The sequence below is a fragment of the Pseudomonas sp. BLCC-B112 genome (genome assembly GCF_028550695.1).
Lineage (GTDB): Bacteria > Pseudomonadota > Gammaproteobacteria > Pseudomonadales > Pseudomonadaceae > Aquipseudomonas > Aquipseudomonas danubii.
On record NZ_JAQQGK010000017.1, the window covers coordinates 1 to 53,347 of the forward strand.

The following is a 53,347-nucleotide window of genomic DNA, read 5'->3' on the forward strand; positions in this document are numbered from 1 at the left end:
GGCGAGGCACCGAGTGGAGGGGCAAAGCCCTTTGGTTACTTTGGGGCCCCAAAGTGACTCGCCGTAAGGGCGAAACCACCAGCCGCCCCCGCAGAAATGGATATGCCCCCCAAACCGCCACCGTGAGAACGAAACCCTAAGCGGCCATTACCGCAGCAGCGGATATGCCCACCACCGGCCCTAATTAACGAACTTCGCTGACCAGCTCCAGCGAGTATCTAGCGGGCGTTGCGGGCCAGGCGCCAGACCCGGGCGATGTCGGCGGCGCGTTCGCGCAGCAGGCGCGGGGCCTCGCGGCAGGCCTGTTCCAGGCTCATGGGACCGCTGGTCAGGGCGAAGGCTGCGTCCACACCGTGGGCGTACATCTGCTGGTAACCCTCGCCCAGGGTGCCGGCAATCACGATCACCGGAACGCCCTGCTCCCGGGCAATACGTGCGACGCCAAAGGGGGTCTTGCCGCGCAGGGTCTGGGCGTCGAAACGTCCTTCGCCGGTAATCACCAGATCGGCGCCCTGTATGGCCTGCTCCAGGCCCACCAGCTCCGCCACCACTTCGACCCCCGGGCGAAATTGCGCGCCGAGGAACGCCTTGGCGGCAAACCCCAGGCCGCCCGCCGCGCCGCTGCCGGGTTCGTCACGCAGGTCCTTGGGCAACACCTGGGCACACAGGTCGGCGAAGTGCCCCAGGGCCCGGTCCAGCGCTTGCACCTGTTGCGGCGAGGCACCTTTCTGCGGGCCGAAGATCGCCGAGGCACCGTGCTCGCCACACAGCGGGTTGTTGACGTCGGCGGCGATTTCAAAACGTACCTGGGCCAGACGCGGGTCCATGCCATCGAGCTCAATACCGGCCAGATCAGCCAAGGCCAGACCACCCCGGGGCAGTACCTGGCCCTGGCGATCCAGCAATTTGAGACCCAGGGCTTGCAGGGCACCGGCGCCGCCATCGTTGGTGGCGCTGCCGCCGATGGCCAGGATGATGCGCTGGGCCCCGGCCTCCAGCGCGGCCAGGATCAGTTCCCCCGTCCCGAAGGTGCTGCTGTTGCAGGCATCGCGCTGGTCCAGCGCCAGTAATTGCAGGCCGCTGGCCTCGGCCATTTCGATGATTGCCGTGTGACTCTGGGGCAGCCAGCCCCAGCGGGCTTCGACCGTCGCCCCCAGCGGCCCCTGGACCCGATGGCTGCGCAGCTGCCCGTCACAAGCGGCGAGAATCGACTCCACCGTGCCCTCGCCGCCGTCGGCCATCGGGCATTGACGTAGCTCGGCGTCGGGCCAGACCTCGGTCAGCCCCAGGGCAATGGCCTGGGCCACGCCTTCGGCACTCAGGCTGTCCTTGAACGAGTCGGGGGCGATGATGATCTTCATGGGGTGTTCTCCGGTTCTTGTGCCGCCATGCTGCCACTTGGCGCAGGCGCTGGCCCCGGTCCGCTGCACAAGTCCGGGGGCGCTTTATTGTTCATTGCTACAACGGCGCAACCTCGCCTAGCGTTGAAACCGCTGCCGCAGGCTGCGAACGGGTGCGGAGAGCTCGCGAGGGTTTTGAAGGCGATGCAGGTTTGACGGGAGATTGCCAAGCAAGGCCCTGCGGGCCTTTGCGCAGCCTCGCCATGGCTCGGCAGCGGCTACAGGGGATTGTGTTGAGCCGTGTTGGGGGGCAGCAATTGCACCCCCAGGTACAGGGCCAGCATGCCGTCCAGGCGCAAGGGGTCGACGCCGCTGAGTTCGGCAATCCGCTCCATGCGGTAGCGCAGGCTGTTGCGGTGAATGCCCAGGGCGTCGGCGCAGGCCTGGCTCTGGCCATCGTGGTCGCACCAGCTGCGCAAGGTCGCCAGCAACTGGCCGTTGCTGTCCTTGGCCAGCACCTTGCGCAACGGTATCAGCAACTCGTCCAGGGCGTCGTCGTTGCGGTGGCGCCAGAGCATCACCGGCAGGCGGTAGCGGTTGAGGGTCAGCAGGCGCGAGTCCGGCAGCAGGTCGCGGCCGTAGGCCAACAGGTCGCCGACCCGACGATAGCAACGGCGCAAACCGGCCAGCCCCTCAGCCTGCCCGCCCACGGCAACCCGCAGGATGTTCCAGCCCTGGCCGTCGAGTTTTTCCAGCAGGCGCGGGTTGTCCAGGCTGAAGTTCGCCGGGCGACACCAGAGCAGGGAGGTCTTTGACGAACTGACGCACCAGCTGTCCGGGTAGCGGCTCATCAGCCAGGTGCTGAGGGTCTCGACGCCGTGCCCCACGGGCTGCTCCGGCGCCAGTTCGAACAGGTAAGGGGTGCGCGCCAATTGCGGCTTGAGGCCCATCTGCCGGGCTTCGTCCACCAGCCGTGGCGAGTCGCCGCTGTCGCTCAACAGCAGGGCCAGCAGATCGTCACAACGCTGGCGCCGCCATTGCTGTTCGGCCTGTTGGTGGCGCTGGCTCACCAGCATCTCGGCGGTCATGCGCACCAGTTCGGCGTAGGTGCGCAGCAAGGCCGGATCGCCGGTGATGCCCAGCACACCGATCAGCCGCTGGTCGTGCAGCAACGGCAGGTTGATCCCCGGCTGCACCCCCTTGAGCTGGCGCGCGGTGGGCTCGTCGATCTCCACCACACGGCCGTTGGCCAGCACCAGTTGCGCGCCTTCGTGGCGGGTGTTGATGCGCTCCGGCTCGCCGCTGCCCAGGATCAAGCCCTGGCTGTCCATGACGTTGACGTTGTAGGGCAGGATGGCCATCGTGCGGTCGACGATGTCCTGCGCCAGGTCATGATCGAGTTCGAACATAGAGGGAAGGTCCTTGGACGTTGTTCAGTGGCACAGGGTCGGCGGCCAATCGCTGTGCGCCGGCACAAAGACAGCGACCTCGGTGTGACTGAGACTCTCGGGGCGGTCAACGTTACCCTTGCACCGCAAAAAATCATAATAAAGAGAGACACTCCATGTCACAGAGCGCCGCTGCCCCACTGGCCCAGGCTGACGACAAGCACGCCGTCTACAAGCGCATCACCCTGCGCCTGATCCCCTTCATCTTCGTTTGCTATCTGTTCAACTACCTCGACCGGGTCAACGTTGGCTTCGCCAAGTTGCAGATGCTCGATGCCCTGAAATTCAGTGAAACGGTATACGGCCTGGGCGCCGGGATCTTCTTTATCGGTTACGTGCTGTGCGGCGTACCGAGCAACCTGGCGCTGAACCGGTTCGGCCCACGGCGCTGGATCGCGCTGATGATGATCACCTGGGGCACCCTGTCCACCTGCCTGCTGTTCGTCACCACGCCGACCCAGTTCTATACCTTGCGCCTGTTCACCGGAGCCGCCGAAGCCGGCTTCTTCCCCGGGGTGGTGCTGTACCTTTCGCAGTGGTTCCCGACCTTCCGCCGGGGCCGGATCATGGCCCTGTTCATGTCGGCGATCCCGGTCTCAGGGTTGTTGGGCAGCCCGTTTTCCGGCTGGATTCTCAATCACTTCGCGGCCGGACAAGGCGGCCTCGCCGGCTGGCAGTGGATGTTCCTGCTGCAGGGCGTTCCCACGGTGGTACTCGGCGCCCTGGCGTTCTTCCTGCTCAGCGACAGCTTCGCCCACGCCAAGTGGCTGACGCCGGCTGAACGCGCGGTGCTGGAGGCCGACCAGGCCGCAGACGCCGCCAACCAGCCGAAAACCGCCAGCGATTCCCTGGCGGCCGTGTTCAAGAATCCGGCGATCTGGGCCTTCGGCCTGATCTATTTCTGCATCCAGAGCGGGGTCTACGCGATCAACTTCTGGCTGCCGTCGATCATCAAGAACCTGGGCTTTGCCGACAATCTGGTGATCGGCTGGCTGAGTGCGATTCCCTACCTGCTGGCGGCGGTGTTCATGCTGCTGGTAGGCCGTTCTGCGGACCTGCGCAAGGAGCGCCGCTGGCACCTTGTGGTGCCGATGCTGATGGGCGCCGTGGGCCTGCTGATCGCGGTGAACTTCGCCAGCACCCCGGCCCTGGCCATCCTCGGCCTGACCCTCGCCACCATGGGTGCCCTCACCGGCCTGCCGATGTTCTGGCCGGTGCCCACCGCCCTGCTCAGTGCCGGAGCCGCGGCCGGTGGCCTGGCGCTGATCAACTCCATGGGCCAGATGGCCGGCTTCCTCAGCCCCTACCTGGTCGGTTGGGTCAAGGACAGCACCGGCTCCACCGATGCCGCGCTGTACCTGCTGGCCGGGGTGATTGTCGGCGGTAGCCTGCTGGCCCTGCGCATGACCCGCACCCTGAACCGCTGAACCCCGGCAACACACCGCCCAACAACGAAAAAAGCCCGTTCGAGCCTCTGCTCCAACGGGCTTTTTCATGGCCGGCCTCAGCTCGGGGCGCCACCGTGCCGGGCGTAGTCGTGGCTGATGCTCAACTCCCCCGACGCCGGAGCATCCAGCTCCAGCACCAGGCCGCCGGGCAGACGGACAAAGATCTGCCAGATGCCGTCTTCCGGGACCTGCGCCACCTGATGCTCCAGGCCACTGGCTTGCACCCGCTGCAACACGGCTTCGGCCGCCTCCTGGGTGCTGAAGGCGATGTGACTCAGTTGCGGCTCTGGGCTATCGGCCTGTTCGATGACGTGGACCAGCGCCTGCCGGTCCTGATACAGCCAGCGTCCGGGAAAGGGAAACGGTGGACGCCGTCCCGCTTGCAGGCCCAACAGATCGGCGAATGCCTGCTGCAACGCCTGGCCCTCGGCACAGTTGAACGCCAGGTGATCGAAGCGCCAGCTCATAGCAGGCCACCGCCATCGACGTCGATCAGGCTGCCGCTGATAAAGCCGTTCTCCATGGCCAGGATAAAGGCTGCGGCGATGTCATCCGGCTGGCCGACACGGCCCACCGGCAGGCTGGCGGCGGTGCGCGCAAACATCGCCTGACGCGCCTCCTCGGGCATCCCGGCATAGGCTTCGGTGGCAGTGACCCCAGGGCTGATGACATTCACCCGGCGTGGCGCCAGCTCCTTGGCCAGGTGCTTGCCCAGGGCTTCGAGGGCGGCATTGAGGGTGGTCTTGAGCACTTGTCCGGGGACCATTTTGCGTGACAGCAAACCTGAGGTCAGGCCGATGCTGCCTTGAGCCGCCAGATGGGGCAGCGCCGCCTGGACCGCGCGCCACACGCCCCAGAACTTCACCTCGAACGCCCGCTGGGCATCCAGCAGATCGGTGTCGGCCAGGGGCTTGGCGGTGATCGCCGGACCGGCACTGATCACCAGATGGTCAAAGGCGCCCACGGCGCTGAACAGATCACCGAGGCTGGCGGCGTCGGTGATGTCCACGGCGAGGCTGCGGGCTGAGGGCGGCAACTGCGCCTGCTGCCGTTGCAAGGCTTCGAGGCTGCGCCCGGCGAGTACCACCTTGGCTCCGCGTGCGGCCGCCTGACGGGCCACGGCAGCACCGATGCCGCTGCCGGCGCCAATCACCACCACGGTCTTGTGCTGCAAGCTTGGATTGGAAAGAGTCATTGCGATCACCTGGGTCATGTAAAGGTGATTGCATCTTCACAGCTTGCCAATCGAGGAAAAATCCCGCTAAAACGCAAAGATCTTTAAAGGATTTTTACTAATGAGCTCAATCCTCGACCTGGAAATTTTCGTGCGCACGGCCGATTCCGGGAGCATTTCCGCCGCCGCCCGCTCCCTGGGCATGACGGCCGCTGCGGCCAGCATCGCCCTCAAGCGCCTGGAAACCCGCCTGGGCAGCCGCCTGCTGGCGCGCTCCACCCGCAGCATGCGCCTGACCGAAGAGGGGCGCCGCTACCTGGAAAGCGTGCGTCTGGCCCTGGCCAACCTGGAGGATGGTGAGCAGGCGCTCAAGCAGCAGAGCCAGGGCCTGGCCGGTGTGCTGCAACTGTCGGCGCCCTCGGATTTCGGACGTAACGCGCTGCTGCCGTGGCTTGACGAGTTCAAGGCCGAACACCCGCAACTGCGCCTGCAACTGCGGCTCAATGACCGCCACGCCGACCTGTTCCGCGACACCGTGGATGTGGCCCTGCGCTTTGGCGTGCCGGCGGACTCGAGCCTGGTGGCCCTGCCGATCCTCCCCGAACATCGTCGCCTGGTGTGCGCTAGCCCGGCTTACCTGGCCCGTTGCGGCACCCCGCAGTCCCCCGAAGACCTGTCGCACCACAGTGCCCTGCTCTACCTGCGTAACGGCCAGCCCTATGACAGCTGGCGTTTCAGCCGTGGCGACGAGACTCGCGAGGTGCCCGTGCGCGGCGACTACCTGTGCGACGACGGCGAAGTGGCCCGGCGCTGGGCCCTGGCCGGCCACGGCATTGTCTACAAGGCCCGGCTGGACGTGGCCGAGGACATTCGCGCCGGGCGCCTGGTGCCGCTGCTCGGCGACTGGCAAGGGGAACTGGCGCCGTTCAATCTGCTGTGTCCTCATCGCCTGCAGGTTTCCGAGCGGGTGCGCCTGCTGCACAGCTTTGTGTTGCAGCGCTGTCGGGCGCTGTGCCCCTGACCAGCACCGGCCCGGGGCAGCTGGCCGCTGCGCGGTTCGCCGGCAAGCCGGCTCCTGCGCAAAGTCCTTGCAGGCGATCTCACGGACCTCTTTGCCGAAAAGCCGGCCCCGGCGAGGAAGCGCCATTCAGGCATTGCAGAACCCGGGCGTTGTGGTATTTGATGATCGCCCCCCCATGGCCGGAGATGCCCCGGCCACCCTTCTAGCACAAGGATTTCGCCCATGAGCTATCGCACCCTCGGCCACTCCGGTCTCAAGGTTTCCAGCCTGACCCTGGGCACCATGATGTTCGGCGAGCAGACCAGCACCGAAGACTCGCTGCGCATCATCGACAAGGCCTGGGACCAGGGGATCAACTTCATCGACACCGCGGACGTCTACACCCAGGGCCGCTCCGAGGAAATCGTCGGTGAAGCCATCGCCCGCCACCGCCATGAGTGGGTGCTGGCGTCCAAGGTGGGGTTCGGCCCGGTGGACGGCCTGCCCAACCGCAGCGGCCTGAGCCGCAAGCACATCTTCAACGGCATCGAGGCCAGCCTGACCCGCCTGGGCACCGATTACCTGGACATCTACTACCTGCACCGCGAGGACCACAACACCCCGCTGGAGGTGAGCCTCTCGGCCATCGGCGACCTGCTGCGCCAGGGCAAGATCCGCTACTGGGGCCTGTCCAACTACCGGGGCTGGCGGATTGCCGAGGCCATTCGCGTGGCCGACCAGTTGGGTGTGGACCGCCCGGTCATCAGCCAGCCGCTGTACAACATCGTCAACCGCCAGGCCGAGGCCGAGCAGATCACCGCGGCCAAGGCCTATGGCCTGGGCGTGGTGCCTTACAGCCCCCTGGCCCGTGGCGTGCTCAGCGGCAAGTACGCGCCGGACGTGGCCCCGGACAGCGGCAGCCGCGCCGGACGCCAGGACAAGCGCATCCTGGAAACCGAGTGGCGGGTGGAATCCCTGCGCATCGCCCAGCAGATCCAGGCATACACCCAGGGCCGCGGGGTCGGCATCGTCGAGTTCGCCATCGCCTGGGTGCTGAACAACCAGGCAGTGAGTTCGGCGATTGTCGGCCCGCGCACCGAAGCCCAGTGGGACGCTTACACCCGGGCCCTTCAGGTGAAGATCAGCCCTGAGGACGAAGCCTTCATCGACGCCCTGGTGACCCCGGGGCACGCCTCGACCCCAGGCTTCAACGATGTGAGTCATTTCGTCTCCGGTCGTTTTCCGCACCTGGGCTGAACGCTGCCGGTGGCGGCGCAAAGGCGCGCGCCACCGGCCTTGGGCTCAGCAGGCTCGGCGGCACTGTGGCCATAAACGAGAAAAAATCCCGCCGCGATGGCGCAATCAGAGCAAAAAACTCGCGCCTGACCCTCTATATTCCCCCTCGCTTCTCCCCCCTATTTCTATGTGTCCCGAGCGTTCGGGTATTACGAGGACAGTGTGTCTAAAGGAATTGCGTTATCGGTCCTGGCGTCGGTGCTGTTTGCCGTCATGTATTTCTACACCTCCCTGCTGACGCCCCTGACCGGGGTGGAGATTTTCGGCTGGCGGATGCTGCTGACCCTGCCCTGCATGACCCTGTTCATGATCTTCAGCGGCGAGTGGCACCGGGTCGGCCAAGTGCTGCGCCAGGTGGCAAGCAAACCGCTGCTGAGCTTGGTGCTGCTGCTGTCGTCGGCCCTGGTGGGGGTGCAGCTCTGGCTGTTCATGTGGGCGCCACTCAACGGCTACAGCCTGGATGTGTCACTGGGGTACTTCCTGCTGCCGCTGACCATGGTCCTGACCGGACGCATCGTGTATGGCGAGCGTCTGTCGCGCCTGCAGAAAGTGGCCACGCTGCTGGCCTGCCTCGGGGTGCTCAACGAGCTGTATCAAGTGGGCAGTTTTTCCTGGGCGACCCTGGTGGTGGCCGTGGGCTACCCGGTGTATTTCGTCCTGCGGCGGCGCCTTGGCACCGATCATCTGGGTGGCCTGTGGCTGGACATGGCGCTGTTGATCCCGGTGGCACTGTGGTTTGTGCAAGGCGGCGAACAGGGATTTGCCGTGGTGGACAGCCATCCCGGCCTGTACCTGCTGATTCCTCTGCTGGGGGTGATCAGCGCCTCGGCGCTGGCGTGCTACGTCATCGCCAGTCGCTTGCTGGCCTTCAGCCTGTTCGGCCTGCTCAGTTATGTGGAGCCGGTGTTGCTGCTGTTTGTCGCCCTGCTGCTGGGGGAAAGCATCAAGGCCGGGGAATGGCTGACTTACATCCCGGTCTGGCTGGCGGTGCTGGTGCTGGTGCTCGAAGGGGTCAGGCACCTGCTGCGCCAGCGCCGCAACTGATCGACGCGCCCGCATGGGCCTGGGCAGGCCAGGTTCGGGCGCCGCTGGGGATCAGGGCTTGATCTGCTTGAGCTCATTGAGCAAGGCCAACAAGGCTTGCATCTTGTCCTCGCCAAATTGCTGCTGGATTTTCTGGTAGTTGATTTCCATGTCGCCGCTCATGGACTCGAAACACGCCTGGCCCTTGTCGGTCAGGGTGATGAACAGGCGGCGCTGGTCTTCCGGGGATTTGCGGCGGCTGACGTACTCGTCACGCTCCAGGCGGGTCAGCACGCCGGTCATGCTCGGCGGCAGGATGCAGGCCATCTTTGCCAGTTGGTGGCTCTCCAGCTCACCGTTCTGGCGCAGGATGCGGATGACCCGCCATTGCTGCTCGGTCAAGTCGTGCTGGTTCAGCGAGGGGCGGAAAAAGGCCATGGCGGCCTCACGGGCCTGCAACAGGGTCAAGGTCAGGGACGGTCTGGGTGTGTTCATCGAGGCATCGGTCAAGGGCTGGGAAACAAAGGCGCAAACATTAACACATTCACTATCGCCAACCGACAGGCAATATAAAGCCCGATCAGGCAGGACCTGATCGGGCTCTGTGTTCAAGCCTGTCGAGGGTTACTCGGTGGCCAGTACCCCACGACGCACCTGGTCGCGTTCGATCGATTCGAACAGTGCCTTGAAGTTGCCCTCGCCGAAACCATCGTCGCCTTTACGCTGGATGAATTCGAAGAATACAGGCCCCATCAGGGTTTCCGAGAAGATCTGCAGCAGCAGGCGCTTGTCGCCAGCTTCCGAAGAGCCGTCCAGCAGGATGCCGCGGGACTGCAACTCGTTGACCGGCTCGCCGTGGTTCGGCAGGCGGCCTTCGAGCATCTCGTAGTAGGTTGCCGGCGGCGCGGTCATGAAGCGCATGCCGATCTTCTTCAGCGCGTCCCAGGTCTTCACCAAATCGTCGGTGAGGAAGGCCACGTGCTGGATGCCCTCGCCGTTGAACTGCATCAGGAACTCTTCGATCTGCCCGGCGCCCTTGGACGATTCCTCGTTCAGCGGGATACGGATCATGCCATCCGGAGCGGTCATGGCCTTGGAGGTCAGGCCGGTGTATTCGCCCTTGATGTCGAAGTAACGAATCTCGCGGAAGTTGAACAGCTTCTCGTAGAAGCCGGCCCAATAGGCCATGCGCCCGCGATACACGTTGTGGGTCAGGTGGTCGATGATCTTCAGGCCGGCACCCGGTGGGTTGCGGTCCACGCCTTCGAGGAACACGAAGTCGATGTCATAGATCGAGCTGCCTTCACCGAAACGGTCGATCAGGTACAACGGCGCGCCGCCGATGCCCTTGATTGCCGGCAGGTTCAACTCCATCGGCCCGGTTTCAATGTGGATCGGCTGGGCGCCGAGTTCCAGGGCGCGCTTGTAGGCCTTTTGCGAATCCTTGACCCGGAACGCCATGCCGCATACCGACGGGCCGTGTTCAGCGGCGAAGTACGAGGCGACGCTGTGGGGTTCGTTGTTGAGGATCAGGTTGATCGCACCCTGGCGGTACAGATGCACGTCTTTTGAACGATGGGTCGCGACTTTGGTGAAACCCATGATCTCGAAGATCGGTTCGAGGGTATTGGGGGTAGGCGATGCGAATTCGATGAATTCAAAGCCCATCAGGCCCATTGGGTTTTCGAAGATATCTGCCATGGTTGGCGCCTCATCATATTTTTAGAATTAACGGATCGTTAGTTGCTATCAATGCTGAGGAAAGAAGGCGGTGCGCAGGAGATGCCCCGCACGCTGCGGGCGAGGAAGTCACCGTAGATCAGTTGAAACCCGAGAATCTTCATTTCGACCCTGTCTTACAGGCTGGGGGACGAGGCTTCTGCTGCCAGAAGACTTTATTATTGTATGCGTAACCGGATTCTACACAGCGTAAAAGCCTTTGTCCGCATTCTCTATAAAATCGCCTTTTTCGCCTGGCCCGCAAGGGGTTTGTTGCACTGGTAGATGCCGCCGAGAATCAACACCCCGCCCATTCCCATCACCAGGCTCAGTTGCTCTCCCAGCAACAGTGCGCCCAGCAGCACTGCCGTCAGCGGGTTGAGGGCAATGAACACGCCAGAGCGGGTGGCACCGATGCGTCGCAGGCCGTCGTAGTACCAGATGTAGGCCAGCGCGGAACCCAGGACGCCCAGGTACAGCAGGCTCAAGCCCTGGCTCAGGTCCAGGCGGACAATGGCATGCAGGTCGAACTCGCCGCGGGCCAGGGTTGCAACCCACAGCATCAGGGTTCCCATCAGGATCGAATAGGTAACGGTCTGCAACGGGCCAAGGTGCTGATTGAGGCCTTTGGAAAACAGCGAGTACACCCCCCAACCCAGGACGCAGCCGAGTATCAGCAGGTCGCCATACCAGCCCCCTGCCCCGGCAGCCAGGGCCGAAGGATCGCGACTGCAGATCACCAGGGCCGCGCCACTCAGGCACAACAGGATGCCCAACAACTTGCGCCGGCTCAGGCGTTCCTTGAACAGTGCCCAGGACGCCAGGGCAATCACCGCAGGATTGAGCGCCACGATCAAGGACGCCCGCGAGGCGTTGACCTGTTGCAGGCCGAGGAAGAAGCACAGGTTGTAGAAGAAGATGCCGAAGAACCCCAGGAGCGCCAGTTGGCCGAGCTGCTTGAGGCTGGGTCGGGCCAGGGCAATGCGCGCCACCGCCATGAAGCCAAGCAGGGCCAGGCTGGCGAGCAAGAAGCGCAGGCTGGCAGCCTGCCAGGGGGAAAGCCCACCGGCCAGGTAACGCCCGGCGACGAAGGTGCCGCCCCAGATCATGGTCACTGCCGCCAGTTTGCAATAGACCGCCAGGTCCCCGTGATCGGCCGCCAGGGGGCCGCTAATACCGCTTTCATTCATGTTCATGCTGCTCGGTGGCTGTGGATTTGTGCTGTGAGATCATTCTTTGTCTAATAGCTCATCATCGTAAAATGAGCTTTTACTCATGACCCTGACCCAATTGGAGATCTTCTCCCGGGTGGCCGAACTGGCGGGTTTTACCAGCGCCGCCACGCGCCTGGGCATCACCCAGTCGGCCGTGTCCCACGCCATCAAGTCCCTGGAACAGGAACTGGGGGTCGAACTGTTCCGCCGCCATCAGGCCCAGGTCGAACTCACCGATATTGGTGGCCAACTGTTGCTGCGGGCCCGGGCCATGCTGGGGCTGGCGGCGACCTTGGAACAGGAGGCCGCCGATGCTCGGGGCATGAAGCGCGGCACCTTGCGCATCGGCTCCTTTGGCCCCACCTCCTCCATGCGCCTGTTGCCATCCATCCTCGAGGAGTACCGGCGCGAGCATCCGGGAATCGAGGTGCATATCGACGAGGGGCCGGATCGCCAGGTGCTGCAATGGCTGGAGGAGCGACGGGTCGACGTGGGCTTCGTGGTGTTGCCCGAGGAGCGTTTCGACACCTTCGCCCTGATCGAGGACCAGTTGATGGCGCTGATTCCCGCAGGCCATGCCCTGGCCCGGGAGCAAGAGATCCGCCTCGAACAGCTGTGTCACGATCCCTTCGTGCTGACCGAAGCCGGCTCGGCCGAGCTGGTTACGCGCTTGTTCATCGGCGCCGGCCTGAGCCCCAACATCCGCTACCGCAGTTCGCAACTGCTCAGCACCCTGGAAACCGTGGCCCGGGGTGACGCCTTGAGCATTCTGGCCGAGCTGTCCTTGCCCCCGGCTGCGGACGCCCGCTATGGGAGCAAGCCCCTGTCGCCGCCGGTGCGGCGCCAAGTGGGGATCGCCGTGCTCGATCGGCGCCAGGCATCGCCGGCGACACTGGCCTTCATCCAGCATGCGCAACGTCTGTATCGTCATCCAAAGCCGTCTATCCTGCGATGATCCAGACAACGTCAGGAGGCTGCCGCCCCCGCTGCCGCAGCCAGACGCTGGCCCGCCCCTCCTCCGCCACAGGTTCGATCCATGCCCCTGACCGCCAAAGGTCCGCTCAAGCGTTCTACCCGCAGACTCTGGACAGTGTTGGCGATTGTGCTTCCCATCGGACTGGGGGCCGTCATTTTCTACGCCCAGGCCGAACGAGCGCTGGTGCGCAGCAGCCTGGAAACCGCCGAGGAAGCCATCCGCCAGTTCGACCTGATGCTGGACAACACCGATATTGCCGCCAGGGCGCTGCTGCCCCAGGCAGGCCTGGAGTGCGACGAGGTGCGGCAACTGGCCCTGAGGGACCAAGTGACTCGCCGACCATTCGTGCGCTCGACCAACCTGGTGTGGCGCAACAACAACTATTGCAGTTCATTGCTGGGCAGCTATCCGGTGCCCCTCGATCCCCGGGATTACGTTGACGGCCGGCTCTGGCTCATGAATGGCAATCCCGTCACCCCCAACACCGCGCTGCTGGTCTACCGCTTGAGTGAGGGCGAGCGCTCGGCCCTGGCGACCATCGACGGTTATCACCTGACCAACGCCCTGCGCCTGATCAGCCGCTTCGCCCATTTGCGACTGCAGGTGGGCGAGCATTGGCTGTCCAGTGATGGCGGGGTCCACGACGGCGCACCGCCACTGGCAGCAGTGGCCCCCCAGCATCTGAGTTCATCGCGTTATCCCTACAGCGTCAGTACAGGATTTCCCGAGGGGGACATCTGGAAATACATGAAAAGCCAGTACCCGGCGTTGTTCAGCCTGCTGGTCTTTCTCGGTGCCGGCGCTGGTGTCCTGGCCCACTGGTTGCAGAAGCGCTCCGCCTCTCCCAGCCATGAATTGCGCCGGGCACTGGAAGCCCGGGAGTTCATTCCATACTTTCAGCCGGTGGTGCGCGGTGACACGCTGCAATGGGCCGGCATTGAAGTGCTGATGCGCTGGCAACATCCGCGAGAGGGAGTCGTGCGTCCGGACCTGTTCATCCCTTTCGCCGAACATTCGGGGCTGATCGTGCCCATGACCCGTTCGCTGATGCAGCAGACGATGCAGGTGCTGGCTCCCCACGCCGCCGGCTTCACCGATGGTTTTCATATCGGCATCAACATCACTGCCAGTCACTGCCATGACTTGCAGTTGCTGGAGGACTGCCGGGAGTTTCTCGCCGCCTTCCCTCCCGGCAAGGTGATCCTGGTGCTGGAGTTGACCGAACGCGAACTGATCGAGCCCACGGCCACCACCCAGCAGCTGTTTGCCGCTCTGCATGAACTCGGGGTAATGATCGCCATCGACGACTTCGGCACCGGGCATTCCAGCCTGGGTTATCTGCGTCAGTTCAATGTCGATTACTTGAAGATCGATCAAAGCTTTGTCGCCATGATCGGTGCCGACGCACTGTCGCTGCATATACTCGACAGCATTATTCAACTCTCGGCCAAACTCGATCTGGGCATCGTCGCCGAAGGTATTGAAACTGCCGAGCAGCGGGATTACCTGGCGGCTCAAGGCGTGGATTTCCTGCAGGGTTATTTATTTGGGCGCCCCATGCCCAGTGCAGAATTTGTTGCGGCCCTGGCGCGCCATTAAATAGCCATGTCAGAACATTAAGTGCTCGACTACGGTAACTCGGGATACGCACCAATTTGATTCAATTGGCAAATACAGGCTTGAACAAGAACAACCTGATTTACTCTCGCGCCATTAACTACTACAATTTTTCCCGCCTGTACAAGATTCACAGGTAGGCCACTTAATCGAGCCTTAACCGGCTTATGGCTTATAGCTTTGTTTGTGGTTTGTATCAGCCAAAATAGACTATTGGAGTGAAGATATTGTCCAGACTTGCTGAATTTCGTGCTGCAGAAAAAGCACTTCAAGAACAGCTCGCGCAGCTTGAATCCCTGAAGAACGACGCCGGCCTCAAAAAGGAAATCGAGTTCGAAGAGAAACTTCAGGCCCTGATGAAATCCTACGACAAGAGTTTGCGTGACATCATCGCAATCCTTGATCCCAACCTGGGCAAAAGCGGCCTGCCACAAGCCAACGCCCCTAAACAGCGCCGCGCACGCGTGGTGAAGGTCTATCAGAACCCGCACACCGGTGAACTGATTGAAACCAAGGGCGGCAACCATCGCGGCCTGAAAGCCTGGAAAGAACAGTACGGTGCTGCCACTGTGGATTCCTGGCTGCGCGCTTGAACAAAGCCGCCACCTGAAAAAGGCCCTGCATATGCAGGGCCTTTTACATTGATAAGAATATTCTTATTACGACTTGAATCTAAGGGAAGACCCAGCCCAACCGATGGCAATCAGCCATCCCGCGATAGGCCTTGCTATAAAGCCAGCCCCCAAAGCAACTACTCGCTTAATGCCTTTCTCGAAAACGAACTCGCTACACGCGAAAAGCAAACCGACTGTTTCAGATTTTTCCTTAAAGTTTGAGGCTATTTCGTACAGCCAGTATCTGATCCTGACTATCGGCATAAGCCGCCGCCTGACCGGCGTATGAAAGTACATAAGCCTTATCCTCATCCAGTGCCGCCACCAGTGTTTGCGACAACACATGTCGCCCATTCTGGGTAATGGTACAAGTGGTCTCCAGAGCGTCCAGACGACTCAACTGCGCAGCATGAATCTTGTTACAGACACTCTGATATCCACTGCGGGCAAAGTCCTTCTGCACTGACTTGCGCATCTCTAGCAATACCCCTTGAAGATTGACTACATGCCCACGTTCCACCTGGGTCATGGTCAACTCCATGACCAGTTGCGGATTGCCCGCGGCATCGTTCTTCACCGCCCGCTGCCGGGAAACCTGGGCAGCCTGATCCGCCTCCTGGACCGGCACTGGCTCCACAGTCCAGCCCTCGGGCCAGGCCACCTCCGGTTGCGCCTGGACAACGCCCGCAAACATCAACAGCAAAACGGCCACAGCCTGGGTTCTAAACGACTCGATCATGGATTGGCACACTAAAGAAACTGGCCTTGAAGTCTGAGCCCGGCGCCAGGAATGGGCAATAGATCAGGAGCTTTGGGTTTGGCGCCATCCTGTCCAGTTGCGTATCATTGCCCGCTTCCAAGGATGTCCGAACATTGCCAGACAAGGACTTCCCCGCCCTCGCGGGCAGCCTTTGCCGCACTTTCTTCTGGAGGGCCCATGAGCCTCAACGAACTCAACTCTTTCCCTGGCGTGACCGCCCAACCGGACGCAGCCACTGCTCGTTTCGTCTTCAACCACACCATGCTGCGGGTCAAGGACATCACTCGCTCCCTGGACTTCTACACTCGGGTCCTGGGCTTTTCCCTGGTGGAAAAACGTGATTTCCCCGAAGCCGAATTCAGCCTGTACTTCCTCGCACTGGTGGACAAGTCACAGATTCCGGCCGACGCTGCGGCCCGTACCGAATGGATGAAGTCGATCCCCGGGATTCTCGAACTGACCCACAACCACGGCACCGAGAACGATCCGGACTTCGCCTACCACAACGGCAACACCGACCCGCGTGGCTTCGGCCATATCTGCATCTCGGTGCCGGATATTGTCGCCGCCTGCGAACGTTTCGAGACCCTGGGCTGCGACTTCCAGAAGCGCCTGAATGTCGGCCGCATGAAGAGCCTGGCCTTCATCAAGGACCCGGATGGCTACTGGGTCGAGATCATCCAGCCAGCGCCGCTGTAACCCGATGCAGGTGCAGAGCTGGCCTGCGTAGGAACTGGATTGCCAGCGAACGCATCCGCAAGGACTGCGCCAGGCCCAACAGCCTCTTCACTGGCAAACCGGCGCCGACCCAGGCAGCCATAAAAAAACCCCATGAGCCAGGCTCATGGGGTTTTGTTTTTTCAACGGTCGATCAAGCCGGTGCGGATGTACGGATCAAGTGATCGAATGCACTAAGGGAAGCCTTGGCACCCTCGCCCACTGCAATCACGATCTGCTTGTAGGGCACTGTGGTCACGTCACCGGCAGCAAATACGCCAGGCAGCGAAGTCTCGCCACGGGCATCGACGATGATCTCGCCACGAGGCGACAGTTCTACCGAGCCCTTGAGCCAGTCGGTGTTGGGCAACAGGCCGATCTGCACAAAGATGCCTTCCAGGTCCACGGTGTGGAATTCACCCGAATCGCGATCCTTGTAGGCCAAGCCGGTGACCTTCTGCCCATCACCCTTCACTTCACTGGTCAGGGCACTGGTGATGACCTTGACGTTGGGCAGGCTGTACAGCTTGCGCTGCAACACGGCGTCGGCCCGCAGCTTGCTGTCGAACTCCAGCAAGGTGACGTGGCTGACGATACCCGCCAGGTCGATAGCCGCTTCGACGCCGGAGTTACCGCCACCAATCACCGCCACCCGTTTGCCTTTGAACAGCGGACCATCGCAGTGCGGGCAGAAACACACGCCCTTGGCCTTGTACTCCTGCTCACCCGGCACACCCATTTCACGCCAGCGGGCACCTGTCGCCAGGATCACCGACTTGGCCTTCAGGCTCGCGCCGCTTTCAAACTGAATCTCATGCAAGCCGCCCACTTCCTTGGCCGGCACCAGGGCACTGGCTCGCTGCAGGTTCATGATGTCGACGTCGTATTGCTTGACGTGCTCTTCCAGTGCCGCGGCCAGTTTTGGCCCTTCGGTCTCTTTTACCGAAACAAAGTTCTCAATGGCCATGGTATCCAGTACCTGGCCGCCGAAGCGCTCGGCCGCGACCCCGGTACGAATGCCTTTACGAGCGGCGTAGATGGCTGCCGAAGCACCGGCTGGACCGCCGCCGACCACCAGCACATCAAAGGCCTCTTTGGCGTTGAGCTTCTGCGCTTGCTTCTCTACCGCACCGCTGTCGAGCTTAGCGAGGATCTCTTCCAGCCCCATGCGGCCCTGGCCGAAGTTCACGCCATTGAGGTAGACACTGGGCACCGCCATGACCTTGCGCTCATCGACTTCGGCCTGGAACAGCGCGCCGTCGATCGCCACATGACGGATGTTCGGGTTGAGCACCGCCATCAGGTTCAAGGCCTGGACCACGTCCGGGCAGTTCTGACAGGACAGCGAGAAGTAGGTTTCGAAGTTGAACTCGCCTTTGAGCGAGCGAATCTGCTCGATCACTTCAGCACTGGCTTTCGACGGATGGCCGCCCACTTGCAGCAGGGCCAGCACCAGGGAAGTGAATTCGTGGCCCATGGGAATGCCGGCGAAACGCAGGCTGATATCGCCTCCTGGGCGATTCAACGTGAACGACGGCTTGCGCCCATCGGTACCGTTGTCGAGCAACGTAATCTGGTTGGAAAGACTGACAATGTCTTTGAGTAACGCGAGCATTTCCTGGGATTTCGCACCGTCGTCGAGGGAGGCGACGATCTCGATCGGCTGGGTGACCCGTTCCAGGTATGACTTCAACTGAGCTTTAAGATTGGCGTCCAACATACGGGCGATTTCCATGTTCTGAATAAAGAGATGGTTCGGTAAAAAAAAACGCCCGAGCGAATCTCGCCCGGGCGTTTTGGGGGCGGTGCAGCTGACTTAAGTGCGGATCACCGCCCTTGGGTAATGCATGGACTTAGATCTTGCCAACCAGGTCCAGGGACGGAGCCAGAGTGGCCTCGCCTTCTTTCCACTTGGCTGGGCAGACTTCGCCTGGGTGAGCGGCAACGTACTGAGCGGCCTTGATCTTGCGCAGCAACTCGGAAGCGTCACGGCCTACGCCGCCATCGTTGATTTCAACGATCTTGATCTGGCCTTCCGGGTTGATCACGAAGGTGCCGCGGTCAGCCAGACCGGCTTCTTCGATCAGCACGTCGAAGTTGCGGGAGATGGCCAGGGTCGGGTCGCCGATCATGGTGTACTGGATCTTGCCGATGGCTGGCGAAGTGTTGTGCCAGGCAGCGTGAGCAAAGTGGGTGTCGGTGGAAACGCTGTAGATCTCAACGCCCAGCTTCTGGAATTCGGCGTAGTTGTCGGCCAGGTCTTCCAGCTCGGTTGGGCAAACGAAGGTGAAGTCAGCCGGGTAGAAGAACACGACAGACCATTTGCCTTTCAGATCAGCGTCCGACACTTCGACGAATGCGCCGTTTTTGAATGCGGTAGCTTTGAACGGTTTAACTTGGCTGTTGATGATAGGCATCGTTGACTCTCCATCAGTGGTTGAAAACATTGGGTGAAAACTTGATGGGGAGAATCCTAACCAATGACTTGCCGCTTGGCTCATTGGCAAACCTGATGCTATCGATTGGCTTTGACTATCAGCCGACAGTATTAATAGAAGAAACCTTTGACTACCGACGGACCGGCTGCGGGTCAATCAGCGCCATGCCCATGAACGGGCTGGCCTCCACGTAGCGCATGGCGGACTTCAGGTCCTTCCAGCCCACATAGCTCATCAGGGACTTGAGGTCCCACCCGCTGCGATGGGCCCAGGTGGCAAAACCACGGCGCAACGAATGGCTGGTGTAATGCTCGGCATCAATGCCGGCGCGCTCCAGGGCCTGGCGCAGCAATGGAATCACGCTATTGGCGTGCAACCCCTGTTCGCTCAGGTGACCCCAGCGGTCGATGCTGCGAAACACCGGACCGCGCACCAGTGCGGCGCTGTTGATCCAGTCGACATAGGCCTGCACCGGGCATAAGCGCTGCAGCGCCGGCGTGTGAAAAGTACGCCCCAGGTTGTCGCGATCACCCTTGCTGCGCGGCAGATAGAGGCTGATGCCGGAACCGGCCACAGCCTGCACATGCTCGATCTGCAAGCGACACAGTTCGTCACTGCGAAAACCCCGCCAGAACCCCAGCAGGATCAGCGCCCGGTCGCGACGTGCTCGCAACAGGTCGGCCTGACGACCTTCGGCGGCAGCGGCTGCGCCCTCCTCGTCAAGCCAGCCAATCACCTGCTCCAGGTGTCGTAACTGCAAGGGCTCGGCTTGTTTCTCACGCACTGGATGCAATGCACGAATGCCCTTGAACACTTGGCGTACCACGGGCGCCTTGGTCGGATCGGCAAAGCCCTGGCTGTTGTGCCATTGAGCCAGGGCAGAAAGGCGCAACTTCAGGGTGTTGATCGACAACTCCCCGGCGTAGGCCGCGAGATAACGGGCCACGCTCTCCGCCGTCGTCGGCAGGAACCCGCCCCACTGCACCTCGAAATGCTCGATCGCTGCCCGATAACTGCGACGGGTGTTATCGCGGGTAGCGGCTTGCAGGTAACGATCCAGTTCACTCATGACAATTCAACCCCGGCAGATGTACGGCCATAAAAGACAAAGAAGCGCCGCATGCCCCGTGACACTGGGTAATACTACAATATCCCAGGTCATATTTTCTCTATCTAGTAGCTTCATCCATCTGTACAATTACCACTAATTACATACCATGTATCACAGTATCAAATCGTTGGAGGAGCCATGGCTCGCGGAGGCATAAACAAAGCGGTGGTGAAGAAAGCGCGTCAGGCGATTCTTGCCCGCGGCGAACACCCCAGCATCGATGCAGTACGCATAGAAATGGGCAATACCGGCTCGAAAACCACCATCCACCGCTACTTGAAGGAGCTGGATGACGGCACCAGCCGCCGAGATGCGGGCCCGATGCCACTGGATGAAGAGTTGAGCGAACTGGTGGGGCGACTGGCTCAACGCCTGCAGGAGCAGGCCCAGGAACCTCTGGAACAGGCCCTCGCCCACTCCGAACAACAGAAGCAGGCCTTCGAGCAGCAATTGGAGCAAGCGCGGCAGACCCAAGAGCAACTGCAACAGCAGCTACAGATCCAGGCCAGCGCCCTGGCCGGGGAAAGTGCCGCCCTGCAAGACACCCGCTCCATGCTGCAGAGCGAACAGACCCGCAACGCCGAACTCAATCAGGCCTTGAAGGATTGCCATCTGCGCCTGGAAGACAAGGAGCAACAGATCCGCTCCCTGGAAGAAAAGCACCTGCATGCCCGGGACGCCCTGGAGCACTATCGCGCCGCCAGCAAGGAACAACGCGAACAGGAACAGCGTCGCCACGAAGGCCAGATCCAACAGGTGCAAATGGAGCTGCGCCAGGCTCAGCAGAGCGCACTGGTACGCCAGGACGAAATCACCCAACTGCATCGTGACAATGAACGTCTGCTCAGCGAGCAGCGAGTCACCCACAAGGAGCTTAAGCTGGCCCAGGACGCCGCGAGCAAGAGCACCGTATCGCAGGCACTGCTCAGCGAGCAGCTGGCGCGTCAGGACAGCGCCGTCACCCTGCTCCAGGAACGCTTGCGCGTAGCCTCGGAGGAGATTCAGGCACTCAAGGAAAGAGCCGACAAACAGGCTCGATTAAGCAAGGAGATGGAGTTGCGCGCCGCCAAGGCCGAGGCCGGCCTTGAGGCGCTGCGCCTGGCTGCGGCAACCAAGGCGCAGCCAGACACGCCTGCAGACGCGTGATCAGTCCGCGACAGGGGTACGCAGGGTAACGAACTCTTCGGCAGCCGTCGGATGCACGCCGATGGTTTCGTCGAAGTCGCGCTTGGTGGCTCCCGCCTTCAGGGCAATCGCCAGGCCCTGGACGATTTCCCCGGCGTCAGGTCCAACCATGTGGCACCCCAGCACCTTGTCGCTCTCGGCATCCACCACCAGCTTCATCAGGGTGCGCTCCTGGCAGTCGGTCAGAGTCAGCTTCATCGGCCGGAAACGGCTTTCGAAGATCTGCACTTTGTGCCCCGCCTCGCGCGCCTGCTCTTCGGTCAAGCCAACAGTGCCGATATTCGGCAAGCTGAAGACCGCCGTCGGAATCATCCGATAATCCACCGGGCGATACTGTTCCGGCTTGAACAGACGCCGAGCCACAGCCATGCCTTCGGCCAGGGCCACAGGTGTCAGTTGCACGCGACCAATTACATCGCCAATGGCCAGGATCGACGGCTCGCTGCTCTGGTACTGGTCGTCGACCTCGATAAAGCCGCGCTTATCGAGTTTGACACCGGTATTCTCCAGCCCCAGGTTGTCGAGCATCGGCCGACGCCCAGTGGCGTAGAACACGCAATCTGTTGCTAGCTTGCGACCGTCCTTGAGGGTGACCTCCAGACTGCCATCGGCCTGCTTGTCGATGCGTTCGATATCCGCATTGAATTGCAGCCCCAGGCCGCGCTTGGTCAGTTCTTCCTGCAAGTGCTTGCGCACCGCGCCATCAAAGCCACGCAGGAACAGATCACCGCGATACAGCAACTGGGTATCGGCACCCAGGCCGTGGAAGATCCCGGCAAACTCCACCGCAATGTAACCACCGCCCACCACCAGGACACGCTTTGGCAAAGCTTTGAGGAAAAACGCCTCATTGGAACTGATGGCATGCTCGCGGCCGGGAATATCCGGAATCTGCGGCCAGCCGCCTGTGGCAATCAGGATGTGCCTGGCACTGTAGCGCTGCCCATTGACCTCCACCTGATGAGGATCGATCAACTTGGCATGGCCTTCGTGCAGGGTCACGCCACTGTTGACCAGCAGATTACGGTAGATGCCATTAAGGCGATTGATTTCGCGATCCTTATTGGCGATCAGGGTCGCCCAATCAAAGTTCGCCTCGCCCAGTGACCAGCCAAAACCCGAGGCCTGCTCGAAGTCTTCGGCGAAGTGAGCTCCGTACACCAGGAGTTTTTTGGGCACGCAGCCGACGTTGACACAGGTACCACCCAGATAGCGGCTCTCGGCCACCGCGACTTTAGCCCCGAAACCCGCAGCAAAGCGTGCGCAACGTACACCGCCGGAACCGGCACCAATTACATAAAGATCAAAATCGTAGGCCATTTCACTCTCCCAGGCAGACTGACAGCATAACCGCAGATGGCGATCGGGTCAGCGCCGTGGCTTTACATAAGGGCGGGCAATGAAAAAGCCACCCGAAGGTGGCTTTTTCCGACAACCCCGCGAGGCGAGTATCAGTACGCCTTGCCGGTCTTGTAGAAGTTCTCGAAGCAGAAGTTGGTCGCGTCGATGTAACCCTCGGCGCCACCGCAGTCAAAACGCGTGCCCTTGAACTTGTAGGCCATTACACAACCGTTCTGCGCCTGCTTCATCAGGGCGTCGGTGATCTGGATTTCACCCCCCTTGCCCGGCTCGGTCTGCTCGATCAGATCGAAGATGTCCGGCGTCAGGATGTAACGACCGATGATCGCCAGGTTCGACGGAGCGTCTTCCGGCTTTGGCTTCTCGACCATGCTGTGAACGCGATAGATGTCGTCGCGAATCATCTCGCCGGCGATCACGCCGTACTTGTTGGTTTCCTGCGGGTCGACTTCCTGGATGGCCACGATCGAGCAGCGGAACTGCTTGTACAGCTTGACCATCTGGGTCAGTACGCCGTCGCCTTCAAGGTTGACGCACAGGTCGTCCGCCAGTACCACGGCGAAGGGTTCATCACCGATCAGCGGGCGACCGGTCAGAATCGCGTGGCCCAGGCCTTTCATTTCGGTCTGGCGAGTGTAGGAGAACGAGCACTCATCCAGCAGTTTGCGGATACCAACCAGGTACTTTTCCTTATCGGTGCCCTTGATCTGGTTTTCCAACTCGTAACTGATGTCGAAGTGGTCTTCGAGGGCGCGTTTGCCACGGCCGGTCACGATGGAGATTTCAGTCAGTCCAGCATCCAGCGCTTCTTCAACGCCGTACTGGATCAGTGGCTTGTTCACCACCGGCAGCATTTCTTTAGGCATGGCTTTAGTCGCTGGCAGGAAGCGAGTACCGTAACCGGCTGCTGGGAACAAGCATTTCTTGATCATATGAGTCCTTAAAAAGGCTGTGCGTACGAGTTTCGGCGCAGTCTAATCAGGCCGCGTGCACCTTACAATGCCCCGCGCTGGCTAACCGCTGCCATCATAGAGAAATAAAGCGCCAGATAGTTCCGCAGCATCCTCCAGATAGCGCACGGCGTAAACCTTCATCACCTCACAGGGCTTGTAAACCGCCGCCTGGAGCCTTGATCAGCCAGATCGAGATGCTTCCCATGCGAGCCCGCAAAGGCACAGACAATTGCATTGTCCACGCGACACTGATGGCACCGTCGACGACGGCGAAATAACCCTTGGATTCCCGACACAAGAGCTGCCATATCCAGATGCGGCACTTTTCGGCAATGCCTGCGGACTAAGGTGATGCGCTGTACCGAAATGGCCATTAGCTATAGCATCGCCACATCGATACCCGCCTCTCAATACATCCCCATCCCAGACGACGAAATCCCCCCATGAACAGACTTCTCGCAGTCACCGCTGTACTGGCTCTGACCGGATGCGCCACGGCTTCCAACACCTATCTGACCAATGGCGAACAAGGCCTGAGCATCGACTGCTCCGGGGAAGCCGGCTCCTGGGCCAGCTGCTATGAAAAAGCCGAAGCGTCCTGCGCCGGCACGGGCTATCAGATCGTCAGCACCGAAGGCACACCCGCCCCCAAGGAAAGCGACAAGACCCTGGGAGTCGACGTTGGCAACTACAAAAGCCGCAGCGTGGTAGTCGTCTGCAAGTAGCGGGCAAACACCCCACTACATGTGAATCTCGGCAAACTTGATGCCCAGGCCGCGAATGGTTTCGATCAGATCGTCAAGACGGGAAAAGGATTCCACCTCGTCGCTCTCATCCACCAGAAAGTAGCTGCGTCCGGCACTCTTCTTGAAAAACACAATCCATTCCCCGGAGTTGGCCGGGTTCTGAATCACATGAGTGGCAGAGATCAAGCCCTCTGCATGCTTTTCCCTGACGTGTTCCCGCTTCATGCTTTCTCCCAAAAAGACGATGCCGCCAAGGCTTGAACCCGGGCGGCATCGTTGACGATAGGGGATAGTTTATCGGATGCCCTGGCCTATCAGCACGCCCTCTACTGTCTGACCGTACAAATTTACCCCGTCATTGGCGTGAAACTTGATTCGGGTCTTCTCGATGGAGCCCTCCACCAGACGCGGGTCCTGGGGCCGCTCGTGGCTGTTGACGAAGGCCGCCACATCCCAGGCCTGCTGGTCGCTCAGGCTGCCGCCCTTGCCCAAGGGCATGTTGTGCTTGATAAAGGATGCCGCCGTATTGATCCGATGCATCCCCGCGCCCCAGTTGTAGGAATCCTTGCCCCAGAGCGGCGGCATCACATAGTCCGCACCAGCCTTCTGGCCCTGACCTTGCTCACCATGGCAGACCGCGCATTGCGCCTGATACACCGCCGCGCCCTGCTTCAGGTCATAGCCCTTGGCAGGCTGGGCCACATCCGGATACCCCCTTCCAGGCAGCTCCACGCCCAGGGGCGCCTTGCTCGCCAGCCAGTACGCATAGACCGACAGCGCAGTAATCTCCGGACTGTCCGCCGCCGGCGGCTTGCCACCATTCATGCTGAACTGGAAGCAGCCCTGCAAGCGTTCGGCAAAGGTGTTCACCTTGTCGTTCTTCTTGCGGTAGGCGGGATACATCGGATAGGCGCCCCAAAGCGGCGCGGAGTTGGCCAGGCGGCCCTGGTCAAGGTGACAGTTGCTGCAGTTGAGCCCGTTGCCCACGTACTGCGGCGCCAGGCGCTTGGTGTCGACAAACAAGGCATGACCTTCGCGCACCAGCTTGCCGTAGGCATTGTCCGGTAACTCGCTCTCGGCCGGCGGCTGGAAGTACTGGGTATGAGCGGAAGCACTTGGCGCAGGTATCTGCGACTGATCCTCCATGGCAATGGAGGCGGCCTGAACTTGAACGGCAAGCAATGCCATCAACGGCCCGGCAATCAATAGTTTCATGGCCGCGCCTCCTGAGGTTGCAAGCTGGCAAAGTAGTCCGCCACTGCGGTGACTTCTTCGGCACTCAAGGACTTGGCGACATGCCCCATCAGGTCATTAGGGTCGTTGTGCCGACTGCCATCGCGCCAGGCATTGAGTTGCGCCACCAGGTAGCCGGCCGGTTGCCCGGCCAGGGGCGGAAAAGCCACACCGACACCGACACCGCCAGGCCCGTGACAACTGACGCATTCGGGAACCTGCCGCTCCCAGGCGCCCCGCAAGGCCAGGCGTTCACCGACACCGCTGGCGGCCTGGCTACGGCCGATCGCTTGGGTTTTCGGCCCGGGCATGGCCGCGAGGGTACCGGTCACCGCGGTGATTTCGTCTTCGCTCAACGCCTTGGCCAGAGGCTGCATGACCGGACTGCTGCGTGCACCGCTGCGAAAGTCATGCAACTGCTTGGCCAGATAGCCCGCCGGCAAGCCGGCAAGACGCGGGAACCCGGCGGGGGCCAGGCCCATCGCGTCCGCTCCATGACAGGCCAGACAAGCTGTTGCCCCTGGCTGGGTGCCGCCTTGGGTGAAGACTTTCTGCCCATCCACGGCGTGGGCAGATTGTGCAATCAGTAGCATCAGGCCACTCAATAGCATTCGATCCAGTGGGATCATATGGACTCCATTATTCTAGTTATATGCTTAGACCCAGCGGGCATAAGCACACAAATAGTAGGGCAATCGATCCATAGCGACAATGCGAAATTGGTGCGGGTATCTGATGCTGCTCACGAGAGCCGTTTCGGGCCCTGGCGCGGCCCTGGGCTTGGGGTCAGCCGGAGATGCAGGCCTCCCCCGCCTTGCGCACATCCTGTGGCCGCAGGGGGTTGTTGGACATTTGCTCGTGCAGCTTGATGCTGCTGCCGCCGGAACGCTCATCGATGTAGAACACCGCCGCCGGAGCCGCCGACAGGCTCTGCGGGACGATCACCCGGTAACCTTCCTTGCGCGGCTCAACCTGCAGTGCGCCACGGCTGCCGGAAAGCTTCCCGGACAGGCAATTGGCGTACTCCTGGGGCTTCTTGCCAGAGATGACACTCAGGGTCGGCGGCGTCTGGTTGATATCCGAGACGGAGGCACAACCGCTGATGGCCATGGCCAGAACCCACACCCAGCGCTTCATATAAAATCTCCAATAAAAATCCATCCGACAGCACAGGCGCTGCTTTTCTCCAGAGGCACGGCTTTATCGCCGATAAAAATCCAAATAACTGTTTTAAATTGTCAAAGCCCGAGGCCGGGGCCGAATAATAACCCTTTGGGCCTGATAAACTGCGCCATCGCCCACGCCAACGTTTTGTTTTTGTAGATATAGCCCTTCTGGAGGCGCCCATGAAATTCATCCACCAGCGCGAGCACCTGAACGAAGACGATATCGTCGTCATCGAATGCTCCCAGGTCTGCAACATTCGCCTGATGAGCGACGCCAACTTCCGCAGCTTCAAGAATGGCGGTCGTCACACCTATCACGGCGGAGCCTTCGACAAGTTCCCCGCCAAGATCACCGCCCCCAGCACCGGCTTCTGGAACATCACCATCGACACCGTCAACCGGCGCCCCATCAGCGTGACCCGCAAGCCGAACCTGACTCACTCGATCCGCATCATTCGTCGCTCCAGCTCGAAACTGCGCTAAGCCCCAACCTCCTCGCGACAACAGGTAACCCCGTGCCTCAGACCACCAAATACGTCATCAAATACAAGCTCAATGGTGAGCGCCGCTTCGAATTTGCCCAGCTTGAAAACGGTACCCAGGAAGAGGCCCGGGCCGCCCTGGAAGCCCTGCATGGCCAGTCCGACGACGTCATCAGCGACGTCAGTGTCAGCAAGGCCTTGTAGACCGTCTTTGCCCAAGACCGATTCAAGCGCAAGCAGCGGAGTGTGCATGGGGTGCCTGAGCCCCAGACTGGAGGAAATCTCTTGCACCCAGGACACTCCCGCCATGCCTGTTTCCTCGCTCCAGGATCGCCTGCAACAACTGGACTGGGCCCGTATTGAGCAGGCCCTCGACGAGGACGGCTGCGCCCGCCTCGAAGGCCTGCTGACTGCCGGCCAATGCCAGTCCCTCAGGGACCTGTACAAACACCCTGCGCTGTTTCGCTCGAAAGTGATAATGGCCCGCCATGGATTCGGCCGTGGCCAGTACCAGTACTTCCGTTACCCCTTGCCGGAGCCGGTTGCCGAGTTGCGCCAGCAGCTGTATCCGTATCTGGTGGACCAGGCCAATCGTTGGAACCAGAGCCTGAATATCGACATCCGCTACCCGGCAGAACATTCGGCATTCATCCAGCGTTGCCAGAGCGCGGGACAGCAGCGCCCCACTGCGCTGTTGCTGCAGTACGGCCCCGAGGACTACAACTGCCTGCATCAGGATCTGTATGGCGAGCACGTATTTCCCTTGCAAGCGGCCTTCCTCCTGTCCCAGCCTGGAACGGAGTTCACCGGCGGCGAACTGGTACTCACCGAGCAGCGTCCGCGTATGCAGTCACGGCCACAGGTCATTGGTCTGAAGCAAGGTGATGGGGTGATATTCGCCGTGCATCATCGGCCGGTAAAAGGTTCCCGCGGGTACTATCGAGTCACCCTGCGCCATGGTGTCAGTCGCGTGCACAGCGGCCAGCGCCACACCCTTGGAGTGATTTTTCACGATGCCTTGTAGCCATGAGCCGCCCGGCAGCCTCGGGCTTTTCGATGAAAGCGATCTGCAACAGCCAGCACGCATCGAGGTGCTTGGCCCCCAGTCACGCGTCCTGCGCGGCTTCGCCCTGCCGTGGATCGAAGGGCTACTGCCACAACTTGAGGAAGTGCTGGCCGCGGCGCCGTTTCGCCACATGATCACACCCGGCGGCTTTACCATGTCCGTCGGCTTGAGCAGTTGCGGTCAGTTGGGCTGGACCAGCGACAGCAACGGCTATCGCTACAGCCCCATTGATCCGCAAAGCCTGCGTCCCTGGCCGGCAATGCCCGAGGTGTTCCACCAATTGGCACAGACGGCAGCCGAAACCGCCGGTTTCAAAGGCTTCAACCCCGACTCGTGCCTGATCAACTGCTACCGGCCCGGCGCGAAGATGTCCCTGCACCAGGACAAGAACGAACGCGACTTCAGCGCCCCCATCGTCTCCTTGTCCCTGGGTCTGCCGGCAATGTTCCTTTTCGGCGGCCAGCAGCGCAAAGACAAAAGCCAGCGGGTGCCATTGCTGCACGGCGATGTGGTGGTCTGGGGCGGCGTCGATCGCCTGCGCTATCACGGGGTGCTGCCCCTCAAGGACGGCAGCCATCCCCTGCTCGGCCAGCAACGGATCAACCTGACCTTTCGCCGTGCCGGTTCCGAGGCAGAGTTCAACCGCAAGCCCCGGAGTGCCGATCAGGCACCGGGCCGTTAATCTGGCCGCCACTCCGCGCCGAGCACCGACCATGAATGCCCTGACACGCAAACAACAGATTGAACAGGACCCACGCTGGCAAGCCGTGCTCAAACGCGACGCCCGCGCCGATGCGACGTTCGTCTATGCCGTCCGGACCACCGGGGTGTACTGCCGCCCCAGCAGCCTGTCGCGCCTGCCAAAGGCGGAAAACGTCGAGTTCTTCGACAGCGCCCAAGAGGCCGAGGCGGCGGGTTATCGTCCGAGCAAGCGTCAGGCCAGCGACCAGACCCAGGTGGCCGCGCACCATGCGGCTCTGGTGGCCGCGGCTTGTCGGCAGATCGAGGCCGCCGAGTCGGCCCCCAGCCTGGAGCAACTGGCGCAGCATGCGGGCGTCAGCAGCTACCACTTTCACCGGGTATTCAAGGCCGCCACCGGACTTACACCGCGGGGCTACGCCAATGCGCAACGCTCGCGCAAAGTCCGCAGCCACCTGCAAAGCGGGCACACGGTGACCACCGCCCTGTACGACGCCGGCTTCAACTCCAACAGCCGTTTCTATGAAGCTGCAGATCAGTTGCTGGGCATGAAACCCAGTGACTACCGCGCCGGCGGGCCCAACACCGATATCCGCTTCGCCGTGGGCCAGTGCTCCCTGGGCGCGATCCTGGTGGCCCAGAGTCACCGGGGCGTCTGCGCCATCCTCCTCGGGGACGACCCCACCCCGTTGGTGGAGGAACTGCAGGACAAGTTTCCCCGCGCCAACCTGATCGGTGCCGACGCAGATTTCGAACGCCTGGTCGCCCAGGTCGTGGGCTTTGTCGAGGCCCCGGCCATCGGCCTGGACCTGCCCCTGGACCTGCGCGGCACCGCCTTCCAGGAACGAGTGTGGCAGGCCCTGCAAAGCATTCCCGTCGGCAGCACCGCCAGCTACGCCGAGATCGCCCAGCGCATCGGTGCCCCCAAGGCCATGCGCGCAGTGGCCCAGGCCTGCGCGGCCAACACCCTGGCGGTGGCGATCCCCTGCCACCGGGTGGTGCGTAGCGACGGCAATCTTTCCGGCTACCGCTGGGGCGTGGAGCGCAAGCGTCAGTTGCTGGAACGCGAAACGCTGTCCGAGGCCTGAATCCCGATGTAGATCGCCAGCGAATCGGCGCTGGTATAGACCTCAAAGTCCGTGGCAAATGCCCGATCTTGAGCGCCCCAGGGAAAAGTCAGCTGGCCGAGGACGCCCCTCTCCTGCTAAAAACCACCGGCTGCCTCGTCCAATCCTGCCGCCGGAGAATCATGCACATGAGCCAATGGACCGATAGTCGCCTCCTCGATCTGCTGGGCATCGACCTGCCCATCATTCAAGCCCCCATGGCGGGCGCCAACGACTCAGCCATGGTGATTGCCGTGGCCCGGGCCGGCGGTCTGGGCTCGTTGCCATGCGCCATGCTCACCCCGGAACAGATCCGCCAGGAAGTGCAGGTCATTCGCTCGGCCACTCGGCAGCCGCTGAACCTGAACTTCTTCTGCCATCAGGTACAGGCCGTGGACAGCGAACAGGAGAGCCGCTGGAAGAACGCCCTGCAACCCTACTACCGCGAACTGGGCGCCGACTTCGATGCACCGACGCCGGTCAGCAATCGGGCGCCCTTCGACGAAGCGGGTTGCCAGTTGGTGGAAGAGCTGCGGCCCGAGGTGGTGAGTTTTCACTTCGGATTGCCGGAGCCGGCGCTGCTGGCCCGGGTCAAGGCCACCGGGGCCAGGGTGCTCTCTTCGGCCAGCACCGTGGACGAAGCCCTATGGCTCGAAGCGCGTGGCTGCGACGCGGTGATTGCCATGGGCTACGAAGCCGGTGGCCACCGGGCAATCTTCCTCAGCGACGACCTCAACACCCAGGTGGGCACCATGGCCTTGGTGCCGCAGATCGTCGATGCACTGAAGGTACCGGTAATCGCCGCCGGTGGCATCGGCGACGCCCGGGGCATTGTCGCGGCCCTGGCTCTGGGCGCCTCGGCGGTCCAGCTGGGCACTGCCTACCTGTTCACTCCAGAAGCCAACATCAGCGCCGCCCATCACCGGGCCCTGCGTACCGCCAAGGAAAGCCAGACCGCACTGACCAACCTGTTCACCGGCCGCCCCGCTAGAGGCATCGTCAACCGGGTGATGCGCGAAATCGGCCCCATCAGTTCCCTGGCGCCAGCGTTTCCCCGCGCTGGCGGAGCCTTGCTGCCGCTGAAGGCCAAGGACGATGCCGACTTCGCCAATCTCTGGTCCGGCCAGGCCCTGCGCCTGGGCGTGGAGCTGCCGGCCTACGAGCTGACCCTGCGTCTGGCCGAACAGGCCCTGGCGCAACTCAAGCGGCGCTGACCGGCCGGCGCCGCGACCACGGTCGCGGTGCTGGTTGCCGCACCGGTTAATGTGCCGGTTGCAGCCCTTTGCCAGCGAGGCCTGCGGCACAGTTCCGCTGATCGAGAATTCGCTATATATTTCGCTATACAGCGACACTCGCTGCCCCGGGTGCAGATTCCCTCCGAGCATTCGCTGCCCAACGCGCCCTTCTCTCCAATGGAGCTGTTCGATGAACCTTCGTGCTTCAGGTTTTGCCCCGACTTGCCTCGCTAGCCTGCTCGCCCTCTTCGCCTTCGGCTCGGCCCAGGCCGCTGAAGTCCAGGTGGCGGTCGCTGCCAACTTCACCGCACCGATCCAGGCCATCGCCGCCGACTTCGAAAAAGACACGGGCCACAAGCTGGTGGCCGCCTACGGTGCCACCGGGCAGTTCTACGCCCAGATCAAGAACGGCGCGCCTTTCGAGGTCTTCCTCTCTGCCGACGACAGCACCCCGCAGAAACTCGAAAGCGAGGGCGACATCGTCAAGGGCTCGCGCTTCACCTACGCCATCGGCACCCTGGCCCTGTGGTCGGCCAAGGACGGCTACGTCGATAGCCAAGGCCAGGTACTCAAGGACAATCAGTACCAGCACCTGTCCATTGCCAACCCCAAGGCGGCACCTTACGGCCTGGCCGCGACCCAGGTGCTGGCCAAGCTGGGCCTGACCGACAAGGTCAAGGCCAAGATCGTCGAGGGCCAGAACATCACCCAGGCCTATCAGTTCGTCTCCACCGGCAACGCCGAACTGGGTTTTGTCGCCTTGTCGCAGATCTATAAAAACGGCAAAGTCACCAGCGGCTCAGCCTGGATAGTCCCGGCCCAGATGCATGATCCAATCAAGCAGGATGCGGTGATCCTCAACAAGGGCAAGGACAACCCGGCCGCCAAGGCGCTGGTTGACTACCTCAAGGGGCCCAAAGCCGCCGCCGTCATCAAATCCTACGGTTATCAACTGTAAATGAGCCTTTCGAGTGCCGATTTTTCCGCCATCTGGCTGACCCTTAAACTGGCGTCCCTGACGACCCTCATCCTGCTGGTCATCGGTACTCCGATTGCGTTGTGGCTGTCGCGCACCCGCTCCTGGTTGCGCGGGCCGATCGGCGCCGTGGTGGCACTGCCCCTGGTATTGCCACCTACGGTGATAGGTTTCTATCTGCTGCTGGCCCTCGGGCCCAACGGCTTCTTCGGCCAGTTCACCCAGTCCCTGGGGCTGGGCACCCTGACCTTCAGTTTCAGCGGCCTGGTGCTGGGCTCGGTGATCTATTCCATGCCCTTTGTGGTGCAACCGCTGCAAAACGCCTTTTCTGCCATTGGCAGCCGCCCTCTGGAAGTGGCCGCCACCCTGCGCGCCAATCCCTGGGACACTTTTTTCTCGGTGATCGTGCCCCTGGCGCGGCCGGGCTTCATCACCGCCTCGATTCTCGGCTTTGCCCACACCGTCGGCGAGTTCGGCGTGGTGCTGATGATCGGCGGCAACATCCCTGACAAGACCCGGGTGGTCTCGGTGCAGATCTACGATCACGTCGAGGCCATGGAATACGCCCAGGCCCACTGGCTGGCCGGAGCCATGCTGGTGTTCTCGTTCCTGGTGCTGCTGGCGCTGTACTCCAGCCGCAAGACACGTGCTGGCTGGAGCTGAGTCGATGAGCATTCACGTCAAGCTGAACCTGGACTACCACGACTTTGCCCTGGACCTCGACCTGCAACTGCCGGGGCGCGGCGTCACCGCGCTCTATGGCCATTCGGGCTCGGGCAAGACCACTTGCCTGCGCTGCATTGCCGGCCTGGAAAAGGCCGGACGCGGGCGGATCCAGGTCAACGATGAAATCTGGCAGGACAGCCAGCGCAAGCTGTTCGTCCCGCCCCACAAGCGCTCCTTGGGTTATGTATTCCAGGAGGCCAGCCTGTTTCCCCACCTGTCGGTCCAGGCCAACCTGGAGTTCGGCCTGCGCCGCATCCCCCGGCAGCAGCGCCGGGTGGACATGGCCCAGGCCACCGAGTTGCTGGGCATCGGCCACCTGCTCCAGCGCCACCCGCAGAACCTCTCGGGCGGCGAACGCCAGCGCATCGGCATCGCTCGAGCCCTGCTCACCAGCCCACGGCTGCTGCTGATGGACGAACCCCTGGCGGCCCTGGACTCGAAACGCAAAGGTGAAATCCTGCCCTATCTGGAACGGCTGCACGACGAGCTGGATATCCCGGTGCTGTACGTCAGCCACTCCCAGGATGAAGTGGCGCGGCTGGCCGACCATATCGTCCTGCTCAGCGACGGCCGCGCCCTGGCCAGCGGTCCCATCGGGCAAACCCTGGCACGACTGGATCTGCCCCTGGCTCTGGGGGATGACGCCGGGGTCGTAGTGGAAGGCCGGGTCAGCGACTATGACGCGACCTACCAACTGCTGACCTTGCAACTGCCCGACAGTCAATTACAGGTGCGCGTGGCCCACCAGCCTCTGGCGCTGGGCAAGTCCCTGCGTTTCAAGGTCCAGGCCCGGGACGTCAGCCTGAGCCTGCAGGCCAGCGAACACAGCAGCATTCTCAATCGCCTGCCGGTGACCGTCAGCGACGAGATTCCCGCAGATAACGCCGCCCACGTCCTGGTACGCCTGGACGCGGCCGGCACCCCGCTGCTGGCCCGCATCACCCGCTACTCCCGGGATCAACTCGACCTGCACCCCGGCCAACAACTCTGGGCGCAGATCAAGGCGGTGGCAGTACTGGCGTGACACCGGGCAAGCCAGCCCTCTGGCATGCGCGCCGAACCGGCAGCGATCGCCTGAACTTCACGTTGAAACGCGCCTGGGTATAAAAAAGAGGTCATGACACTAGAACGAGTTCGATTACTTCATCGTAGTTGCCCGGGAATCTCGATCCATCGAGCAACTACGACAAATGACAGCACTGTTTTAGAGGGAAATAGTTCAGGTAGTAAATTCAACCACTCCGCCGTTCAAGTGATACATGGCACCGACTATTTTTATTTTCCCTTCTTTTTCCAACTGGCTCAGTATGGAACTTTCCTGGCGAATTTCATTGATGGTGTTCTGCACGTTGGTCTTGGCCACTGCATCCACAAACTCATCGTTCTTACTGCTGCGTTCTCCAGCGTACTTAGTTGCACCGATGGCCGGTTTGATCTTGTTCAGCAGCCCGGTCAGGTTACCCAATTCGACATTGTCGATAGCACCTTTGATGGCGCCACATGCGGTATGCCCCATCACCAGAATAACTTTGGCCCCGGCGGCCGCACAGGCGAACTCCAGACTGCCGATCAGGTCACTGTTGGCGACATTCCCGGCGATACGGGCATTGAAGGTATCGCCAATCCCGGCATCCAGAATGATCTCCGCCGGCGCCCGTGAATCAATGCAACTGAGGATCACCGCCGCCGGAAACTGCCCACTCGCACTGGCTCTTTTCTGTGCCAGATAGTCGTGTTGATCCATTTTTCCGTTGCGAAAGCGCAGGTTGCCCTCCTTCATACCGGCAATGACTTGATCCGGCGTCATGTTATCGCGCTCTTCCTTGCTCAAGGACGCGGCATAGGAAAAACTTGATATACCCAGCCCCGCCCCTGCGACAATACTGACAGCAGTCAAACCCAGCGCTGTTTTCAACACCGTACGTCTACTACTGGATGAGCATTCTTCACAATTATTAGTAACGTTGTTTTGCATGTCAGTTACCTCGAACAATAAATTCCGGAGATCCACCATCTGAATTAAAGTTCGCACTTCAAACTTAGTCAACCCAACAAAACCCGAACAACCCAAAGATCAAAAAACTGCAATCAAAACAATAACAACAAAGAATAAAAAAACTTTCACATTGATAATTCCCAGTCTCACTCCAGGGCTGAGGAGCCTTCTGCGGGACCTGGAGCAAACGGCGCAATCCATATGAAAGTTCCCGTCGGCGAATCAGCGGGCTTGTCAGCCAGATAATTCCGCGGTTAGGCTACGCACCTTCTTTCCCGTCCCTGGACGATTGCCGACGTGAACAACTAAGCCTTCCCAAAATGTCTTCGCAATGAGCCCTGCAAGTGCTCATTGGCCTGCTAACACATTTTCCGGAGGTGCTGATGACTCACGTCACCCGGCTGCCTGCGCTGGTCTCACTGAACCAGCTGACCTATCAATTCGCCAATGGCGAAACCTTGCTCGATGCCCTGACCCTCAGCTTCGATCGCCTGCCCACGGCCATAGTCGGGCGTAATGGCATGGGTAAATCCCTGTTGCTGCGCCTGATCGCCGGAGAACTGCAGCCCTCTTCCGGCAGCCTCAATTGCGCCGCCAGCCTCGCCTATGTCCCCCAGGACCCGCTGCCTGCTCCGCAGCAGACGGTGGCCCAGGTCGCAGGCGTCGCTGAAACCCTGCGGGCCCTGCAGCGCCTGGCAGCCGGTAACGCCGACCCGGAGGACCTGCTGCGGGTGGATGACCGCTGGGACCTGGCCGAGCGCCTGCGCCAGGCTCTGGATGAGGCCGGCTTGCAACACCTGGAACCGGATCATCCGGCAGCGAGCCTGAGCGGCGGGCAACTGGCCCGAGTGGTGCTGGTCGGTGCTCTGCTCAGCGACGCCGAGCTGCTGTTGCTCGACGAGCCCAGCAACCACCTGGACCGTGCCGGACGCCGCTGGCTGATGGAGCAACTGCGCCACTGGCGCGGCGGCTTGATCCTGGTCAGCCATGACCGCCAGCTGCTGATGCAGGTACAACGCATCGTTGAGCTCAGTCCCCAGGGAGCCCAGGTCTACGGCGGCAACTACGCGCTGTACCAGGCTCAGCGTCAGGCCCATGACGATGCCGCCCAGGCGGCACTGGAACACGCCCGCACCCAGCGCAGCCGTGAACACAAGCGTCTGCAACGCGAGCACGACACCATCCAGCGCCACGCCGCTACATCGCGTAAATACGCCAAGACCGCCAACATCTCCAGCTTCGAGCGAGCCAAGATACTGGGCGCCGCCCGGGACATCATGGGTCAGGTGCGTCACAGCCATCAGGGGCACAAGAGCGCCCTTGATGAGCAAGTACGCAGTGCCTATGCCCGGGTTGCCGCGCAACAACCGACCCTGCTGACCCTGCCCGATACCACCCTGCAGGCAGGCCAGCCAGTGCTCAACCTGCAGCAGGCGCAATTGCCCTGGCTGGACCGCCGGTCGCCGGCGTCCTGTCTCACCTGCAACGTCAGCGGACCGGCGCGCATTGCCCTGGTCGGCCCCAACGGTTGTGGTAAATCCACATTGCTGAAGATGCTCGCCGGTCAATTGCAACCCCTGAGCGGCGACTGCCGGGTGACGGTGAACAGCGCCTACCTGGACCAGCACCTGCTGCAACTGGCCCCCGGCACCTCATTGCTGGAGCAACTGGCCAAGGCCGCTACACCACTGGAGGAAAGTGCCTTGCGCACCTGCCTGGCACGCCTGCAACTGGATGCTCGGCGGGTGCAGCAACCCTGCGCCCTGTTGAGCGGCGGAGAGCGACTGAAAGCGGCGTTGGCGCTGGCATTGTGGGGGGGCAGCCCGGCGCGCTTGCTGCTGCTCGACGAGCCAACCAATCACCTGGACCTGGAATCGGTACAGGCCTTTGAACAAGCCCTGCGGGACTACCCCGGGGCACTGGTAGTGGCGTCCCACGATCAGGACTTCCTCCAGGCCCTGGCACCGACCCATGAGCTGCAATGGTCCCCACGGGGCTGGGAGTTACTGGAGCGTCGCCAATAACACAGTGCCTTACCGCAAAAAACCGCGGACAGGCGCGTGCCCATGCTAGGTTCACGTCCTCTTATCCATAGACAAGGAGCGTCACGCCATGCAGTTCGGCTACACCATCATCTATGTGCCCAAGGTCGAAGATTCCCTGGCCTTCTTTGAGCAGGCCTTCGGCTTCAAGCGGCGGTTTCTCCATGAGTCCGGCACCTATGGCGAACTGGAAACCGGTAGCACCACCCTGGCCTTCGCCGATCACGACCTGGCAGAACTGAACTTCAAGGCCAGCCACGTCGCCGCCCATTCCTCGCCGCACCCCCTGGGCATGGAACTGGGACTGGTGACCGACGACGTCCATGCGGCCCATGCCCGAGCCCTGGAACAGGGCGCCCAGGAACTTGCGGCCCCCAGCAGCAAACCCTGGGGGCAGACGGTGTCCTACGTGCGTTGTCCGGATGGCACCCTGGTGGAACTCTGCACCCCAGTGGGTGCTTGAGTACAAGGAGTGCGGGAGGAAGTCGGGCAGAACGTTACTTGAGCTTGACGGCGGTCCCGGTGGCAAACACCACCACCATGCCGCCACGCCCTGAAGGCATGCTGATCTCGAAATCCACGCCGACCACTGCGTCGGCGTTGAACTGACGGGCCCGCTCCTTGATTTCACTGGTGGCCTGGATCCGCGCCTCCTTCAAGGCGCGCTCCAAGGTCTGAGAGCGACCACCAAAGAAGTCGCGCATGCCGGCAAAGAGATCGCGGACCACGTTGATACCCTGGACGGATTCAGCACTGACGATGTCCAGATACGCGGCAATTTCCCGACCTTCGATATGGGCGGTGGTGGTGACAATCATGTATTTCTCCCTTGAACAGACATTCCGTCCCGAGTTCCCGGGACATTAAGGCTGGCGATGGTATCAGAGCGACGGAGAGGGTCGGTCATGGGCAACAATGGCGTCGCCACACACAACAGCCCCGCTCTGGAGCGGGGCTTGGGATCAGGGCTTCAAGGGACGTTCTTCGTCCAGTTCCGACAGGCTCTTGCCATCGTCCGGGTGTTTCCAGGTTTGCGGTGGCGGCTCCTTGTGTTCGACCTGGTACTGCGCCGCCTCGTCACTGCGCTCCTGCTCATAAGGGCGTTGCTGTTGTGTTGCCATGCCCACCTCTCTTCCTGAAGGGATTTTTAACTCGCCATTTCAGGTTAGAACAGATCCGGCAACGGCTCGTTTTTGCCGACAAAACACACCCTGAGCAAGATGAAACTTCTTTCACCCAGACGCTAACTCCGTCTGTGTATAGTTGCTTCGCTCATTCAAGCAACTACAGTTCGCCCGCGCGCTCGCGCGGGCTTTTTTTGCCTCAAGCCCCTCTGCGAGGGAGCTGTTACTGCGGATCGATCTCCTGGCAGTCCTTGAGCAGTTGCTGCTCCTTGGCGGTGTGATCTGCCTCCAGGAACGACAACACGCCCAGCTTGCCCTTGGTGTGCCAGCGAAAGCTGTTCTGTTCGTCGTCTGCCACATACAGCGCGCCGGAAGCCGAGCGAGCAATGTGCATAGGAATCAATTGGTCCTTGTAGTAGAGCGTGGCAAACGAGGTGCCATTGTCGATATTCAGATAGGCCGCATCGATGCGGACATTACCCTCGCACTGATAGCGCGCCACTTGGCTCTGATAGGTCGGCTCAGGGGCGGGCGCCTGCGCCTGGGCAGCCTCGGTCAAAATCGGCAGGGCCGAAGCCAGAGCTGCGGCGCAGAGCGTTGCGAGACGAGTTTTCACGGTATTTCCCCCGATTGGTCAAAGATGCCCCATGGGACTGGTGACAGCGATTTTAGTTCATGCCCGAGAGGCTTCACCCTGCGCTGCGAACCGTTCCAGGACAGCGGCCATGATGCGCACCCGGTGCAGTAACTGGCCTAGCTCGATCCCATCGCGGGTACGAGCCTCAACATAGCCACAGGCTCTCCAGAAGCCCTCGGCCCGCACGTTCGCGAACACCACGCTCAGGCGCAGCCAGCGCGCGCCCTGCTCGGCCGCCCAATCTTCAAGCTCGCGATGCAACTGCCGGGCAATGCCCCGGCCCCGCAGCGAACTGGCCACCATGAACAGACCCATGTGCCAGACCCCGGGCGCCAGCAGATCGCTGACGATACTGACCATGGCCACCAGGGCACCTGTCCCGTCGAAGTAACCGATCTTCCACTTGCGAGTGAAGGACCAGCCCTCTGGCAAGCGGTCATCGATTTCATCGCGGGCTTCGTCCGGCTGCGGTGCACAGCCGTGAACAATGTGGAAGTAGTCCGGATTCTCAACGAAGAACGCCTGCAACCGCTCGACATCCACCAAGGTGATCTCCCTGACTAACAGTCCAGTGGATGAATGAGGCAATGGTCCTTGTTGCATGGGGTAACGCTCCGAAAGGCCCACAAGACCTGTGCATGAAAGGGCAATCCTAGCGTTCCCTGTGCAACCGGGGGCATGGCTAATTTGTTGAAAAAATGTGTAAGGCACTCTGCCAGACCAAGACTCAGGCAGGCGCCAGGACTTATCATCGACGCCCCTCGCCAGCGGCTCAGCCCGGCCCCACCCAGCAGCGGATTCCAACCATGTCCACCCCTCTGTCTTCGCCGGGCTACCAGCGTTTGCTGGCCCTACAGCAACGCATCCATGACTTCACCCGGGACCAGGCAACCGAGCGCGACGACCACCCAGAAGACCTGACGGGGCCGCTGTGGGTCAGTGACTACAACTACCTGGCCCTGGCACCGATACGTGGTGGCCTGCATCTGGAGTTTCATGGCGAGCTGTGGGATGAGCCCTTTGCCTGGACCCTGGAATGCCTCGCCGACCAGGCAGTGGCCGACACCCTCAGTTCCCTGGCCTTTTCCGGCCCGGACCAGGGGGCAAACGGCACCCGCGAATGGGAGTTCACGCCCTTGTTGGACAGCGACGTGAACTTTCCCATTCTCAGGTCGCTGTCGGTTCGCCCCAGCGAGCCCCAGGATCACAATGCCTCGCTGATCCAGAAAGCCGGCATGCTGATGGAGGAAGCAGGAGAAATCGCCCGCTTTGTCGCCAAGGCGCCGCATCTGAGCGAATTGACCCTGCCCAATGCCCCCGGCTCGAGCTTCTTCCAGGTCCATCTGCCGCACCTTACCCACCTGCGCATTGGCGGCCATTGGGACACCCAGCACTTCATTGCCAACCTGGCCGGCTCGGACAATCTGCCGCGGCTGAGCAACCTGGACTTCACCGAATCCAGCGCGCTGCAGAACAACTGGGCGGATCAGCGCGAAGAACAGTCCGTCACCTCCTTCGCCGACTATGAACAACTATTCGCCAGTGCTGCCTGCGACCCTTTGAGCGTGCTGCGCCTGCGCAACACCTGCCTGAGCCTGGAACAGCTCGAGAGCCTGCAACACCTGCGCCCTGCATTGCAGTTCATGGTGATCCAAGCCACTGGCGGCGGCTACGTAAAGCATTTTGCCCGGCAAGTATTTCCCTGGCGGCATCTAGTGCAGCCGGATCCGGGACAACGCTGAAACAGCCAAGGAACAGCAAGCGACAATCAGTGCTAGGTTTAAGCGTCGATTAATTGAGTTTCCACTCTGGGCGCAAGCTTGCAGTCTCCGCCATGACCGAAAGGAATCGTTCATGAACGCGGACTACAAATTGAAAAAAACAACCGGAAACACTGCCAAAAACCTGCTTTATCTGCTCTACAGCCTCTGCAGCTACGTGATTTTTCTCCTGACCTTCCTCTACTTGATTGGTTTTCTCGGTTCGTTGTTGGTACCAAAAAACATTGACTCAGGGGTATATCGCCATGGGCTGGTTGCAACAGTTATAGATATCGCCCTTATCACCCTGTTCGCCGTCCAGCACAGCGTCATGGCCCGCGAAGGCTTCAAGAAAAAAATAACCAGGCTCATTCCCGCCCCCATAGAGCGAGCGACTTATGTTCTATGCAGCAGCCTGATGCTGATCCTCTTGTTCATCCTGTGGCAACCCATCCCGGCCAAGGTATGGAGCGCTCAGTCCGAGGTGCTCAGGGCGTTGTTGAACGGCTTGTACTGGGCGGGATGGGGACTCGCATTACTGACGACGTTTCTGATCAGTCATTTGGAGTTGTTTGGTTTGAAACAGGCTTTCCGTGGTTTCTACAAAACTCAGCCCGAGCCCCTGAACTTCATTGCGCCCTGTCTCTACAAAGTTGTTCGCCACCCCATGTATCTGGGTTTTCTCATAGCCTTCTGGGCAACGCCTGAGATGACTATCGGACACCTCGTGTTCGCACTGACCTGCTCCGCTTACATATTCGTGGGAACCCATCTCGAAGAGAAAGACATGGCCAGAGTCTTTGGCAAGCAGTACCTGGCTTATCAACAGCAGGTTGGCATGCTGCTGCCTTCACGCAAAAAGCCCTGAGTTGCGAAGAAGGTTGAACGCTCTTGAAATCCTGATTGGGAGGACGTCTCCAACAGTCACTCCCCTCCCCCACAGGTCCTGCAAGGGAAACGCACCTGCCGTCGACATGGACCTGATATGACCAATACGCCGCTATTGAAGAGGCGCGACAGTCACATCGGCCTGCCCGCTCCGGGCCAGTGCGGCCTTGACGAATCCCTCGGCCTTCTTGCGCTTGATGAAGTCCCTGACATAGGTCGCGCCTGCTTCCCGCTGCCGCGGCACTGCCATGGCCTGACGAATAGCCGTAAACGCACCCTCCAGTACACGATAACCCGGAGTGTTGGCCGCCATCTGTTCCAGGGGTTGGCGCACGCCGGCCGCCGCATCCAGATGCTGGTAAAGATAAAGATCGACCGCGCCTGCCGAGGTTTCCGCCCGTTCAAGCTGAGCATGTTTCAACGTACGAGACAGAAACAGGTCATAGGCCGCGCCTTTGCCCACCGCCAACCGCAGGCCTGGCTGGTCGAGATCCTCGACCGCCTGGAAAGGTGAATCCTTCGCCACCAGATAGGTGCCCTCAATGATGACGTATGGCTCGCTGAAGGCGATCTGCTCCTCACGCACCGGCTCGATAGCCAGAAAAGCGACATCCCAGACGCCCGCCTCCAGCGCCGCAAAGACCTTGCCGGCGGCATCGAAAGTGGCGCACTGCAAACTTACGCCAAGCTCTTCAGCCAGAGCTTCTGCCAAAGCGACCGACACACCTTGTGGCGAACCATCGCTACCTTTTTGCGCCAGGACTGGGTTGCCAAAGTTAATCGCGGCCCGCAGCACGCCTTGCGGTGCAAGGTCGTCCAGGACCGCGCGGTTGATAGCACTCATGTTTTGCTCCGTGAATGAGGTTCAGTGAAAAGCAGGACCGATTTAGCCGATACAACTACCTGATGAGCTCTGACTAGCGCGTAACTGTCAACGCACTCACACAGCAGCCACCTCAATCCTTCTGCCGTTGCGACCAACCGATAATCATAAAGACGCTCCCGGGTATCCAAAAACCGGGGTTCGAGGTTCCCATCCCTACAGCAAGCAAGGTCATGCCAACTACGAACAATGGCTGCCGGAACACATTTTCCATAACAAAAGAACCTCCTGAAAAAATCAGCCTCATTTAATCAGAAACTCTCCGTTTAAGTGCAGTCAACACCACATACCGTCTACCGCGCTCGGTTGGAGCGCCTGCCGATGTTTTCTCAAGGCAATAAAGAACCCGCTCAGGGCGGGTTCTAAGGGAGCCGCTTAAAAGCCTGCTCGGGAGTGGACAGTACCAGCTTCAGAAAGCAGGTCCGGATTCAACCGGACCTGCCAGATGACCTGCCTAAGGGCATTCACAGGTAGACGGACCAAACACCGGGCCACTGCACGGGTCCTTGGATGGGCCAAATACCGGGCACGCGGCCTGGGCAGTCAGGGAAAAACCACAAAGCAGCAGTACAGCCAACATGACTTTCTTCATTTGTAACCTCCTGGTCAGTAGACGAGCAATCCATGCCCCCCTGTCGAGGGCACAAGCCAATATCAGGGACATTCGCAAACCGTAGGCCCTAGAACCGGTCCCGCACAGGGATCTTCCCCAGGCCCCAGTACCGCGCAATCCGCCTGCGCCGTCAGTGAGAACATCCACAACAGCAGCGAAGCCGCCAACATTTTCCTTTTCAATGTGATCTCCTTGATCGAAACAATGATAACTATTCGTGTTCGCCCCTGTAGCCAGGCCATTGCCCGCTGAAGGCTCAAACACCCGTCCCTCACGCACCTACCGCCAGATCGGTCCGCGAGCACGCCAAAGGACCCGAAACAGAAAAGACCAGTCACGTCGGTTGCGCCAGTGCGGTGTATTGTCGCGCCAGAGGCGAAGCGGATCCGAAGTCATCATTCCTATCGGATAGGCTAAGACCTTGTCCAACGCGCTATCAGGAGTCCGTTTTTCACCATTGGTTTAACGAGGCACTTGCTTCAAAAGGCGCGCTTATCGTTATCGATCGCTGCCATAACCAAGTGATCGGCTCGTCTCGCTATTACGAATTCGATGAGAAGAAACGAGAAGTGACGATCGGGTACACCTTCCTGGCTCGTGATCGTTGGGGAAGCGAAACCAATAGAGAGTTGAAACATTTAATGCTGACCCATGCATTTCAATGGGTGGACACTGTTTGGTTTCACGTTGACAGCCAGAACGTTCGCTCTCAACGCGCCATGGAAAAAATCGGCGGGCGCCTCTCCCATCGCGCCATCAGACAACTCACTGATCGCACTCAAGAGTACCTGCTCTATAAAATAGAGAAGCCGAGTCGCTTTGATTAATACAAAAGCCCGGCATTTGGCCGGGCTTTGCATTTCACATACAGGAGCATTCAGCTATGCACCACCAATACACTTCCTGTCTATTTCAAGCTCACCGCGAACCTGGACTTCTCGCAAACCAATCTCGGTTGCTCGTGAGCCCTTGACTCCAGCAGAGCACTCACCATAGATCTGTGAGCCTTGCACACCCGAGTATCTCATGCACTTGTACATGATCAGTCACTGGCAATGAAGGATGCCGCGCCCCCTTAGATCTCTGTACCCGCGCCTCCTCTAAAAATCATCGGCTTTTTAAAATCACACCACTCATATATTGATTTAAATCGCGAAAATCATTAACCCGCCAAGAGAATGGCGATAGCTTTACACCATTCTCCCGTAAAGTTCTTGGAATCAAGTCGCCATTGGGTCGCAGTATTACTGATGAAACAATAACGCCTGGATAATCATTTAGGCGCTTTTTAAATGCGGATGTCGTTAGATCAGGCGTGGGCGGATTGCTTTTATTTGCCAATGGCCCCGTCCCCTTGATATCTGCTCCGTGACACATAGCGCATCGCTGTAGATAGAGATTTTTTCCATTGGCATTATCCGCGAAGGATAGGGATGCTTGAATCAACGACATAACCCCTAGCGAAACGATGAGCAATACTTTTTCTTTCATTTTTTATGTGGCCTTATTGGACAAACAAGATCTGAATCGAAGGAAAACCCCGGTCATACCTCTACAACACTCAACTCTCTCGAGAACATCTAGACCGAGATTATTCGTTAGTAAGGTGCTTACCCCCCGAGAAGTAAACTTCAGACCAAACGGTATTTCGCTTGACATGCCCGACCACTAGCCTGATGTCAGCTCGTTGATTTAACAGAACTGATCCTAATGACGGTGATTAGAAGCCCGCCATTCTCCTTCGAGACGCTCTTGCGTGCAACGATCGTCCAGAAAGGCTAATGAACAATCCCCTCTAGAACTGGCCGACGTCATCAGCAGCACGCAATTCAGTGGTGACGTGCTGCACGCCAGGAAACTGGGTGGGCTGAAAAAAGGTTAAGCCCGCACGCGCCACGCCCACTCTGTCTCGTCCAATCAACTATAACGCTCATGGCTGGAGTAACGCCCGCAGTTGCAAAGGAACCTCAATAACTTCTCTGGTAATCGGTGAGACGCAAACGTGTGTAAGGCTAGAAGTAAATGCCATAACATCTGGCGTCAAACTGCCCTCCACTAAAAATGTGAACGAGTGAAGCCCAACACTGGAAACACTTACCTTAATTGAAAGCTCGTCATCCCAAGTGACCGGATGAAGAAACTCTAGCGAGAAGGCCCTTGCTGGAGGCAGTAAATTAAAACCTAGCAGCGTTCTTAATCCGGGACCGGACAGCCAAACTGTAAGTGCATCATGAACGGCCTCAACCACAAAGTACGAAAACCTAGGTGTATAGACAATCCCCTCCGGATCACAGTCGCCGAACAATACCTTCCTCTTGATAATCACTGAGTTCGGCACAAGATCAATCCTTAATATTGAGTGACGAAGTTATAACAACCAACTCGCAGCTGCTGTTTGCCCAAGGACACGATACCTCCCTCCCTTCTCCACTGCATAGACGGTATAGCGGCCAAGGACGAAGTCATTTCTGAAAAAAGTCGTGATGCAGCAATCCCCAGAAGCCGCGAGCATCTAGACCGTGGCCGGCTCGGTCGCTTCCGATGGACGTGTCTGGAGTAACAATGAGCATATACCGCGCTGGTGCGGCGCTACGTGACTTCAGCAAGCGTCAGCTCAAGGGAATGCTCCACTTTGAAGGTGTCGTGCGTGGCCGTCAGACTGTTCAGCAAGGAAAGACCAGGGCTAAACGCCATGTTGAAATCACTGACGAGCTGAAGATTGTTCTTGATCGAATAATGGCAAGGAAGAAATCCCACCAGCTCCGCTCGACGCGGCTGATCGTGGCAAAAGATGGCACCCCGATGACGGCGGCGATGTTACGCAGGCGGTTTGATATGACCAGAGAGGCCGCAGGAGTTGAAAAACCCGACTTCCAGATGCGTGATTTGCGCGCCAAGGCTGGCACAGACAAGGTGGAGTCGAGCGGCAATATCATGTGTCAGGGCCGGCCGAGTCTGTATCAGGATCGTACTCACAGGGCTTGATGTCGCTGATGATCACGGTTTGGCCGAACTCTGTGATCATCTCCAGAGCCATCACGGCCATTTCGTCGTAGAAGGCCATGGTGGCTCCAGATGTGAAAAAGCCCAGCACGATGGCTGGGCTTATGTCGCTACGAGGAAAACTTAACTGCCCGCTCGCCTTACGCGACGATCATGCTCTTTGAGCATTTCATCGGCAGCTGCTGCAGCTTTCTGATGAGCTTTCTCATCCCATTTACCGGAAGCGATGTAGCCGCTAAGCAAATCTTCAAAGATTCGAATAATCACCATAGAGCCCCTCGTTAAGCTAACCGGTAAAAACCGCTCGTACTTGTAAGGGTATCTCTGATCTCAAAAACGCAAGTCCGTATGCGCAATTAGTTGGTTCCGGCCTTCCGTCCCCCCACAACACCACCCGGGCAAGCCTCGGATAGGACGCCCCATGCCCACAGAAACCCAACACCTGGAGCAGCGAGTAGCTGCCCTTCAGTTCGACCTGAACACCAAGGACGAGCAGATAGGCGCTCTGACCTTCAGCGACAACGACCGCGAACTGTCACGGCGTTCATGGTTCGATGAAGCGAAGCGGCTGGAGAAGGAGGTCGAGGCTCTGCGCAAGGCCCTGAAATTCTACGCCGACCGGGAGCATTACCACTTTGAGAGTGGGAACTGGGACACAGTGAGCGGAGAACCGCTGAATATCCTTTGGTGCGGCGATGAGCCCGATTTCATTGAAGATGGCACGGTTGCGCACACCGCCCTATCCGCCTGCCCAACCCTCCCCAGCAGTAACCCCTCCCCCACATTCAAGTCAGCCGCTATAGCGACCAAGGACGAAGTCATGCCTGAAATAAAAGAACGGCCGATCCTGTTCTCGGCGCCGATGGTGCCCGCCATCCTGGAAGGCCGGAGGACGGTTACGCGCTGCACTGTGAAGCCGCAGCCTGAAGTGCGCGAGGTCGACATAATCGGTCCAATGCTGACGTTCAAAAACAAGCGCGGCGGCCACTGGCTTTACCCAAATGCCAAAGCTCAGATCATTGCCGATTGCGCCTACGGCCAGCCCGGTGACCGGCTGTGGGTGCGCGAGAGCCTCGGCTATGACTGCGAATACGGTCACTATTTCGCCGCCGGCGGAAAGCATGGCGAAACGGTTTATCTGTGCTCGCTGTTCGATGATGAGGATGCTCAGACAGGCCCAAGCTATGACGGTCTGCTGCCCGAGCGATCCGTGCCAAGCATCCGCCTGCACCGGCGTTACAGCCGCATCCTGCTGGAGACCACCGACGTCCGCGTCGAGCGGCTACAGGTGATCAGTCGGTCGGACATTCGCGCCGAAGGCCTGGAGTGCCCGCCTGAACTGGCCAGCGACGACGTGTCGCCCAACTACAGGGACTGGTACCCGATGGCCTTCCGGGCACTGTGGGAGTCCACCGGCGGCGACTGGGACGCCAACCCCTGGGTCTGGGTCGTCGAGTTTCGGAGGGTGCAGCCATGATCCTCCCCGCCCTCTACATGCTCTACCTGATCTACACGGGGCCAAGGCCATGAATGACGTTGCCGAACCTGCGCGGCCTAGACCAAATCCAGCGTTACCCATAACCGTAAATGCACTTTTGGTTCATTGCCCAAGGTTAGGCTGGACGGGAATCAGATCCTGAACTTCTGCGCAAGAGTAGGTGTTGGAATAGTCGAAGAATTTCGGCCTTAATTCGGAGCCGTAGCTCATACATTGGAACGCAGACGAGCCTTTTTGCAAGATTAGAAAGTGAACCGTGCCGACTCTTGCTGGCGACTGGTAGGCGGCTTTGATCTCATAGCCACTGCTTAGCAGATCGGTCACCTTTTGAGTTTTTGCCAATGCCAATGTGCTAGTGACTAGTAGGCCCAGCAGCGAGATGCTCAGGGCATTTTTTGCAATACGATTCGTTCTTGGCATGAGTCCGTCATCCGTGAAGGGAAAATGCCAAGTTACCTAAGTTCAACAAAACCGTCACGGCCCAAGCCAGCTGAGTCGTAAAACAAGGAAGCGCGGCAAGTTGGTGTATTTCACTTACGACCTGGGTGGCAAGCCGCGCAAAGAGATTTACCTGGGAAAGGACTACGGGGTTGCAATCATGGGGTACGCACGCCTCGAGCGAGATCGGACTTCAGCAGCGGCCGTAGCAAAGGTCATTACCTTTCGATATGTGGCGGAAAAATATCTAGTGGAGTTTGTTCCGACAAAGGGCGTAAACACCCAAAAGGATAACCTCAGAGAGATGAAAAACCTTCTCGCCTTCTTCGATGATCCACCAGGCCCACTCGATAACATCGAGCCGATACACATTAGGCAGTATCTGACCAGGCGTGAATCGGCGCCTGTACGCGCCAATCGGGAGAAGGCTCTATTTAGTGCGATCTGGAACTATGCCCGTAACAAGGGCTATACAGCTCTCGCCAACCCCTGCACAGGGATCAAGGGTAACAAGGAGACGGGGCAAGACAACTACGCTGAAGACGAACTATTCCAGAGGGTTTACGAAAAAGCTGATGTCGAGCTCCAGGACGCAATGGACCTCTTCTATCTGACCGGTCAGCGCATTGCCGACACATTGAAAATGGATAAACGCGATATTCGCGATGGCCGCTTAGCTGTTCAGCAAGGAAAGATCAAAGCAAAGCGCCGCATCGAAATCACTGGCGAACTGAAGATTGTTCTTGATCGAATAATGGCGAGGAAGGACTCCCACCAATTCCGCTCGACGCGGCTGATCGTTTTGGAAGATGGCACACCATTGACGGTGGCCATGCTACGAAGAAGATTCGACCTTGCTCGAGAGGCGGCCGGGGTTAAAAAGGCTGATTTTCAGATGAGGGATCTGCGCGCAAAAGCAGGCACGGACAAGTTCGAAGCTAGCGGAGATATTCTGCAGGCACGCGACCAGCTTGGGCACACAACTGTCGTCATGACCGAGCACTACATTCGCAATCGGATAGGTAAGAAGGTCTCGCCAACAAAGTAGATTGCGGCAACATTGTAGGATTGCGGCAATTTGCTTTCTGTCTAAGGAGCAATGAAAGAAGCCTAACCCCTTGATATATATGGTGCCCGAAGCCGGAATCGAACCGGCACGCCCTTACGAGCGGGGGATTTTAAGTCCCATGCGTCTACCAGTTTCGCCATTCGGGCGGTAGCGCGATCACGCGGCACTGGAACAGTCAATCGGCATCAGGCCGGCCAGTGCTTAAAGCAGGGTGTGGAATATATACATCCAGTCCTTGTGAAGCAAGGTCGAAGCAGGCAAAAAAACCTCTCCCTTCACTCTGAGCTCTGTGTAAAAAAACACAGTAAATCAGCAGCCTACAGCGGCGGTCTGATCATCCTGGATAGGGTCATCAAACATCGCGTCGACTTGTTAAGCGGCGCCAAGACTAACACGGAGAATTTATCCAACCAACTGATTTATAAAGACTTATCACCAGCCATAGGCTCATTCGAGAGGGGCGCCAGTCAAACCATGCAATGCGTTCAGCGCGAAGCGGGCCCTTGGCAGGTCTCAAGCTTCAGCCAGAAAATTCAACGATAGTTTGAGTTTAAGCGGGTCGTCCTGGGGGGCGGCCAACTCGGTTTCCAGGTGAGTCGAAAACGCCTGTTCCACTGGCGCCTCGGGGCCCTTGACCTGGGTCACTGTGCGGTTGTTTTCCAGCACCTTTGACAGTTGTGCGTAGGTGTAATTGGCGGGAGGCGTATTGCCTATGTTCATGGAGGTCTTCCTTGATATCGAGTCAATCCGCAAGGACAGATCGAAGAGTCAAAAGTCATGGCATGCCGCGTCCCGGTTCATTGACCAGATACTGACGCTGCAATGGGATACTACAGGCTCTGGGCTGGAAATAAGCACATCGATAGCCAGCGGAGTTCGCCCAGTACACATGACCTCGCCATCCATGAACCGGTAAAGAGTCATAGATACCGGGCGAACGCCACAAAACTATGCGTTCAGAATGACATGTTCAACTGTCACCAATGACAACCGGGGGATGTTAACCAGCGTAGTTGGTAAAACCACCGGCAAAGCCTCTGCGCCCTGCCCGGAGCTCAGTCCGCAACTCGCCGATCAGGTTGGAGATGTCGCGCACACTGGTGAGTTCGGCAGTCGAGACTCCGGTTAACAATAAATCCACCCGGCCTGAATCGGCATCGTAGATCTTGATCGTCAGGGAGCCGCTGGGATGCATGCTGCAGACGCAGGAAAGCGGGAGAAAGCCGGACTCCAAGATGTGACAAAGCTCGCTGGTGGAGAGCATGGCTTATCGCCTGTGTGGAATTTTGTGGATTTTTCCCATTCAGAATAGGTCAGCACCTGATCCTTTGTATCGAAAAAACACACAACAAATGCTAACTACCTCTCAGTTCTACTGCGCAGTTTCTGCGCCAGGCCACGCTCTGATCGCCTGGGCCTACCTGCTTCTCCAGCGTTATTCTGCGCTGTGCTTTTTTCCGTCAGTTGTGTAAGTTTCAAGCCTATGAACCTGAATCTTCAGTCCCGCCCCGCCGCGATTATGACCGCCTGCACCAGCAAGGTGGGCTAGCGGTCGTTCAACCCCTAATCAACCCGCCTCAGAGGCGGGTTTTATCACCCGTCTTCTGAAGCGCACCCCCCCCCCAGGAGACAAGCATGAGCCACTCATCCCCTGCTGTTCTACACCTGCTGTGCGGCAAGATCGCCTCGGGTAAATCCACACTGGCCAAGCGACTGGCCCAGGCTCCCGGCAGCGTGTTGATCTGTGAGGACCAATGGCTGGCGCAGTTGTATCCGGGCCTTATTCATTCAGTTGCTGACTATGCGCTGCATGCCCAGCGCCTGAAAAACGCGCTGGAGCCTTTGCTGATCAGTCTGTTGCGTGGTGGCAACAATGTCGTGCTGGACTTCCCCGCCAATACCTTGGCCCAACGCGCCTGGTTGCGAGCCTTGGCAGATCAAGCACAGGTCGAGCATCGACTGCACCTGTTGAATGTCGATGAGGATGTCTGCCTGACAAGACTGCGGGAACGTAACAGCCTGGGAGATCACCCCTTTAGTACCAGCAAGGAACAATTCGAGCTGATCTGCCGTTACTTCGAGCTTCCACAGACGGAAGAAGGACTGCACATCCTGGAGTACTGAATTGCGGGATTGTCGCCCGCGATGCCGGGCCGGCTTCTGAAGCTTGCGTAGGAAGGGTGCGTCGAGAAAGGCGGCGGAGACAAATTTCAGGCAAAAAAAAGCCCAAGTAGCTGATGGACACTTGGGGCTAAAAATGCATAAACCGTGGTAGGTGAACGCGGAACTATAGTAACGGAACAGTACATTCTGTAACAAGATATTTTGAAGAAAAAACACAAATAAAATCACCTAAGTCATTAAATATCCACACTTTTTTTGAGTATTTGAGTTTCATGTCACGCCTTCTCGCACCTTTTTAGGCGCCAAGATGATGCGCCTGAATTGCCCATCACCGCAGTGCGAAAGCCCGTCCACCGTTAAACGAAAATGCGCTGAAAATTCACAGAATCGCAACAGACAGACAACGTTGCTCACCTTAAATTGCCGGCACTTGCCTGAATGGAATGTGTGGGTATGAATGACTTTCTCGACGCCCTGCCCCTGATGCTGTGCCTGTCCACCTTTGCCTGGTGTTGCTGGGGCTAGGCTTTGTACGAAAAGCCTTGATACTCGGTGATGCTGCGTTGAAAACGGTTCCAGCCCCCTTCTCACGCCGACTCGACGACTGCGGTGGTACTGAACAGTGCCTGCCCTAGCGCTCGTGCCCGCTCCAGGCAAGGCGCCACATCGCCGCTCTCCGAGTCAAACATCAGTTGCGAGGTCAGCACCCTGGCGCCGCAGTAGTCGAAGATTCCATGGTCGATCTGGGTCTGCATCGCGCCGAGATAACCATGTCGCTCATAAGTGCCAACGTCGGCCCCGGCAACGCCTATCAGGTGCACGCTCAGACGCCCTAGCTTCTTCTCCAGCTTGGCGTCCGCGCGAAAATCGAAGGCCCAGCCATTGGAGAACACGCGATCAATCCAGCCCTTGAGCAGCGCCGGCATGGACCACCAATAAACCGGGTAGACCAGCACCAGAGCATCGGCGCGGTCGATCCGTGCCTGTTCGGCGAGCACATCGGCAGGAGGAAGCACCTGGGTACGATGCACAGCAATATCGGCAGCACCGAAGCGTGGTTCGAACCCTTCAGCCCAGAGATCGGCAATCTCGAATGAATGCCCGGAACCGCGCCCCACCCCCTCGGCAATCTGCGCCGCGAGGCTATGGGTGAGAGACTTGGGATCATGATGAGCGACAACAATAAGTGCATGCATGGCGAGTACTCCTGCGGACGGATTGCGCTGGGGGATTGAGCTTTATATACTTTTAGTAAGTTACTGCCGATAAGTTACTTTTGGTATATATCCATGTCAAGCAGTCAGAAAACCGATTCCACTTCATCGCCGCGACGGCGCCTGTCGCGGGAGCAACGCCTGCAACAACTGATGGCCGTAGCCTGGCAGATTGTCCGTGAGCACGGCACCGAGGCGCTCACCCTGGGATATCTGGCGGAACAGGCCGGCGTCACCAAGCCGGTGGTCTACGACCATTTCGGCACTCGAGCGGTGCTCCTGGCGGCGCTGTATCAGGACTTCGACCAGCGCCAGACGCTGCTGATGGAACAGGCCCTGCAAACCAGCGAACCGACCCTTGCCGCCCGCGCAGCGGTCATTGCCACGTCCTACGTCGACTGCGTGTTGTTGCAGGGCCGCGAAATCCCCGGGGTGATTGCCGCCCTGGCCAGTTCGCCGGAGCTTGAGATCATCAAGCGCGACTACCAGGCAATATTCCTAGAGAAATGCCGTCATGCTCTGGAACCCTTCGCCGCCGGAGCCGTGATCGCAAGGGCCGGGCTGCACGCCATGCTGGGTGCGGCCGAAGCGGTTTCCCACGCGTCGGCGCTGGGAGAAATCACCCCCGCACAAGCCCAGGAAGAACTCTGCGCCACCATCGTGGCCATGGTTGAAAGAGCACGCGCCAGCACCTCTGCAACCCAATGAGCCACTGCCCGGATATCAATGACCGGCCCCAGCGCCAGTCCTGCAAGGGAAAAGCAATGCTGCTGACACGATTGGAACCGCTGGATCAATTGCTGGAACGCTATCGCCAAGAGTTGGGCAAGGACTTCACCGGCTATCGCAACCATGTGTACCGGGTCATCAACTTCTGCAACCTGCTCATCAATGCCGATGCCCAGCAGTTGCAGAAACTGGCCATAGCCGGCGCCTTCCACGACCTGGGCATCTGGACCGCCAAGACATTCGACTACCTACCGCCATCGCTGCGCCTGGCTGAAAACCACCTGGATGAAATAGACAGGTCCGAGTGGAAAGCCGAAGTGCTGGCAATGATCGAACAGCACCACAAGATCACCGCCGCCCCACACCCAGGCAGCCTGGTGGAAAGTTTTCGCCGAGCCGACTGGATAGATGTGTCGCTGGGAATGTTGAATTTCGGCCTCTCGCGAGACGATCGCCGCCGGGTATTTTCAGCCTTTCCTGATGCAGGCTTTCATCTGCGCCT

62 protein-coding genes and 1 tRNA gene (1 of these 63 cut by a window edge) are annotated in these 53,347 nt (G+C 59.8%); 30 read left to right on the forward strand and 33 right to left on the reverse strand.

Going from position 1 to position 53,347, the window contains the following annotated elements:
* Positions 1 to 218: 218 nt before the first annotated feature.
* Both PQT43_RS29625 and PQT43_RS29630 read right to left on the reverse strand, forming a co-directional pair.
* Positions 219 to 1,361 carry a glycerate kinase gene (locus PQT43_RS29625; protein ID WP_253085278.1) on the reverse strand — a complete coding sequence of 381 codons (1,143 nt, stop codon included), beginning with the start codon at positions 1,359 to 1,361 and terminating at the stop codon, positions 219 to 221.
* Positions 1,362 to 1,618: 257 nt separating this feature from the next.
* Entirely contained in the window at positions 1,619 to 2,749 is a 1,131-nt protein-coding gene (locus tag PQT43_RS29630) for a sugar diacid recognition domain-containing protein (RefSeq protein WP_253085279.1), read from the reverse strand.
* A 155-nt stretch (positions 2,750 to 2,904) separates the two neighbouring features.
* On the opposite strand from PQT43_RS29630, the gene PQT43_RS29635 reads away from it, so the two are divergent.
* Entirely contained in the window at positions 2,905 to 4,215 is a 1,311-nt protein-coding gene (locus tag PQT43_RS29635) for an MFS transporter (RefSeq protein WP_170003966.1), read from the forward strand.
* 77 nt (positions 4,216 to 4,292) lie between these two features.
* Here the strand turns inward: PQT43_RS29635 and PQT43_RS29640 are convergent, their stop codons facing one another.
* Together PQT43_RS29640 and PQT43_RS29645 are read right to left on the reverse strand one after the other, a co-directional pair.
* Entirely contained in the window at positions 4,293 to 4,703 is a 411-nt protein-coding gene (locus PQT43_RS29640; RefSeq protein WP_253085280.1) for a hypothetical protein, read from the reverse strand.
* Positions 4,700 to 5,431, reverse strand: a complete 732-nt coding sequence (locus PQT43_RS29645; protein ID WP_253085281.1) for an SDR family oxidoreductase — start codon at positions 5,429 to 5,431, stop codon at positions 4,700 to 4,702. Before PQT43_RS29645 ends, PQT43_RS29640 begins: the two co-directional genes overlap by 4 nt.
* 100 nt (positions 5,432 to 5,531) lie before the next feature.
* On the opposite strand from PQT43_RS29645, the gene PQT43_RS29650 reads away from it, so the two are divergent.
* From PQT43_RS29650 to rarD, 3 genes are all read left to right on the forward strand, one after another.
* Positions 5,532 to 6,431, forward strand: a complete 900-nt coding sequence (locus tag PQT43_RS29650; RefSeq protein ID WP_102882619.1) for a LysR family transcriptional regulator — start codon at positions 5,532 to 5,534, stop codon at positions 6,429 to 6,431.
* 222 nt (positions 6,432 to 6,653) lie between these two features.
* Positions 6,654 to 7,667, forward strand: coding sequence for an aldo/keto reductase (locus PQT43_RS29655; RefSeq protein WP_110596607.1), 1,014 nt, complete (start codon positions 6,654 to 6,656; stop codon positions 7,665 to 7,667).
* 201 nt (positions 7,668 to 7,868) lie between these two features.
* Entirely contained in the window at positions 7,869 to 8,750 is an 882-nt protein-coding gene (gene rarD / locus PQT43_RS29660) for an EamA family transporter RarD (RefSeq protein ID WP_102882617.1), read from the forward strand.
* Between the two features lie 51 nt (positions 8,751 to 8,801).
* On the opposite strand, the gene hpaR is transcribed toward rarD, so the two are convergent.
* The 3 genes from hpaR to PQT43_RS29675 all read right to left on the reverse strand — a co-directional run bounded on the left by hpaR (position 8,802) and on the right by PQT43_RS29675 (position 11,638).
* Positions 8,802 to 9,224, reverse strand: a complete 423-nt coding sequence (gene hpaR, locus PQT43_RS29665) for a homoprotocatechuate degradation operon regulator HpaR (protein ID WP_102863268.1) — start codon at positions 9,222 to 9,224, stop codon at positions 8,802 to 8,804.
* A 129-nt stretch (positions 9,225 to 9,353) separates the two neighbouring features.
* A complete protein-coding gene (hppD, locus tag PQT43_RS29670; protein ID WP_102863267.1) occupies positions 9,354 to 10,430 on the reverse strand; it encodes a 4-hydroxyphenylpyruvate dioxygenase in 1,077 nt (358 codons plus the stop codon).
* A 251-nt stretch (positions 10,431 to 10,681) separates the two neighbouring features.
* Positions 10,682 to 11,638: a DMT family transporter gene (locus PQT43_RS29675; RefSeq protein WP_253085380.1), complete on the reverse strand. Its 957-nt coding sequence runs from the start codon at positions 11,636 to 11,638 to the stop codon at positions 10,682 to 10,684.
* Between the two features lie 85 nt (positions 11,639 to 11,723).
* Here PQT43_RS29675 and PQT43_RS29680 point away from each other — a divergent pair, with 85 nt between their 5' ends.
* The 3 genes from PQT43_RS29680 to PQT43_RS29690 all read left to right on the forward strand — a co-directional run bounded on the left by PQT43_RS29680 (position 11,724) and on the right by PQT43_RS29690 (position 14,848).
* Positions 11,724 to 12,617, forward strand: a complete 894-nt coding sequence (locus PQT43_RS29680; protein WP_123394280.1) for a LysR family transcriptional regulator — start codon at positions 11,724 to 11,726, stop codon at positions 12,615 to 12,617.
* An 81-nt stretch (positions 12,618 to 12,698) separates the two neighbouring features.
* On the forward strand, positions 12,699 to 14,237 hold the full coding sequence (locus tag PQT43_RS29685) for an EAL domain-containing protein (protein WP_110596605.1): 1,539 nt from the start codon (positions 12,699 to 12,701) through the stop codon (positions 14,235 to 14,237).
* A 245-nt stretch (positions 14,238 to 14,482) separates the two neighbouring features.
* Positions 14,483 to 14,848, forward strand: a complete 366-nt coding sequence (locus tag PQT43_RS29690) for a histone-like nucleoid-structuring protein, MvaT/MvaU family (RefSeq protein ID WP_102863264.1) — start codon at positions 14,483 to 14,485, stop codon at positions 14,846 to 14,848.
* A gap of 232 nt (positions 14,849 to 15,080) precedes the next feature.
* On the opposite strand, the gene PQT43_RS29695 is transcribed toward PQT43_RS29690, so the two are convergent.
* Positions 15,081 to 15,608, reverse strand: coding sequence for a DUF4946 domain-containing protein (locus PQT43_RS29695; protein ID WP_253085282.1), 528 nt, complete (start codon positions 15,606 to 15,608; stop codon positions 15,081 to 15,083).
* A 198-nt stretch (positions 15,609 to 15,806) separates the two neighbouring features.
* On the opposite strand from PQT43_RS29695, the gene gloA reads away from it, so the two are divergent.
* Complete coding sequence (gene gloA, locus PQT43_RS29700; RefSeq protein WP_272755424.1) at positions 15,807 to 16,328, forward strand: lactoylglutathione lyase; 522 nt, start codon at positions 15,807 to 15,809, stop codon at positions 16,326 to 16,328.
* Positions 16,329 to 16,500: 172 nt separating this feature from the next.
* Here the strand turns inward: gloA and ahpF are convergent, their stop codons facing one another.
* The 3 genes from ahpF to PQT43_RS29715 all read right to left on the reverse strand — a co-directional run bounded on the left by ahpF (position 16,501) and on the right by PQT43_RS29715 (position 19,853).
* A complete protein-coding gene (ahpF, locus tag PQT43_RS29705) occupies positions 16,501 to 18,066 on the reverse strand; it encodes an alkyl hydroperoxide reductase subunit F (protein WP_102863261.1) in 1,566 nt (521 codons plus the stop codon).
* A 133-nt stretch (positions 18,067 to 18,199) separates the two neighbouring features.
* Positions 18,200 to 18,763: an alkyl hydroperoxide reductase subunit C gene (ahpC, locus tag PQT43_RS29710; RefSeq protein WP_011061677.1), complete on the reverse strand. Its 564-nt coding sequence runs from the start codon at positions 18,761 to 18,763 to the stop codon at positions 18,200 to 18,202.
* A gap of 151 nt (positions 18,764 to 18,914) precedes the next feature.
* Positions 18,915 to 19,853 carry a site-specific integrase gene (locus tag PQT43_RS29715; RefSeq protein ID WP_102882611.1) on the reverse strand — a complete coding sequence of 313 codons (939 nt, stop codon included), beginning with the start codon at positions 19,851 to 19,853 and terminating at the stop codon, positions 18,915 to 18,917.
* Positions 19,854 to 20,033: 180 nt separating this feature from the next.
* Between PQT43_RS29715 and PQT43_RS29720 the strand changes: the two genes are divergently transcribed.
* Positions 20,034 to 21,041: a DNA-binding protein gene (locus tag PQT43_RS29720; protein ID WP_170003980.1), complete on the forward strand. Its 1,008-nt coding sequence runs from the start codon at positions 20,034 to 20,036 to the stop codon at positions 21,039 to 21,041.
* Here PQT43_RS29720 and gorA read toward each other — a convergent pair whose 3' ends face one another.
* Positions 21,042 to 22,400 carry a glutathione-disulfide reductase gene (gorA, locus tag PQT43_RS29725; protein WP_253085286.1) on the reverse strand — a complete coding sequence of 453 codons (1,359 nt, stop codon included), beginning with the start codon at positions 22,398 to 22,400 and terminating at the stop codon, positions 21,042 to 21,044.
* A gap of 131 nt (positions 22,401 to 22,531) precedes the next feature.
* Positions 22,532 to 23,371, reverse strand: a complete 840-nt coding sequence (gene galU, locus PQT43_RS29730; protein WP_007935647.1) for a UTP--glucose-1-phosphate uridylyltransferase GalU — start codon at positions 23,369 to 23,371, stop codon at positions 22,532 to 22,534.
* A 464-nt stretch (positions 23,372 to 23,835) separates the two neighbouring features.
* Between galU and PQT43_RS29735 the strand changes: the two genes are divergently transcribed.
* The gene (locus tag PQT43_RS29735; RefSeq protein WP_102882608.1) at positions 23,836 to 24,117 is read left to right on the forward strand and encodes a hypothetical protein; all 282 of its coding nucleotides are present in this window, start codon (positions 23,836 to 23,838) and stop codon (positions 24,115 to 24,117) included.
* Between the two features lie 15 nt (positions 24,118 to 24,132).
* Here PQT43_RS29735 and PQT43_RS29740 read toward each other — a convergent pair whose 3' ends face one another.
* The 4 genes from PQT43_RS29740 to PQT43_RS29755 all read right to left on the reverse strand — a co-directional run bounded on the left by PQT43_RS29740 (position 24,133) and on the right by PQT43_RS29755 (position 26,508).
* Entirely contained in the window at positions 24,133 to 24,363 is a 231-nt protein-coding gene (locus tag PQT43_RS29740) for a hypothetical protein (RefSeq protein ID WP_102863256.1), read from the reverse strand.
* Between the two features lie 69 nt (positions 24,364 to 24,432).
* Positions 24,433 to 25,284 (reverse strand): c-type cytochrome, encoded by an 852-nt coding sequence (locus PQT43_RS29745; protein WP_372342540.1) that lies wholly within the window; start codon positions 25,282 to 25,284, stop codon positions 24,433 to 24,435.
* Positions 25,285 to 25,349: 65 nt separating this feature from the next.
* Positions 25,350 to 26,000 carry a c-type cytochrome gene (locus PQT43_RS29750; RefSeq protein WP_102882606.1) on the reverse strand — a complete coding sequence of 217 codons (651 nt, stop codon included), beginning with the start codon at positions 25,998 to 26,000 and terminating at the stop codon, positions 25,350 to 25,352.
* Between the two features lie 157 nt (positions 26,001 to 26,157).
* Positions 26,158 to 26,508: a hypothetical protein gene (locus PQT43_RS29755; RefSeq protein WP_102863253.1), complete on the reverse strand. Its 351-nt coding sequence runs from the start codon at positions 26,506 to 26,508 to the stop codon at positions 26,158 to 26,160.
* A 209-nt stretch (positions 26,509 to 26,717) separates the two neighbouring features.
* On the opposite strand from PQT43_RS29755, the gene PQT43_RS29760 reads away from it, so the two are divergent.
* From PQT43_RS29760 to modC, 9 genes are all read left to right on the forward strand, one after another.
* The gene (locus PQT43_RS29760) at positions 26,718 to 27,020 is read left to right on the forward strand and encodes a DUF1883 domain-containing protein (RefSeq protein ID WP_011061687.1); all 303 of its coding nucleotides are present in this window, start codon (positions 26,718 to 26,720) and stop codon (positions 27,018 to 27,020) included.
* A gap of 32 nt (positions 27,021 to 27,052) precedes the next feature.
* Positions 27,053 to 27,223, forward strand: a complete 171-nt coding sequence (locus tag PQT43_RS29765; RefSeq protein ID WP_162884057.1) for a hypothetical protein — start codon at positions 27,053 to 27,055, stop codon at positions 27,221 to 27,223.
* Between the two features lie 103 nt (positions 27,224 to 27,326).
* A complete protein-coding gene (locus tag PQT43_RS29770) occupies positions 27,327 to 28,043 on the forward strand; it encodes a 2OG-Fe(II) oxygenase (protein WP_102882604.1) in 717 nt (238 codons plus the stop codon).
* Complete coding sequence (alkB, locus tag PQT43_RS29775; protein WP_267268356.1) at positions 28,033 to 28,767, forward strand: DNA oxidative demethylase AlkB; 735 nt, start codon at positions 28,033 to 28,035, stop codon at positions 28,765 to 28,767. The genes PQT43_RS29770 and alkB overlap by 11 nt, the downstream gene beginning before the upstream one ends.
* 31 nt (positions 28,768 to 28,798) lie before the next feature.
* Positions 28,799 to 29,872, forward strand: a complete 1,074-nt coding sequence (gene ada / locus PQT43_RS29780) for a bifunctional DNA-binding transcriptional regulator/O6-methylguanine-DNA methyltransferase Ada (RefSeq protein WP_110596600.1) — start codon at positions 28,799 to 28,801, stop codon at positions 29,870 to 29,872.
* Between the two features lie 167 nt (positions 29,873 to 30,039).
* Positions 30,040 to 31,104 (forward strand): NAD(P)H-dependent flavin oxidoreductase, encoded by a 1,065-nt coding sequence (locus PQT43_RS29785; RefSeq protein WP_267268357.1) that lies wholly within the window; start codon positions 30,040 to 30,042, stop codon positions 31,102 to 31,104.
* A 211-nt stretch (positions 31,105 to 31,315) separates the two neighbouring features.
* Positions 31,316 to 32,083 (forward strand): molybdate ABC transporter substrate-binding protein, encoded by a 768-nt coding sequence (gene modA, locus PQT43_RS29790; RefSeq protein ID WP_110652653.1) that lies wholly within the window; start codon positions 31,316 to 31,318, stop codon positions 32,081 to 32,083.
* Entirely contained in the window at positions 32,084 to 32,764 is a 681-nt protein-coding gene (gene modB / locus PQT43_RS29795; RefSeq protein ID WP_213665316.1) for a molybdate ABC transporter permease subunit, read from the forward strand. It begins immediately after the preceding gene.
* A 4-nt stretch (positions 32,765 to 32,768) separates the two neighbouring features.
* Complete coding sequence (gene modC, locus PQT43_RS29800) at positions 32,769 to 33,851, forward strand: molybdenum ABC transporter ATP-binding protein (protein WP_267268358.1); 1,083 nt, start codon at positions 32,769 to 32,771, stop codon at positions 33,849 to 33,851.
* A 195-nt stretch (positions 33,852 to 34,046) separates the two neighbouring features.
* Here modC and PQT43_RS29805 read toward each other — a convergent pair whose 3' ends face one another.
* Complete coding sequence (locus PQT43_RS29805; protein WP_267268359.1) at positions 34,047 to 34,802, reverse strand: carbonic anhydrase; 756 nt, start codon at positions 34,800 to 34,802, stop codon at positions 34,047 to 34,049.
* A 404-nt stretch (positions 34,803 to 35,206) separates the two neighbouring features.
* Between PQT43_RS29805 and PQT43_RS29810 the strand changes: the two genes are divergently transcribed.
* Together PQT43_RS29810 and PQT43_RS29815 are read left to right on the forward strand one after the other, a co-directional pair.
* A complete protein-coding gene (locus PQT43_RS29810) occupies positions 35,207 to 36,847 on the forward strand; it encodes an ABC-F family ATP-binding cassette domain-containing protein (protein ID WP_267268360.1) in 1,641 nt (546 codons plus the stop codon).
* Between the two features lie 88 nt (positions 36,848 to 36,935).
* The gene (locus tag PQT43_RS29815; protein ID WP_110596598.1) at positions 36,936 to 37,328 is read left to right on the forward strand and encodes a VOC family protein; all 393 of its coding nucleotides are present in this window, start codon (positions 36,936 to 36,938) and stop codon (positions 37,326 to 37,328) included.
* Between the two features lie 34 nt (positions 37,329 to 37,362).
* On the opposite strand, the gene PQT43_RS29820 is transcribed toward PQT43_RS29815, so the two are convergent.
* The 4 genes from PQT43_RS29820 to PQT43_RS29835 form a co-directional block, all read right to left on the reverse strand.
* Positions 37,363 to 37,683, reverse strand: a complete 321-nt coding sequence (locus PQT43_RS29820) for a YbjQ family protein (protein ID WP_102863244.1) — start codon at positions 37,681 to 37,683, stop codon at positions 37,363 to 37,365.
* Positions 37,684 to 37,827: 144 nt separating this feature from the next.
* A complete protein-coding gene (locus tag PQT43_RS29825; RefSeq protein WP_162884058.1) occupies positions 37,828 to 37,986 on the reverse strand; it encodes a hypothetical protein in 159 nt (52 codons plus the stop codon).
* A gap of 226 nt (positions 37,987 to 38,212) precedes the next feature.
* Positions 38,213 to 38,605: an MliC family protein gene (locus tag PQT43_RS29830; RefSeq protein ID WP_102882596.1), complete on the reverse strand. Its 393-nt coding sequence runs from the start codon at positions 38,603 to 38,605 to the stop codon at positions 38,213 to 38,215.
* Positions 38,606 to 38,662: 57 nt separating this feature from the next.
* Positions 38,663 to 39,229 carry a GNAT family N-acetyltransferase gene (locus PQT43_RS29835; RefSeq protein WP_267268361.1) on the reverse strand — a complete coding sequence of 189 codons (567 nt, stop codon included), beginning with the start codon at positions 39,227 to 39,229 and terminating at the stop codon, positions 38,663 to 38,665.
* 203 nt (positions 39,230 to 39,432) lie between these two features.
* On the opposite strand from PQT43_RS29835, the gene PQT43_RS29840 reads away from it, so the two are divergent.
* Together PQT43_RS29840 and mddA are read left to right on the forward strand one after the other, a co-directional pair.
* Positions 39,433 to 40,368: a hypothetical protein gene (locus tag PQT43_RS29840; RefSeq protein WP_267268362.1), complete on the forward strand. Its 936-nt coding sequence runs from the start codon at positions 39,433 to 39,435 to the stop codon at positions 40,366 to 40,368.
* A 112-nt stretch (positions 40,369 to 40,480) separates the two neighbouring features.
* The gene (mddA, locus tag PQT43_RS29845; RefSeq protein ID WP_267268363.1) at positions 40,481 to 41,254 is read left to right on the forward strand and encodes a methanethiol S-methyltransferase; all 774 of its coding nucleotides are present in this window, start codon (positions 40,481 to 40,483) and stop codon (positions 41,252 to 41,254) included.
* A 132-nt stretch (positions 41,255 to 41,386) separates the two neighbouring features.
* On the opposite strand, the gene PQT43_RS29850 is transcribed toward mddA, so the two are convergent.
* The 3 genes from PQT43_RS29850 to PQT43_RS29860 all read right to left on the reverse strand — a co-directional run bounded on the left by PQT43_RS29850 (position 41,387) and on the right by PQT43_RS29860 (position 42,952).
* Positions 41,387 to 42,118 (reverse strand): transporter substrate-binding domain-containing protein, encoded by a 732-nt coding sequence (locus tag PQT43_RS29850; RefSeq protein ID WP_267268364.1) that lies wholly within the window; start codon positions 42,116 to 42,118, stop codon positions 41,387 to 41,389.
* Positions 42,119 to 42,611: 493 nt separating this feature from the next.
* Positions 42,612 to 42,749: a PA0050 family protein gene (locus PQT43_RS29855; protein ID WP_240322014.1), complete on the reverse strand. Its 138-nt coding sequence runs from the start codon at positions 42,747 to 42,749 to the stop codon at positions 42,612 to 42,614.
* A 62-nt stretch (positions 42,750 to 42,811) separates the two neighbouring features.
* Positions 42,812 to 42,952, reverse strand: a complete 141-nt coding sequence (locus tag PQT43_RS29860; protein ID WP_003083582.1) for a PA0050 family protein — start codon at positions 42,950 to 42,952, stop codon at positions 42,812 to 42,814.
* Positions 42,953 to 43,126: 174 nt separating this feature from the next.
* Between PQT43_RS29860 and PQT43_RS29865 the strand changes: the two genes are divergently transcribed.
* A complete protein-coding gene (locus PQT43_RS29865) occupies positions 43,127 to 43,597 on the forward strand; it encodes a GNAT family N-acetyltransferase (protein ID WP_267268365.1) in 471 nt (156 codons plus the stop codon).
* A 280-nt stretch (positions 43,598 to 43,877) separates the two neighbouring features.
* Here the strand turns inward: PQT43_RS29865 and PQT43_RS29870 are convergent, their stop codons facing one another.
* Entirely contained in the window at positions 43,878 to 44,261 is a 384-nt protein-coding gene (locus PQT43_RS29870) for a c-type cytochrome (RefSeq protein ID WP_102882590.1), read from the reverse strand.
* 439 nt (positions 44,262 to 44,700) lie between these two features.
* Entirely contained in the window at positions 44,701 to 45,108 is a 408-nt protein-coding gene (locus PQT43_RS29875; protein WP_102882589.1) for an acyl-CoA thioesterase, read from the reverse strand.
* A gap of 224 nt (positions 45,109 to 45,332) precedes the next feature.
* On the opposite strand from PQT43_RS29875, the gene PQT43_RS29880 reads away from it, so the two are divergent.
* Positions 45,333 to 45,755: a tyrosine-type recombinase/integrase gene (locus PQT43_RS29880; RefSeq protein ID WP_267268366.1), complete on the forward strand. Its 423-nt coding sequence runs from the start codon at positions 45,333 to 45,335 to the stop codon at positions 45,753 to 45,755.
* Between the two features lie 141 nt (positions 45,756 to 45,896).
* Here PQT43_RS29880 and PQT43_RS29885 read toward each other — a convergent pair whose 3' ends face one another.
* Positions 45,897 to 46,043 carry a hypothetical protein gene (locus PQT43_RS29885; protein WP_185021182.1) on the reverse strand — a complete coding sequence of 49 codons (147 nt, stop codon included), beginning with the start codon at positions 46,041 to 46,043 and terminating at the stop codon, positions 45,897 to 45,899.
* Positions 46,044 to 46,593: 550 nt separating this feature from the next.
* Between PQT43_RS29885 and PQT43_RS31580 the strand changes: the two genes are divergently transcribed.
* Positions 46,594 to 47,250, forward strand: coding sequence for a hypothetical protein (locus PQT43_RS31580; RefSeq protein WP_306393843.1), 657 nt, complete (start codon positions 46,594 to 46,596; stop codon positions 47,248 to 47,250).
* A gap of 123 nt (positions 47,251 to 47,373) precedes the next feature.
* Here the strand turns inward: PQT43_RS31580 and PQT43_RS29895 are convergent, their stop codons facing one another.
* Positions 47,374 to 47,691 carry a hypothetical protein gene (locus PQT43_RS29895; RefSeq protein WP_102882583.1) on the reverse strand — a complete coding sequence of 106 codons (318 nt, stop codon included), beginning with the start codon at positions 47,689 to 47,691 and terminating at the stop codon, positions 47,374 to 47,376.
* A gap of 103 nt (positions 47,692 to 47,794) precedes the next feature.
* Here PQT43_RS29895 and PQT43_RS29900 point away from each other — a divergent pair, with 103 nt between their 5' ends.
* Positions 47,795 to 48,757, forward strand: coding sequence for a tyrosine-type recombinase/integrase (locus PQT43_RS29900; protein WP_272755442.1), 963 nt, complete (start codon positions 47,795 to 47,797; stop codon positions 48,755 to 48,757).
* Positions 48,758 to 48,837: 80 nt separating this feature from the next.
* Here the strand turns inward: PQT43_RS29900 and PQT43_RS29905 are convergent.
* The 3 genes from PQT43_RS29905 to PQT43_RS29915 all read right to left on the reverse strand — a co-directional run bounded on the left by PQT43_RS29905 (position 48,838) and on the right by PQT43_RS29915 (position 50,042).
* Positions 48,838 to 48,924, reverse strand: a tRNA-Leu gene (locus PQT43_RS29905).
* Positions 48,925 to 49,291: 367 nt separating this feature from the next.
* The gene (locus tag PQT43_RS29910; RefSeq protein WP_110596571.1) at positions 49,292 to 49,498 is read right to left on the reverse strand and encodes a hypothetical protein; all 207 of its coding nucleotides are present in this window, start codon (positions 49,496 to 49,498) and stop codon (positions 49,292 to 49,294) included.
* 280 nt (positions 49,499 to 49,778) lie between these two features.
* The gene (locus tag PQT43_RS29915) at positions 49,779 to 50,042 is read right to left on the reverse strand and encodes a DUF1652 domain-containing protein (RefSeq protein ID WP_253085308.1); all 264 of its coding nucleotides are present in this window, start codon (positions 50,040 to 50,042) and stop codon (positions 49,779 to 49,781) included.
* A gap of 371 nt (positions 50,043 to 50,413) precedes the next feature.
* Here PQT43_RS29915 and PQT43_RS29920 point away from each other — a divergent pair, with 371 nt between their 5' ends.
* Complete coding sequence (locus PQT43_RS29920; RefSeq protein ID WP_110652714.1) at positions 50,414 to 50,902, forward strand: AAA family ATPase; 489 nt, start codon at positions 50,414 to 50,416, stop codon at positions 50,900 to 50,902.
* A 587-nt stretch (positions 50,903 to 51,489) separates the two neighbouring features.
* On the opposite strand, the gene PQT43_RS29925 is transcribed toward PQT43_RS29920, so the two are convergent.
* Positions 51,490 to 52,098 (reverse strand): NAD(P)H-dependent oxidoreductase, encoded by a 609-nt coding sequence (locus PQT43_RS29925; protein ID WP_123394352.1) that lies wholly within the window; start codon positions 52,096 to 52,098, stop codon positions 51,490 to 51,492.
* A gap of 93 nt (positions 52,099 to 52,191) precedes the next feature.
* Here PQT43_RS29925 and PQT43_RS29930 point away from each other — a divergent pair, with 93 nt between their 5' ends.
* Positions 52,192 to 52,824, forward strand: a complete 633-nt coding sequence (locus PQT43_RS29930) for a TetR/AcrR family transcriptional regulator (protein ID WP_253085309.1) — start codon at positions 52,192 to 52,194, stop codon at positions 52,822 to 52,824.
* Between the two features lie 56 nt (positions 52,825 to 52,880).
* Positions 52,881 to 53,347, forward strand: the 5' portion of a protein-coding gene (locus tag PQT43_RS29935) for a hypothetical protein (RefSeq protein WP_250330673.1). Its footprint extends 67 nt past the window's final position; 467 of the gene's 534 nt are visible here — the first part of the coding sequence; it begins with the start codon at positions 52,881 to 52,883; its stop codon lies off the right edge, out of view.

What these genes read in the sequence shown, in the direction of transcription:
- PQT43_RS29750 (WP_102882606.1), bottom strand. Translation starts at nt 26,000, where the DNA reads ATGATCCCACTGGATCGAATGCTATTGAGTGGCCTGATGCTACTGATT.
- mddA (WP_267268363.1), top strand. Translation starts at nt 40,481, where the DNA reads ATGAACGCGGACTACAAATTGAAAAAAACAACCGGAAACACTGCCAAA.
- PQT43_RS29635 (WP_170003966.1), top strand. Translation starts at nt 2,905, where the DNA reads ATGTCACAGAGCGCCGCTGCCCCACTGGCCCAGGCTGACGACAAGCAC.
- modA (WP_110652653.1), top strand. Translation starts at nt 31,316, where the DNA reads ATGAACCTTCGTGCTTCAGGTTTTGCCCCGACTTGCCTCGCTAGCCTG.
- ahpF (WP_102863261.1), bottom strand. Translation starts at nt 18,066, where the DNA reads ATGTTGGACGCCAATCTTAAAGCTCAGTTGAAGTCATACCTGGAACGG.
- PQT43_RS29930 (WP_253085309.1), top strand. Translation starts at nt 52,192, where the DNA reads ATGTCAAGCAGTCAGAAAACCGATTCCACTTCATCGCCGCGACGGCGC.
- modC (WP_267268358.1), top strand. Translation starts at nt 32,769, where the DNA reads ATGAGCATTCACGTCAAGCTGAACCTGGACTACCACGACTTTGCCCTG.
- PQT43_RS29735 (WP_102882608.1), top strand. Translation starts at nt 23,836, where the DNA reads ATGAACAGACTTCTCGCAGTCACCGCTGTACTGGCTCTGACCGGATGC.
- PQT43_RS29755 (WP_102863253.1), bottom strand. Translation starts at nt 26,508, where the DNA reads ATGAAGCGCTGGGTGTGGGTTCTGGCCATGGCCATCAGCGGTTGTGCC.
- PQT43_RS29675 (WP_253085380.1), bottom strand. Translation starts at nt 11,638, where the DNA reads ATGAATGAAAGCGGTATTAGCGGCCCCCTGGCGGCCGATCACGGGGAC.
- PQT43_RS29625 (WP_253085278.1), bottom strand. Translation starts at nt 1,361, where the DNA reads ATGAAGATCATCATCGCCCCCGACTCGTTCAAGGACAGCCTGAGTGCC.
- PQT43_RS29640 (WP_253085280.1), bottom strand. Translation starts at nt 4,703, where the DNA reads ATGAGCTGGCGCTTCGATCACCTGGCGTTCAACTGTGCCGAGGGCCAG.
- PQT43_RS29655 (WP_110596607.1), top strand. Translation starts at nt 6,654, where the DNA reads ATGAGCTATCGCACCCTCGGCCACTCCGGTCTCAAGGTTTCCAGCCTG.
- PQT43_RS29685 (WP_110596605.1), top strand. Translation starts at nt 12,699, where the DNA reads ATGCCCCTGACCGCCAAAGGTCCGCTCAAGCGTTCTACCCGCAGACTC.
- PQT43_RS29720 (WP_170003980.1), top strand. Translation starts at nt 20,034, where the DNA reads ATGGCTCGCGGAGGCATAAACAAAGCGGTGGTGAAGAAAGCGCGTCAG.
- PQT43_RS29745 (WP_372342540.1), bottom strand. Translation starts at nt 25,284, where the DNA reads ATGGAGGATCAGTCGCAGATACCTGCGCCAAGTGCTTCCGCTCATACC.
- PQT43_RS29870 (WP_102882590.1), bottom strand. Translation starts at nt 44,261, where the DNA reads ATGAAAGAAAAAGTATTGCTCATCGTTTCGCTAGGGGTTATGTCGTTG.
- hpaR (WP_102863268.1), bottom strand. Translation starts at nt 9,224, where the DNA reads ATGAACACACCCAGACCGTCCCTGACCTTGACCCTGTTGCAGGCCCGT.
- hppD (WP_102863267.1), bottom strand. Translation starts at nt 10,430, where the DNA reads ATGGCAGATATCTTCGAAAACCCAATGGGCCTGATGGGCTTTGAATTC.
- PQT43_RS29835 (WP_267268361.1), bottom strand. Translation starts at nt 39,229, where the DNA reads ATGCAACAAGGACCATTGCCTCATTCATCCACTGGACTGTTAGTCAGG.
- PQT43_RS29820 (WP_102863244.1), bottom strand. Translation starts at nt 37,683, where the DNA reads ATGATTGTCACCACCACCGCCCATATCGAAGGTCGGGAAATTGCCGCG.
- PQT43_RS29810 (WP_267268360.1), top strand. Translation starts at nt 35,207, where the DNA reads ATGACTCACGTCACCCGGCTGCCTGCGCTGGTCTCACTGAACCAGCTG.
- galU (WP_007935647.1), bottom strand. Translation starts at nt 23,371, where the DNA reads ATGATCAAGAAATGCTTGTTCCCAGCAGCCGGTTACGGTACTCGCTTC.
- PQT43_RS29805 (WP_267268359.1), bottom strand. Translation starts at nt 34,802, where the DNA reads ATGCAAAACAACGTTACTAATAATTGTGAAGAATGCTCATCCAGTAGT.
- PQT43_RS29785 (WP_267268357.1), top strand. Translation starts at nt 30,040, where the DNA reads ATGAGCCAATGGACCGATAGTCGCCTCCTCGATCTGCTGGGCATCGAC.
- PQT43_RS29815 (WP_110596598.1), top strand. Translation starts at nt 36,936, where the DNA reads ATGCAGTTCGGCTACACCATCATCTATGTGCCCAAGGTCGAAGATTCC.
- PQT43_RS29855 (WP_240322014.1), bottom strand. Translation starts at nt 42,749, where the DNA reads ATGAAGAAAGTCATGTTGGCTGTACTGCTGCTTTGTGGTTTTTCCCTG.
- PQT43_RS29695 (WP_253085282.1), bottom strand. Translation starts at nt 15,608, where the DNA reads ATGATCGAGTCGTTTAGAACCCAGGCTGTGGCCGTTTTGCTGTTGATG.
- ahpC (WP_011061677.1), bottom strand. Translation starts at nt 18,763, where the DNA reads ATGCCTATCATCAACAGCCAAGTTAAACCGTTCAAAGCTACCGCATTC.
- PQT43_RS29760 (WP_011061687.1), top strand. Translation starts at nt 26,718, where the DNA reads ATGAAATTCATCCACCAGCGCGAGCACCTGAACGAAGACGATATCGTC.
- gorA (WP_253085286.1), bottom strand. Translation starts at nt 22,400, where the DNA reads ATGGCCTACGATTTTGATCTTTATGTAATTGGTGCCGGTTCCGGCGGT.
- PQT43_RS29650 (WP_102882619.1), top strand. Translation starts at nt 5,532, where the DNA reads ATGAGCTCAATCCTCGACCTGGAAATTTTCGTGCGCACGGCCGATTCC.
- PQT43_RS29645 (WP_253085281.1), bottom strand. Translation starts at nt 5,431, where the DNA reads ATGACTCTTTCCAATCCAAGCTTGCAGCACAAGACCGTGGTGGTGATT.
- PQT43_RS29770 (WP_102882604.1), top strand. Translation starts at nt 27,327, where the DNA reads ATGCCTGTTTCCTCGCTCCAGGATCGCCTGCAACAACTGGACTGGGCC.
- PQT43_RS29680 (WP_123394280.1), top strand. Translation starts at nt 11,724, where the DNA reads ATGACCCTGACCCAATTGGAGATCTTCTCCCGGGTGGCCGAACTGGCG.
- PQT43_RS29920 (WP_110652714.1), top strand. Translation starts at nt 50,414, where the DNA reads ATGAGCCACTCATCCCCTGCTGTTCTACACCTGCTGTGCGGCAAGATC.
- PQT43_RS29885 (WP_185021182.1), bottom strand. Translation starts at nt 46,043, where the DNA reads ATGGTGATTATTCGAATCTTTGAAGATTTGCTTAGCGGCTACATCGCT.
- PQT43_RS29825 (WP_162884058.1), bottom strand. Translation starts at nt 37,986, where the DNA reads ATGGCAACACAACAGCAACGCCCTTATGAGCAGGAGCGCAGTGACGAG.
- modB (WP_213665316.1), top strand. Translation starts at nt 32,084, where the DNA reads ATGAGCCTTTCGAGTGCCGATTTTTCCGCCATCTGGCTGACCCTTAAA.
- PQT43_RS29630 (WP_253085279.1), bottom strand. Translation starts at nt 2,749, where the DNA reads ATGTTCGAACTCGATCATGACCTGGCGCAGGACATCGTCGACCGCACG.
- PQT43_RS29880 (WP_267268366.1), top strand. Translation starts at nt 45,333, where the DNA reads ATGAGCATATACCGCGCTGGTGCGGCGCTACGTGACTTCAGCAAGCGT.
- ada (WP_110596600.1), top strand. Translation starts at nt 28,799, where the DNA reads ATGAATGCCCTGACACGCAAACAACAGATTGAACAGGACCCACGCTGG.
- PQT43_RS29740 (WP_102863256.1), bottom strand. Translation starts at nt 24,363, where the DNA reads ATGAAGCGGGAACACGTCAGGGAAAAGCATGCAGAGGGCTTGATCTCT.
- PQT43_RS29910 (WP_110596571.1), bottom strand. Translation starts at nt 49,498, where the DNA reads ATGAACATAGGCAATACGCCTCCCGCCAATTACACCTACGCACAACTG.
- PQT43_RS29840 (WP_267268362.1), top strand. Translation starts at nt 39,433, where the DNA reads ATGTCCACCCCTCTGTCTTCGCCGGGCTACCAGCGTTTGCTGGCCCTA.
- PQT43_RS29925 (WP_123394352.1), bottom strand. Translation starts at nt 52,098, where the DNA reads ATGCATGCACTTATTGTTGTCGCTCATCATGATCCCAAGTCTCTCACC.
- gloA (WP_272755424.1), top strand. Translation starts at nt 15,807, where the DNA reads ATGAGCCTCAACGAACTCAACTCTTTCCCTGGCGTGACCGCCCAACCG.
- PQT43_RS29895 (WP_102882583.1), bottom strand. Translation starts at nt 47,691, where the DNA reads ATGCCAAGAACGAATCGTATTGCAAAAAATGCCCTGAGCATCTCGCTG.
- PQT43_RS31580 (WP_306393843.1), top strand. Translation starts at nt 46,594, where the DNA reads ATGCCTGAAATAAAAGAACGGCCGATCCTGTTCTCGGCGCCGATGGTG.
- PQT43_RS29915 (WP_253085308.1), bottom strand. Translation starts at nt 50,042, where the DNA reads ATGCTCTCCACCAGCGAGCTTTGTCACATCTTGGAGTCCGGCTTTCTC.
- alkB (WP_267268356.1), top strand. Translation starts at nt 28,033, where the DNA reads ATGCCTTGTAGCCATGAGCCGCCCGGCAGCCTCGGGCTTTTCGATGAA.
- PQT43_RS29715 (WP_102882611.1), bottom strand. Translation starts at nt 19,853, where the DNA reads ATGAGTGAACTGGATCGTTACCTGCAAGCCGCTACCCGCGATAACACC.
- PQT43_RS29850 (WP_267268364.1), bottom strand. Translation starts at nt 42,118, where the DNA reads ATGAGTGCTATCAACCGCGCGGTCCTGGACGACCTTGCACCGCAAGGC.